Below are 53,899 nucleotides of genomic sequence, written 5' to 3'. Positions count from 1 at the left end.
TGGCGCATCGCTTCAAGCTGCCGGTCATCACGCTGGTCGATACGCCCGGCGCCTATCCCGGCAAGGGCGCCGAGGAACGCGGGCAGTCCGAGGCCATCGCCCGCTGCACCCAGAAATGCCTGGAGATCGGCGTGCCGCTGGTCAGCGTCATCATCGGCGAGGGCGGGTCGGGCGGCGCGGTGGCCTTCGCCACCGCAAACCGCATCGCCATGCTTGAACATTCGATCTATTCGGTGATCTCGCCCGAGGGCTGCGCCTCGATCCTGTGGAAGGACGCCGAACGGATGCGCGAGGCGGCCGAGGCGCTGCGCCTGACCGCCCAGGATCTGAAAAAACTGGACGTGATCGACCGCATCATCCCCGAACCCGTGGGCGGCGCGCAGCGCGACCCCGGCGCGGCCATCGCGGCGGTGGGCCAGGAAATCGCCGCGATGCTGGCCGAACTCAAGGGCAAGAAGCCCGCCGAGCTGATCAAGGACAGGCGGCAGAAATTCTTGGACATGGGATCGAAAAGCCTGGCCTGACGCCCGTCACCACAGGGTCGCGGCGGCCCGCCCCGGCCATTCGGCGTCATAGGCCGCCCCGCCGACAGCCCCCTCGGTCATGTTGGCCAGGATCTGTCCGGGCGTGGGCAAGCCCCGGCTGTCGTCGATGCCCGACCACAGCCCGGCGCGGATCACCGCGCGGGCGCATTGGAAATACACCTCGGCGATCCGCACGACGATGACGGTGCGGGGCAGCTTGCCCTGATGGGACAGGCTGTCGCGCAGGGCGTCGTCGTCCGTGACGCGGGCATGGCCGTTCACGCGGATCGCATTGCCCGATCCGCGCACCAGGAACATCAGGCTGACGCGCCCGTCGCGCAGGATGTTGCGCAGCGAATCGATGCGGTCGTTGCCGCGCCAGTCGGGCAGCGCCAGATGCCGGTCGTCCAGGGCACGGACAACAGGGCCGTCATCGCCGCGCGGGCTGCCGTCCGTGCCCTCGGGTCCGACGGTTGTCAGCACGCAGAACCGCGACCGGGCGATGAAGGCGGCATAGTCCGGGGTCAGCCGGTCGGCCACCTTGCGCAGCGATGTCGCGCCGGGTGTGCCATAGATCGCTTCAAGATCGCCCGGTTCCAGCCAGTTCATGCGTAAACCCCGCCTCGGCCATCAGCCGGTCTGAATGAGTCTCGACCTCGGCCTCCAGCCGGGGAATGAAGCCTTCGGCCGGAACCTCGGCCGGGATGACCGGCAGGAACTCGACCACGGCGCGGCCGGGGCGGATGCCCCAGCCCTTGCGGGGCCAGAACAGGCCGGTATTCACCGCGACCGGCACCACCGGCAGGCCGGTGCCCGCGCGGATCGTGCTGACGCCGTGCTTGTAGGGGCGGCGTTCGCCCGGCCGGGTGCGGGTGCCCTCGGGATAGATGATCAGCTGGCCCAGCCCCTCGCCCGCGATCCGCCGGTTGATCTCGGCCGAGATGGCGCGCATGGCGTCGCGGCCGCGCGCGCGGTCGATGGGGATGCAGCCGACCTTCCAAGCATACCAGCCCATGATCGGCACATGCTTCACCTCGCGCTTCATGATGAAGGCGCGGCGAGGGGCGGCATGGGCGATCACCAGGATGTCCAGAAAGCACTGGTGCTTGGCGGCGATGATGCAGTCGTCGACCGGAGGGGTGCCGCGAATCTCGCAGGTCAGGCCCAGATGCAGGCGCGCGGCCCACAGCATGTATCCGATCCAGCGGGTCGCCACGCGGTTCGCGCCCGCCCGGCCGTCGCGCAGCAGCGCGGGCAGGCCCAGCAGCCCGATCACGACGGTCGCAAGCGCGACATGCAGATAATAGAGCGCGTTCTGCACATATTGCCACGGCGTCAGCGGGCCGGGCACGGGCGATTGCGCCCGTCCGCCTTCTGCCGGCTGGCTCATCGAACCGCTCCCAGCATCTTCAGCGCCGCCCAGCGGGTCGCCAGAAAGCCGACGGCGGCGGCCACGACCGGGATCAGCAGCGGCAGCAGCCAGCCCCAGCCCTGGAAGCCAAGCCCAGTCAGGAACCCGCCCGCCGCGTCCATGCCGGGCAGCAGGGCGATGCCCGCCATGCCGAACAGCGTGCCGACCGTGGCGCCCACCGCCGCGCGCTTGGTGAAACGCCGCACGAAAGCCGTGGCGATGGTGATGTCGCGCGCGCCGATCAGCCGCAGCACCCGGATCACCTGCCCGTTCGCCGCAAGCGCCGCCTTGGCCGCCAGCGTGATCATCGAGGCCGACGCCGCCGCGATCAGCAGCAACGACACGACGCCCAGCATCCGCAGCCGGTTCGCGGCCGTCACCAGCGGGCGGCGCCATTCGGTATGATCGTCCAGAACGGCGCCGGGCGCCTCGGCCTCCAGCCGCAGGCGCAGGCCCTCGGCGTCGAAGTCGTCGCCCGCGATGGGCAGGTCGATCAGCGCGGGCACCGGCAGCGCATCGACCGGCATGTCGGGACCGAACCAGGGGGTCAGAAGCCCGGCGACCTCATCGGGGGGCAGCAGGCGCGGCTGGCCCGCGCCGGGCGTCGTGGACAGAACCTGCATCGCGGCCTGGGTGCGGGCGTCCTGTTCGGCGGACGAGGCGCTGACCCGCACCGTCACCGACCCCGCAAGCTCACCGGCCCAGCGGTCGGCCAGCCGCCCCGTCGCCAGCGACAGGGCCAGGGCGAAGACCGCCAGGAACGCCATGGCGCCTGCGGAAAACAGCGTCAGTTGCGCGGTGAACCCGGTCGGCGGCACGATCCGGTCGCCCGACCCGCCGTCGCGCATCAGCCCCTGCCACAGCGCCCTCAGATTCAGCGCCCGAAATTCCGTCCGTCTCACAGATCCGCCCCTGCCAGCTGCAATGTTGCGTTCGCGATCCGCAGCACGCGGGCCGCGACCTGCGCCTTGGTCGCGCGGATCAGGTTCAGGTCATGGGTGGCGACCAGCACGGTCTTGCCCGACTTGTTCAACTCGATCAGCAGCTGCATCAGCCGGACCGACATGTCCCAATCCAGGTTGCCGGTGGGTTCGTCCGCCAGCACCAGGTCGGGCGACAGGATCACCGCGCGGGCCAGGGCCGCGCGCTGGCGTTCACCGCCCGACAGGGATGGCGGCATCGCGCGGGCGTGCTGGGACAGGCCCACCCAGCCCAGCAGGTCGCGCAGCGCCGCCATGTCCACCGCCTGGCCCGAGACCGACAGCGGCAGCGCCACGTTCTCGGCCACCGGCAGATGATCCAGGAACTGCGTGTCCTGGTGGACCACGCCCACCCGGCGGCGCAGATCGGAAATGCCGTCGCGGGTCAACTGCCGCACATCGTCGCCGAACGCCGTCATCTGCCCCGAGGTCGGCAGCAGGTCGGCATAGCACAGCCGCAGCAGCGTCGTCTTGCCCGACCCCGACGGGCCGGTCAGGAAATGGAACATGCCCGGCTGCAAGGTCAGCGTCATGTTCGACAGCAGCTCGGCCCCCCCGTGATAGCCGAAGCCGACATCCCGCATCTCGATCAAGCGCAACCCCCTTGTTCCTTCGGTGCCCGGCTTGGAACCCGGCCCCGCGCTTGATAGAACAGCCACAAGGCGAATGCGAGGGGTCGGAATGGCGGAAATACGGTTGATCTGTCCCGGTTGCGCGGCCGAATACCGCGTGCCCGACACGGCCATCCCACCCGAGGGGCGAGAGGTCGAGTGCAGCGCCTGCGGCAAGATCTGGCACGGCACGGCACGGCAGGATCCGGGCGATCTGCCGTCCCTGCCCGCCGCCCAGCCGCCCGCAGACCTGCCTCCGCTGAGCCGCCGCCTGCCCGACAGCGTGCTGGAAATCCTGAGGGGCGAGGTCGAACACGAACGCCGCGCCCGCGCGGCCGAGGATGGCGAGGCCGCCCCAGGCGTCCCCCGCGCGGCCGCCGATCCCGAATGGCCCGCGACGACCATCACCCGGCATTTCGACGCCAAACCCGCCGACGCCGCGCTGCCGGATCTGCCGGATCCTTTGCCGCCCGCCATTGAACAGCCAGGCGAAGCCCGCCCAACCCCCGCCCCGGTCCACGCCCCGGTGCCGATGGTCAGCGAACCCGCCCCTGCCCGCAGGCCGGGCGGCTATGGCATGGGCTTCGGGCTGGCGGTGATGCTGGCCGGGGGCGTGGTGGCCCTGTATCTGCTGGCGCCCCGGCTGGCCGATCAAGGGGGACTTGGCGACGGGCTGATGCAGCTTCGGGCCAGCCTGGACGGGGCGCGGCTGTGGTTGCAGGATCGCGCGGCCACGCTGGTCCGCTGATCAGAACCGATCCAGCAGCCGTCCCAAGTAATCGCGTTCGTCCTGCGGACGTTCCGGCTGGCCAGTGCGGCGGCGGATTTCGTCCAGCAGATCGCGCGCACGGCGGGCCGGATCGACGCCCTCGGCCAGCGGATCGCCCCCCGCGATGACATTGCCGTTACCGTCGCGCTGACGGCCCAGGGGATCCAGCGTCGGACGCTGGCCAAAGCTTTGTCCTTCCCCGGCGCGATCACCGCCGCCAGGCCGCTGACCATCCTCGCCCCGGCCTTGCTGACCTTGTTGGCCCTGCTGGCCTTGCTGCTGGGCCATCATGTCGCCAAGCGCCCGCATCCCTTCGCGCATCGACTGGATCGCATCGGCCTGACGCTGCAAGGCGCCGCCGGTATCGCCCTCGCGCAAGGCGCGTTCGGCATCCTCCATGGCGCGGCCCGCTTCATCCAACTGCCGCCGCGCCTGGTCACCGCCAGGCGATCCCTGGCCCGGCAACAGTCCCTGCTGCTGGCCCAGATCCTCGCGCAGCTGCCGCTGCCGGTCGGCCAGTCCCTGCGCGTCGGGCGAGGGCTGCCCCATCTGGCCCTGGCCGAACTGTTCCTGCATGTCGCGGAAGGCTTCGTCCGACAGGCGCTGCTGCTCGCGCAGCGTATCGGCCAGCCGGTTCATCGGCTGGTTGCCGCTGCTGCCCTGCTGACCCTCGCCCCCCTGACCCTGACGGACCTGGAGGTTTTCCATCATGCGGTTGAACTGTTCCAGCAATTCCTGGGCCTCGGCCATCCGGCCCTCGTTCATCAGGCGCTGGATTTCGTCCATCATCTGCTGGATCTGGTCGCCGGTGATCTGTTGGCTTGGCTGGTCCCTGGTAAAGCGTTCGGACGGATCCTGCTGGTTCTGCTGCGCCAGCATGTCGGTATAGGCGTCCGTCGCCTCTTTCAGTTCGTCCATCAGCCGCTGGATTTCGTCGGGACTGGCACCGTTGCGGATCGCCTCGGACAGCTTCTGCTGGGCCTGGCGCATCCGTTCCAAGGCATCCGACAGCCCGCCATCCTCCAACTGGATCGCGGCCTGCCACAGCGCCTCGGCCAGGTCGTCGCGCAGCTTGTCGCTCAGGGCCGGGCCTTCCAGCAGGTTCACGGCGCCGCGCAGTTGCAGATACAGGGGACGTTCGACGAACCCTTCGGGCTGCCAGGTGACGGCTAGCAGGATCTCGGCGCTGCGGCCGGCATTGCCGCGCGACCACAGCAGGTCGCGCCGCATCTCGATCAGCGCGGCGGCCAAGGGATTGAAGAAGCGCCGCCCCGGCAGGACGGTGTGCATGGGCTGCGCCTCGCCCAGCTGATCGATCCCGTCGACGGCGCGCAGGCTGACGCTGACCGGCAGATTCGCCCAGGGGTGGCGCGACAGGTCCTCGGTCAACTGACCCTTGACCTGATGGCGGTCGCCGCGCGGCAGCGGCAGGACCAGTTCGACCGCCGGGCGCGGCTCGGGATCGATGGACAGACCGAAGCGGCGGTCCACCGCGGGCAAGTCCAGCGCGATCACCGCCTGACCCGAAGCAACGCCGTGATCGTCGCTGGCCTCGAAATCCTGCACCAACCGACCGTCCGCGCGGCGCACCGGCGCCGCCCCGGCGCGGATCACCGGCGCGTTGTCGGGCAGCACGGTCACGTCGAAACGCCGCCCCGCGACCTCGATCACGCCCGATGCCTCGGCCCGGAAACCGGGCGCCTGCGGATCCTCGCCCACCGCCGGGCCGATGTCCTGGGTCACCGTCACCCCGCCGCCATACAGACGAAAGGTCACGGCGCTGCCCTTGGGCAGTTCCAGCACCTGCCCCTCGGCCAGGGCGTTCAGATAGATCGTCGGGCGGCGGGTATAGGCGGGCGGCTCGGCCCAGCCCTCCCAGCTTGGCCCGGCTGGGACCGCATTGGTCGCCACCGGCCGCGATACGGTCGCGGCCAGGGCCTGGATCCCCTGCCCCATCTGGGCCGCGCCGCCGAAGACCATCGCCATAGCCAGGGCCACCAGCCCGGCCAGCCGCAGCGCAAAGGGATCGCGCCGCGCCAGCCCGGCATCGGGACGCACCGCCCGCGCCTGCGCCGCACGAGCCTGCATCTGCGCCAGATGCGCCTGCCACAGCGCGCCCTCGCCGCCGACGGCCGCACGGTCCGACAGCGCCGCCAAGGGCCGCCCCGGCAGGGTCCGGTCCAGGCGGTCCACCGCATCGGCCATGCGCACCCGGCGGAACCGCATCCCGCCCCGGATCGCGGTCCACAGCAGCATCAGCACCACGGCCCCGGCCAGCCAGGGCAGCACCGGCCCCGGCACCGCGGCAACGACGCCCAGGGCGAAAGCCGCGAACACAGCGGCCAGTGCCGTGCCCAGCGGCCAGAAAGCGCGGGCCGCCTGCTCCCACACCATCCCCCAGCGGGTCAGACGAAGGGCGCGTGCGACCGGTCCCATCTTCTGTGCGAAAATATCCTCGGGGGTCCGGGGGCAGACAGCCCCCGGCTGCGACGGTTCCGACTCGTGCCGCGTCAAAGCCATGCGGGAATGCTATCCCGCGCCAGCATTTCCTCAAACGTCGGTCGCGTCCGGATGACGGCGAAGTGATCGCCCCGCACCAGAACCTCGGGCACCAGCGGCCGGGAATTGTATTCCGAGGCCATCACCGCGCCATAGGCGCCCGCCGACCGGAAGGCGACCAGATCGCCCGCCGCCATCCGGGGCAGGTCCGCGCCCTTCTGGAAGGTGTCGCCCGATTCGCAGACCGGCCCCACCACGTCGAAGGGCCGCACCGCCGCGCCGACCGCGGGTTCGATCACCGGCACGATGTCGTGATGCGCGCCATACATGGCCGGCCGCGCCAGGTCGTTCATCGCCGCGTCCACGATCAGGAAATCGCGGCCCTCGCCCTGTTTCACATAGATCACCTGCGACAGCAGGATGCCCGCGTTGCCGACGATGTTGCGGCCCGGCTCGATCTCGATCTCGCAGCCCAGGTCGCCCACCGTCTCGCGGATCACCTGGCCGTATTCCAGCGGCAAGGGCGGCGCGTTGTTGTCGCGGCGATAGGGAATGCCCAAGCCCCCGCCCAGATCCAGCCGGGTGATCGCATGGCCGTCGGCGCGCAAGGCGCGGGTCAGGTCGGCCACCTTGGCATAGGCCGCGCGATAGGGGTCCAGATCGGTCAACTGGCTGCCGATATGCACATCGACGCCGACGACCCGCAAACCGGGCAGGCTTGCCGCCTCGGCATAGACCTCGCGCGCGCGGGCGATGGGGATGCCGAACTTGTTTTCAGATTTCCCGGTGGCGATCTTCTCGTGCGTTTTCGCGTCCACGTCCGGGTTCACGCGGACGGCGACCGGCACCACCGCGCCCATGCTGGCGGCCAGGGTCGACAAAGCGCGCATTTCCGGCTCGCTCTCGATATTGAACTGGCGGATTCCGCCTTCGATGGCTTGGCGCATCTCGGCCAGGGTCTTGCCGACGCCGGAAAAGACGATCCGGTCGCCAGGCACCCCCGCCGCGCGGGCGCGTGCGTATTCGCCGCCCGAGACGACATCCATCCCCGCGCCCAGATCGCCCAGCAGCTTGAGGACCGCCAGATTGCTGTTGGCCTTGACGGCGAAGCAGACCAGGTGATCGGTCCAGGCCAGCGCCTGCCGGAACAGGCCGAAATGCCGCGTCAGCGTCGCCGCCGAATAGACATAGACCGGGGTGCCCACTTCTGCGGCGATGCGCGACAGGGGCACATCCTCGGCGTGCAGTTCCCCCGCGTGATAGTTGAAATGGTCCACCTACAGCTCCGTGATCACGCCCATGGTGGCGTGGCCGGAAATCGAGACGTTGGATTTGGGGGCCGTCTTCGGCGCTGCGGAAGGGCGTTCGGGGGCGCCGTCGACGCCGCAGGCAGCCACCGCGATCACCGCCAGGATTGCGAACCATTTCATGCCAGTATCTCCTTCCAGCGAGCGATCTGCGCGCGCACCCGACCGGGCGCCGTGCCGCCATAGCTTTGCCGCGACGCGACCGAGTTGTGAACGCCCAAAACGCCAAAGACTTTATCGGTGATCCCCGCATGGACCCCCTGCATGTCGGCCAGGGTCAGGTCCGGCAGGTCGCAGCCCCGCTGTTCCGCCAGGGCGACCAGCGACCCGGTGACATGATGCGCGTCGCGGAAGGGCAGGCCCAATTCGCGGACCAGCCAGTCGGCCAGATCGGTCGCGGTGGAAAAGCCCGAGGCCGCGGCGGCCTCCATCTTCTCGCGGTTGGCGGACAGGTCGGACAGCATCCCGGTCATCGCGGCCAGGGCCAGCATCAGGCTGTCCGCGGCGTCGAAGACCTGCTCCTTGTCCTCCTGCATGTCCTTGGAATAGGCCAAGGGCAGGCCCTTCATCACCGTGAACAGCGCCACCGTCGCGCCCAGGATGCGGCCGATCTTGGCGCGGATCAGCTCGGCCGCGTCGGGGTTGCGCTTCTGCGGCATGATCGACGATCCGGTGGACCACTTGTCCGACATCGACACGAAGCGGAACTGGGCGGAGGACCAGATCACCAGTTCCTCGGCCAGCCGCGACAGGTGGACGGCGCAGATCGAGGATGCCGACAGGAACTCCAACGCGAAATCCCGATCCGATACGGCATCCAGGCTGTTGGCCATGGGGGCGTCGAAATCCAGTGCCGCCGCCGTCGCATGGCGGTCGATGGGATAGCCGGTTCCGGCCAGGGCCGCAGCCCCAAGGGGCGATTCGTTCATCCGCCGCCGCGCGTCCTGGAAACGCGACAGATCCCGGCCGAACATCTCGACATAGGCCATCATGTGATGGCCCCAGGTGACCGGCTGGGCGGTTTGCAGATGGGTAAAGCCCGGCATGACCCAATCCGCCCCGGCCTCGGCCTGCGACAAAGCAGCGCGGATCAGCGCCCGCAGCGCCTGGATCGCGGCGTCGCACTGGTCGCGCACCCACAGACGGAAATCGGTCGCCACCTGGTCGTTCCTGGACCGGCCCGTGTGCAACCGGCCCGCCGGTTCGCCGATGATCTCTTTCAGGCGCGCCTCGACATTCATGTGAATGTCTTCCAGTTCGGTGCGGAAGGGGAACTTGCCCGCCTCGATCTCTGACAAGACGGTGAGCAGCCCTTCCCTGATCGCCTCGGCATCGCTAGTGCTGATGATGCCCTGCGCCGCCAGCATCGCGGCATGGGCCCGGCTGCCCCGGATGTCCTGGGCGTAGAGCCGCCGGTCGAACCCGATCGAGGCGTTGATCGCCTCCATGATCGCGTCCGGCCCGGCGGCGAAGCGCCCGCCCCACATGCTGTTGGCGCTGTCCTGTTGCGGCCGGTCGGTCATTGGCGCGTCCCTCGGAGGTCTTCATGCTGCGTTCCGCCCTGCTTTATACGGCACTGCTTTTCGGTGCAAACGCCGCCTTCGCGGGTCCGGTGGACTGGGACGCGGCCAGGCAGGCGCTGCCGAAGCTGGTCCAGACCCAGGACGCGCCGCCGGTCAGCGCGGTCGAATTCACCGACCCGGACGGCGGCACGCATACCCTGGCCGACTACAAGGGCAAGGTCGTTCTGGTGAACTTCTGGGCGACCTGGTGCGCGCCCTGCCGCAAGGAAATGCCCGCGCTCGACGCGCTCCAGTCCGAACTGGGCGGCGAGGACTTCCAGGTCGTGACCATCGCCACGGGCCGCAACGCGGTGCCGAAGATCCACGAGTTCTTTGCCGAGACCGGCGTGACCAACCTGCCCGTCCTGCTGGACCCGCGCCAGCAGTTGGCGCGCGACATGGGCGTGGTCGGCCTGCCCGTCACCGTGCTGATCGACCGCGACGGAAACGAGATCGCCCGCCTGATGGGGGACGACCATTGGGATTCCGACGGCGCCAAGACCCTTATCCGACAGTTGACGCAGCGCTGAGTTCCGCGTGGCGCGGGCAGCCGGTCATGTGGTCGTTGACCATGCCCGTGGCCTGCATGAAGGCATAGGTGATGACCGGCCCGCAGAAGGTGAAGCCGCGTTTCTTCAGCGCCTTGGACATGGCGGTCGATTCGGGGGTGGCGGCGGGAACCTCGGCCATGCTGGCGAAGCGGTTCTGGATCGGCTGGCCGCCGACGAAGGACCACAGCCAGGGCGCGAATCCCTGATCGCCCTCGATCTCCAGGAACAGGCGCGCGCCCTTCACGGTCGCCTCGATCTTGCCGCGATGGCGGACGATGCCGGGGTTTTGCAGCGCGCGGTCGATTCGCGCCGCGTCCCAGCGGGCCACGCGTTCGGGGTCGAAGCCGTCGAATTCCTCTCGGAACCCGTCACGCTTGCGCAGGATGGTGATCCAGGACAGCCCCGCCTGGAAGCCGTCCAGCACCAGCTTTTCCCAAAGGGCGCGCGGGTCGCGTTCGGGCACGCCCCATTCGGTGTCGTGATAGGCGACATACAGCGGGTCGGTCCCGCACCAGGTGCAGCGGTCGGTCATGGATCGTTAACCTTTTATCCAGAAACTCCTGCCTGTTTACGGCAAATTAGGCGATCATCGCCATAAGGGAACACGGAATGATTGCGTAACGAGGGTTGATGTGATGGACGCGAACCCGCCTGCGAAAGGCTCGCCGCTGGATTATGCCGTGGACCGGCAAAGCCGGTTGACCCTGCCGGCCGTCAGGCTGGCGGTCGAAAGGGGCAACGGGGTGCTGGCCTTCCAGCCGGTCGTGCAGGCGCAGCGGACCAGCCGCCCGGCCTTTTACGAAGGGCTGATCCGCATCATCGACGAATCGGGCCGCATGGTGCCGCTGCGCGACTTCATGCCGGTGGCGGAAACCACCGAACTGGGCCGCCGGATCGACTGCCTGTCGCTGTCGCTGGGCCTGAAGGCCCTGTCCGAGGAAACGTCGCTGCGGCTGTCCATCAACATGTCGGCGCGGTCGATCGGCTATCCCGCCTGGATGACCATCCTGCGCCGCGGCGTCGCCGACGACCCGCAGGCCGCCGAACGGCTGATCCTGGAAATCACCGAAAGCTCGGCCATGGGCCTTCCCGACGAGGTGAAGTCCTTCATGCGCGAGGTTCAGAAATACGGGATCAGCCTGGCGCTCGACGATTTCGGGGCGGGCTATACCTCGTTCCGCTATCTGCGGGATTTCTGCTTCGACATGATCAAGATCGACGGCCAGTTCATCCGCGAAATCTCGGACCATCCCGACAACCAGGTGCTGACCCAGGCGCTGATGTCCATCGCCCGGCATTTCGACATGTTCACCGTGGCGGAAATGGTGGAAACGGCGGACGATGCCAGCTTCCTGATCGAAAACGGCATCGACTGCCTGCAAGGCTATTACTTCGGGGCGCCGACCATCGCGCCGCCGTGGAAGTCCCCGCCCTCGGCGGCCTTGCGGTAAAGCTCTGCACGACTTTTGGCCGATCTGCTTGACGCGACGGCACGAACCCGCATCCTGTCCTCGATTCGCCATCTGTCTGGCTTCGAGGGAAGGAACCCGTCATGACCAAAGCCGTAATCGTCTCTGCCGCCCGCACCGCCGTCGGCAGCTTCATGGGATCGTTCGCAAATATCCCGGCGCATGACTTGGGCGCCGCCGTCCTGAAGGAGGTCGTGGCCCGCGCGGGCCTGGACCCGGCCGAGGTCGATGAGACGATCCTGGGCCAGGTGCTGACTGCGGGCCAAGGCCAGAACCCCGCGCGCCAGGCGCATATCAAGGCGGGCCTGCCGCAGGAATCCTCGGCCTGGGGGATCAACCAGGTCTGCGGGTCCGGCCTGCGGGCCGTGGCCCTGGCCGCGCAGCAGGTGATCCTGGGGGATGCGCGGGTGGTGCTGGCCGGGGGCCAGGAAAGCATGTCGATGTCGATGCACGCCGCCTATCTGCGCGCCGGGCAGAAGATGGGCGACATGCAACTGGTCGACACCATGATCCGCGACGGGCTGTGGGATGCCTTCAACAATTACCACATGGGCACCACGGCGGAAAACGTCGCGCAGAAATGGTCGATCAGCCGCGACCAGCAGGACGAATTCGCGCTTGGTTCGCAGAACAAGGCCGAGGCCGCGCAGAAGGCTGGCCGCTTCGATGATGAAATCGTCGCCTACACCGTCAAGACCCGCAAGGGCGACACGGTGGTGGACAAGGACGAATACATCCGGGCGGGCGCGACCATCGACGCCATGCAGAAGCTGCGTCCCGCCTTTTCCAAGGAAGGCTCGGTCACGGCGGGCAACGCCTCGGGGCTGAACGACGGCGCGGCGGCGGTGATGGTCATGACCGAGGACGAGGCGAACCGGCGCGGCCTGACGCCCCTGGCGCGGATCGCGTCCTATGCGACGGCGGGGCTGGATCCGGCGATCATGGGCACAGGCCCGATTCCCGCCAGCCGCAAGGCGTTGGAAAAGGCGGGCTGGTCGGTCCAGGATCTGGATCTGGTCGAGGCGAACGAGGCTTTCGCCGCCCAAGCCTGCGCGGTCAACAAGGACATGGGCTGGAACCCCGACATCGTGAACGTGAACGGCGGCGCCATCGCCATCGGCCATCCGATCGGCGCATCGGGCGCGCGCGTCCTGAACACCCTGCTGTTCGAGATGAAGCGCCGCGACGCCAAGAAGGGCCTGGCCACGCTGTGCATCGGCGGCGGCATGGGCGTGGCGCTCTGCGTCGAGCGGTAAGAAAAAATGGCGCGCAATGATATTGCGCGCCACCAACTTGCCTTGTAGCAATATTTCAATGATGTTTATTTGAGGGAGGGGACCATGTCCAAAGTAGCACTTGTCACCGGCGGCTCGCGCGGAATCGGCGCGGCGATTTCCAAGGCTCTTCAAGAGGCTGGCTATACTGTCGCCGCGACCTATGCGGGCAATGACGAGGCCGCCAAGGCGTTTACGGACGAAACCGGGATCAAGACCTATAAATGGTCGGTCGCGGACTATGACGCCTGCGCCGCGGGCATCAAGCAGATCGAAGAGGATCTTGGCCCCATCGCCGTGCTGGTCAACAACGCCGGCATCACGCGGGACGCGATGTTCCACAAGATGACGCCGCAGCAGTGGAAAGAGGTCATCGACACCAACCTGACCGGCGTTTTCAACATGACCCATCCGGTCTGGTCGGGAATGCGCGACCGCAAGTTCGGGCGGATCATCAATATCAGCTCGATCAACGGGCAGAAGGGCCAGGCGGGCCAGGCGAACTATTCCGCCGCCAAGGCCGGAGACCTGGGCTTTACCAAGGCGCTGGCTCAGGAAGGCGCGCGGGCGGGCATCACCGTGAATGCGATCTGCCCCGGCTATATCGCGACCGAAATGGTCAAGGCCATCGACGAAAAGGTGCTGAACGAACGCATCATCCCGCAGATCCCCGTAGGACGCCTGGGCGAACCCGAGGAGATTGCCCGGACAGTGGTGTTCCTGGCCTCGGACGATGCGGGCTTCATCACCGGGTCGACCATCACCGCCAATGGCGGGCAGTATTTCGCCTGACAGGCTGCGACAAACGGACACGGCCCGCGCGGATCGCGCGGGCCGTTCCAATTCCGTCATCGTTCAACGGATCAGTGGGACAGTCGGGAAATCTCTTCCTTGAGACGAAGTTTCTCGCGCTTCATCGCCTTGATTTGCAGATCGCTGACACCAGGGCTTCTTTGTTCCTTTTCAACGGTTTCGGACAGAACTTGGTGTTTCTTGCGCAGTTCCTCGACGTGGGAAGCAACCGACATCTCGTCCTCCTGTATAGGTTGAGTCGAACAGGGGGATTGCAGCACAGGCTTTCGATTCTGTCACGAGACTTTTGCAAACAGGGTCGTGAGCGGCAGCCCCTCGCGGAGAACCGCCGATGCCGCCGGCGTCAGGTCTTCCCGGTCGCCCGGATGGGCCGGCGCGCGGTGCATCACGAAGGGCGCCAGCAGCCGCAGCGGACCTCGCCCGCCCTTCTGCGCCCGCAGGATCACGCGGCCCGCCTCTCGCCCCGCCCGGCCCGCGATGGGCAGGATCGCCATCGATCCCGCCCGGCCCGACAGCGCCTCCAGCATCGCGTCCAGCCGGTCGGCCCGCTGGATCAGCGTCAGGACGCCGCCCGGCCGCAATCGGCGCAAGCCCGCGTCGATCCAGACCGCCAGCGGCGTCTGCTCTTGCCGCGCCAGCGCCCTGCCGCCGTCGGGCGCCGGGGTGCCGCCCAGGAAATAGGGCGGGTTGGCGATCACATGGTCGAAGGCCATCGCCCGCAAAGCGGCAGGCGGCAGCGCCACGTCGCCCGTCAGCACCTGCATCGCGATGCCATTGGCCGCGGCATTCCGTCGCGCTAGGTCGGCATAGTCGGGCTGTCGTTCCAGGCCCGCCAGCCGCAGATCCGCCACGCGCCAGCCCAGGCAAAGGCTGGCGACCCCCGCCCCGCAGCCCAGTTCCAGCACCGCCTGGCCCGCCGCCGCCGGACAGGCCGCCGCCAGCATCACCGCATCGGCGCCCGACCGGAAGCCGCGCCGGGGCTGCAAGACGCGCAGCCGGCCGTCCAGGAAGCCGTCGTCGGAAAGATCACTCATCCAGGCCGGCGTCGCGCAGGATCGCGCGGGCCATGAATTCGTCGCGATCCGCGACCATCAGCCGCTGCGGCAGGATCCCCAGCGATCCTTCCAGGATGCTCATGTGCTGGTCCATGGGAAAGGCGGGGATGCCCTCGTCCTCCAGCAGGCCCAGGGCGCGGGACTTGCGGACGGGATCGTTGCTGCGGAACAGTTCTTTCATGGGGCGGACGTTAGGGGGCGGTTGCGGAATTGTCGATGGCATGGCAAGGGACGGGCGCGGCAAAGGGGTAAGGCCATGGGTGTGCAGGAAAACGTCCAGAAACCGCTGGACCGGCTGGCAGAGGCGCTGAGCCCCGAGATGGAGGCGGTCAACGCCTTGATCCGGCAGCGGATGTCCAGCGAACACGCCCCCCGCATCCCCGAGGTGACGGCCCATCTGATCGAGGCCGGGGGCAAGCGGCTGCGGCCGATGCTGACACTGGCGGCGGCAAAGATGCTGGGCTATGCCGGGCCCTATCACGTCCACCTGGCCGCGACGGTCGAATTCATCCACACCGCGACTCTGCTGCATGACGACGTGGTGGACGAAAGCCGCCAGCGGCGCGGACGCCCGACGGCGAACCTGCTGTGGGACAACAAGTCCAGCGTGCTGGTGGGCGATTACCTGTTCGCGCGCAGCTTTCAGTTGATGGTGGAACCCGGCAACCTGCGCACGCTGGAGATCCTGTCCAACGCCGCCGCCACCATCGCCGAGGGCGAGGTTCTGCAACTGACCGCCGCCCAGGATCTGCGCACCGACGAAGGCGTCTATCTGACGGTGGTGCGCGGCAAGACCGCCGCGCTGTTCTCTGCCGCGACCGAGGTGGGCGGCGTCATCGCGGGGGCGCCTGCCGATCAGGTGCGGGCGCTGTTCGATTACGGCGACGCGCTTGGCATCGCCTTCCAGATCGTCGACGACCTGCTGGATTACGGCGGCGCGACCGAGACCATCGGCAAGAATGTCGGCGACGATTTCCGCGAACGCAAGCTGACCCTGCCGGTCATCAAGGCGGTCGCCCGCGCCACTCCCGAGGAACGCGCCTTCTGGTCGCGCACCATCGAACAGGGCGACCAGCGGGACGGCGACCTGGACCGGGCGCTGTCGCTGCTGTCGCGGCACGGCGCGATGGAGGCCGCGCGCGCCGACGCCTTGCGATGGTCCGCCACCGCCCGCACGGCGCTGGCCAATCTGCCGCCGCATCCGATCCGCGACATGCTGTCCGATCTGGCGGATTTCGTCGTCAGCCGCGTCGCCTGACCGCGCCCTTGCACGTCCCACGGGCATCTCCGATCCAGATTCTGCCCCCTGGACAGGCGATGGCGGCATAATCCGCCCATGAAACGGGCAATTTCTGTCTGGCCCCGTCCCGTGCCTGCCCGGCGTCTGTGCAAGCCCCCGCGCCCCGCCCCATGAAAGGGCGTCGGCGGCGCGTCCGGTGCCGCATGGAAGGGGATATGATGATGACAAGGGCTGCTCCCTTTATTGCCGGTGCCGCGATGCTGATTGCGGCGCCCACATTCGCGCAGGATGCCGTGGTCGCGGTCGAGGCCGCCGTGCCGGTCCCGGACAAGGGCGATACGACCTGGATGCTGATCTCGGCCATCCTGGTGATGATGATGACGCTGCCGGGGCTGGCGCTGTTCTATGGCGGGCTGGTGCGGGCCAAGAACATGCTGTCGGTGCTGATGCAGGTGCTGACGGTGTTCAGCATGATGGCGATCCTGTGGGTGGCCTTCGGCTATTCGCTGGCCTTCACCGGGGCGGGCACGGCCGAGGAGGTGGGCTTCCTGACCCCCTTTATCGGCGGGCTGTCGAAGATGTTCTTGTCGGGCGTCGGCACCGAGTCGGTGGTCGAGGGCTTCACGGCGGGCGTGGTGATCCCGGAACTGTCCTTCGTGATCTTCCAGATGGCCTTCGCCTGCATCGCCTCGGCCCTGATCGTGGGCGCCACGGCGGAACGGCTGAAATTCAGCGCGGTTCTGCTGTTCATCGTGATCTGGTTCTTCCTGTCCTACCTGCCGATGGCCCATATGGTCTGGTGGTGGGGCGGCCCGTCGGCCTATGACGCGCCCTCGGGCCTGCTGTTCAGCCACGGCGCGCTGGATTTCGCGGGCGGCACGGTCATCCACATCAACGCGGGCGTGGCCGGCCTGGTCGCCGCCATGGTCGCCGGTCCCCGCATCGGCTACAAGAAAGAGCTTCTGGCCCCCCACAACCTGACCTTCACCCTGGTGGGCGGCTGCCTGCTGTGGATCGGCTGGTTCGGCTTCAACGCCGGGTCCAACCTGGAGGCCAATGGCCTGACCGCCCTGGCGATGATCAACACCGCCGTCGCCACCGCCGCGGGCGTGCTGGCCTGGTCCTTCGGCGAATGGGCCTTCCGCGGCCATCCAAGCCTGCTGGGCGGAATCTCGGGCGCCATCACCGGGCTGGTGGGCATCACCCCGGCGGCGGGCTTCGTCGGCCCGATGGGCGCCATCGCCATCGGCCTGGTCGCGGGCCTGCTGTGCATGTGGTTCGTCATCAGCGTGAAGCCGCGCATGGGCATCGACGACAGCCTGGACGTGTTCGGCATCCACGGCATCGGCGGCATCGTCGGCGCGATCCTGACGGGCGTCTTCGCCGCGCCCTCGCTGGGCGGCACGGGCGTGTTCGATTACGGCGCGAATGCCGTGGCCGAATTCTCGATGGGCGGGCAGGTCTATGCGCAGACCCTGGGCGTGGTGATCGCGATCGTCTGGTCGGGCGTGGTGTCCTTCGTGGCCATCCACATCGTCAAGGCGCTGATCGGGCTGCGCGTCACCGTCAACGACGAACGCCAGGGCCTGGACATCACCACCCACGGCGAAAACGCCTATAACTGACGCCATCGGTGCCGATCCAAAGGCCCGGCGATCCCGCCGGGCCTTTTTTCATGCGCAAATCACGGATTGGTCAGCGCAATTCCCTCGGCGCGATTTTTGGTATAGGCTGGCGCGCAATTTGGCCGGAAAGCGGCCGCGGGCAGACACGCAGGCACCCTGACTCATGAAACGACCGACCGGCACCCCGAAGCGCACGGGCCGCAGCCCTGTTGCCGACAAACGCACGGCCCCGGCCGAGCCGAAATCCCCCGTGCGCCGCCACAAGGCCCCCGTCCGGCGCGGCAATGTCGTGGTGCGCACCATCGCGGGGACGGTCGGCCTGATCTGGCGGATCGTCTGGGGTTCGATGTGGCGGCTGGCCATGGTGATGGCCCTGATCATCGGCGGCGCCACCGCCTATTTCTATGCCGGCCTGCCGGAACCCCAGGCCCTGTTCGACGCCCGCGCGCGCGGGTCCGTCACCATGCTTGACGCTGACGGCAAGGTCTTCGCCTGGCGGGGCGAGACCTATGGCGCCGTCACCAGCGACAAGATCGCCCCGGTCCTGAAAGAGGCCGTGATCTCGACCGAGGACCGGCGCTTCTACCGCCATTTCGGCGTCAGCCCGCGCGGCATCGCCAGCGCCATCAAGATCAACCTGGCCGAAGGGCGCGGTCCGCTGGAAGGCAACGGCGGGTCGACCATCACCCAGCAGGTCGCCAAGCTGCTGTGCCTGGGCGAGACCTTCGATCCGATCCGCTGGAAGAACGAGGCCGAATTCGAACAGGATTGCCGGGGCGGCGGCATCTGGCGCAAGATCAAGGAAGTGCCCTTCGCCTTCGCGCTTGAGGCCAAGTATTCCAAGGACGAAATCCTCAGCATCTACATGAACCGCTCTTACATGGGCGGCGGTTCGCGCGGGTTCGAGGCTGCAAGCCAGCGCTATTTCAACAAGCACGCGTCCGAGGTGAACGCGGCCGAATCGGCGATGCTGGCGGGCCTGCTGCAAGCGCCCAGCTATTTCGCGCCGACCGCGAACCTGCAACGCAGCCGGGAACGGGCCAACGTGGTCCTGGGCCTGATGGGCGAGGAAGGCTATCTGACCCCTGATGAGGTCGCGCAAGCCCGCGCCAATCCCGCCTCGCTGTCCCAGGCCGCCGAGGCGCGGGCGGGCGGATATTTCGCCGATTGGGTGATGGAATCCGGTCCCGGCTTCCTGACCAGCGAAACGACCGAGGACGTGACGATCCGCACCACCTTTGACCCGCGCATCCAGACGGCGGCGGAACGGGCGCTGAAGCGGATCTTCGACGAAAAGGTCAGCGACAATTCCAAGGCCGAGGCCGCCGTGGTGGTGATGTCCGCCGACGGCGCGGTGCGCGCGATCATCGGCGGGCGCGACAGCATCGTGAACGGCGCCTTCAACCGCGCCGTCCAGGCCAAGCGCCAGACCGGATCGTCCTTCAAGCCCTTCGTCTATGCCGCCGCGCTGGAGGCGGGCTATGGCCCCGGCGACCGGATCGAGGACGGGCCGCTGACCATCCGCATCCCCGGCGGCAAGCCCTGGTCGCCGCAGAACTATACCCGCCGCTATTACGGCAACGTCACGCTGACCACGGCGCTGAAACAGTCGCTGAACACCGCCACGATCCGCTTGCAGGAAGCCGTCGGCCGCGACGCGGTGCGCCGCATTGCCCACGACTTCGGCATCGTCAGCAACCTGACCACCAGCCCCTCGTTGGGCCTGGGCGCGTCCGAGGCGACGCTGATGGAGCTGACCGGCGCCTATGCCGGGATCCGCAACGGCGGCACCTCGGTCGCGCCCTATGGGTTGATCGAACTGCGCATCGCAGGCGACGACCAGCCGCTGATGGGCCAGTCGGGGGGCATGGGCGCGCGGGTCATCAGCCAGCGCGCGGCGGGGCAGTTGATCTACATGATGCAGCAGGTGATCGACAGCGGCACCGGCACCCGCGCCAAGATGGGTACGCGCCCGGTGGCCGGCAAGACCGGCACCACCAGCAGCTATCGCGACGCCTGGTTCGTGGGCTTTTCGGAACAGTATGTCGTGGGCGTCTGGATGGGTTATGACGACAACACCCCGCTGAAAGGCGTGACCGGCGGCGGCCTGCCCGCCGAGATCTGGCAGGCGGTGATGACCGACATTCACGAGGGGCTGCCGGAACTGCCGCTCTCTACCGTATCGCCGGACGGCAGCGGCATCCTGCTGTCCAACGACGGCGCGCCCCGCGTCGTAACCTCGGGTTCAGCAGACGACCCTCTGGCGGCGGCCTTGGCGGGGGCCGTCAATTCGGCCAATCTGGCGGGGGGTGCGCCGACGCAGGTGACGGCCCCGCAGACCCCCGGCGACAGCAGCACCGCCAGTTCGGACGATGCGCTGAGCCGGGCGCTGAATGGAATATTGGGCGGGAACTGAGGGATGGGGAAGCTGCCCGCGGCGACGCGGGCAGGCCTTGAAGGTCGTGGCCTTCGGCGCAGAATGCTTCAGGATCCCGCGCCGGGTTTTTTTCTTATTGCGCCCGCGCAGTTTGCAACAAGTCGGTGATCCGCCTGACCGCCGCGCGACGGTTTTCGCGTACGTCGCCTTCCTGACGGACTTGCAGGAACTGTTCGCCATAGCCCTGCACGACCAGGTTCTCCGGCGGCACCTGGAAATATTCCGTCAGCGCCAGGGCCACCGATTCCGCGCGCCGGTCCGACAGCGCCAGATTCGCGGCGTCGGGGCCGACGGTATCGGTATGGCCCTCGATCAGGAACATCTCTTGGGGGTTCTTCGCGATCGCGTCCTGGATCACGTTGCCCAGCGCGGACAACTGCCGGGCCTGATCGGGAGAGATCGCCGCAGACCCCGTGTCGAAGGTGATCGCGTCGATCGTTACCGGCGGCACCAGGGCGCGGACCTGCGGGATGGATCGGATCTGCCCCAGCGTGAATCGGCGGTCGATATCCACCTCACGCTGCAGGGCTGCGCGCAGCGCGGCCTCGTCCTGGGACACGCCGGTCGCGGTCACGGGCGCAGGCGCGGGCAGGGTCGAGAGATCGACCGGCTGGACCTCGGCGGTGTCGTCGATCAGGCGGGTCTGTGTGCCGTCGGCCGAGACCAGCGTGCGGCGCAGCACCCGCAGGTCGGCGTCGCGGATGGTGACGACGCGGCTGCCATCGGCGCGCGTGACGACCGTGCGCGACGAACCGTCGTCGAAATTCTCGGTCGCCACGGTCGATCCGGGCTGGCGCAGCAGGGCCACCTCGTCCTTGATCACCTCCTGGCTGCCGTCGGCGCGGGTCACGACCACCCGGTCGGGCGCCGACAGCGCCACCTGGCGGTTGTTGTTGAGATAGGTTCCGACCGCGACGGCACCCAAGCCCAGCAGCAGCGCCTTGGCCAGGTCGTTGTCGTCGTCATCGTCGCTGCGTTGGGCCGTCTGCGCCTGTTCCGGCGCCAGGGCGTCACGCAGGCTGGTCGCGAAGTCCTCGGACGAGGAACGGCTGTTCTCCTCGGTGATCTGCTGCTCGACCACCTCGCCTTGCTGATCGTCGTTCAGGGCAGCAGCAGTGGCCGCGCCCGTCTCCTCGGCGGCCTGCTGGGCGCCTTCGGTGGCCGGAGCATCGGCCTCGGGCACGGTTTCCGAGGCTTGGGCCGAAGGGTCTGCGGCAGGGGGCTGGCTTTCGGCGGCTGCCTCGGGGGTCGCCTGTTCGCGGGCCGGGACGTCGCGCGGGTCATCCTGATTCGGCGCCGCAGGGGCATCAGCCTGCGCCTGGTCCGGTTCCGCTTGGGCAGCGTCGGTTTCGGGGGACTGTTCGGCCTCCAAGGCATCGCGCAGGGGGTCGGCGCTGTCCTCGGCTGGTGCCGGTTCGGGACGGTCGGCCTGCTGTTCGCGGGCGGCTGGCGCGGGTCGCTCCTGATCCTGCTGGCGCGCGTCCTGGGCTGCGGCCGGGGGTTCCTCATCCTGCTGGCGAGGGGCTTCGGCGGGGCGTTCGGCCTGGGCATCGGCCGTGGACTGCTCCTGCTCGGCCTGGCGTTCGGCGCGCTCGTCGGCGCGCTGCGATCTGCCTTCGGAATCCGCCGGGGCCTCGGCCTGGGCCGGAACCTCTGCCGGTTCTGCCTGTGCCTCGGCCTCCTGCGACGCGGGTGCGGGTGCGGCAGTGGCGTCGGCTGCCGGGGCTTCGGGTGCCGGAGCCTCCGGTTCGGTCGCCGCCTCGGCCTCTGGTTCCGCAGCGGGCGATTCCGGTTCGGGGGTGGCTTCGACGGCCGGTTCGGCCGGGGTCTCGGCTGCCGCTTCGGGCGCAGCCGATTCCACGGGCGCGCTCTCCACTTCAGGGGCTGCCGTTTCGGCCTGCTGTTCCTGGGCAGGCGGCACGGGCGGCTGTTCGCCTTCGGTGGGCGCGCCCTGGGCCTGGGCCATGGGCGGCACCAGCAGCGACAGGCAGGCCGCGATGGCGGTCGTGTTGTTGATCATGCGGCGCATTGGGATTCCCTTGCCTCGAACGGTTTGATCTGTCGCGCATGTAACCAGTGTTCGAAGTTGCCGGTTCCAAACAGGTGCGTGACCCGGTCGTGATCGGCGGAAATCCCAATGCAAAAGGGCGCGACCCAAGCCGCGCCCTTGCCGAAATGCCGTCCCCGGCAGGCTTAAACGCCGTCGCCGACGAAAGCCTTTTCCACGACGAATTCACGGGGTTCGGAATTCGCGCCCTCGCGCAGGCCGAATCCTTCCAGCACCGCCTTCACATCGACGTTGAAGGCCAGGCTGCCGCACACCATCGCCCGGTCGGTCTCCGGGCTGATCGGCGGCAGGCCCAGATCGGCGAAGACCTTGCCCGAGGTCATGTTGTCCGTGATCCGGCCCATGCGCGGCGATTCTTCCCGCGTGGTGGTCGGGTAATAGATCAGCCGGTTGGCGAAATCCTCGCCATAGATCTCGCCCAGCAGGGGATCGTTCTTCAGGTTTTCCACCAGTTCGCGGCCATAGGTCAGCTCGTCCGCCGTGCGGCAGGTGTGCATCATGATGACCTGTTCATAGCGTTCATAGGTTTCCGGGTCGCGCATCAGCGACGCGAAGGGCGCGATGCCGGTGCCGGTCGCCAGGAACCACAGCCGCTTGCCGGGCAGCAGCGCGTCCAGAACCAGCGTGCCCACGGGTTTCGGGCGCAGGATGATTTCATCGCCCGGCTGGATATGCTGCAACTTCGAGGTCAGCGGGCCGTCCGGCACCTTGATCGAATAGAATTCCAGTTCCTCGTCCCAGTTGGGCGAGGCGATGGAATAGGCCCGCAGCAAGGGCTTGCCATTGTCGCCCAGCAGCCCGATCATCACGAATTCGCCCGACCGGAAGCGCAGGGACGCGGGGCGCGTCACGCGGAAGGAAAACAGGCTGTCCGTCCAGTGCTTGACGGCCGTCACCGTCTGCGCGTCGGGAAGCGTCTTTTGGGCGGGCTTGGGGGCGGCATCGGCCACGGGGATGTCCAGCGTCATGTCAATTCCTGAGCGGTTCTAGTCGATGCGGCGGCGGGGCGGAACCCCCTTAGCCCGCCAGCTTCGCGCGGTGGTCGAAGGCCTTCCAGTCGGCGCGCGCGATCCATTGATCCTGCGGCTGGCGGGCGGCGATGTCCGGGGCCACCTCGACTTCGCAGAAGCCGACGCGGCGCGCCATCGCGTATTGGTCGGCGATCAGCCGCCCGGATGCGCGAAGACGACCCTGATAGCCCAGTTCCCGCAGGCGGCGCGCCAGCGAGAAGCCGCGCCCGTCGGTGAAGGACGGAAAGTCGATGGCGATCAACTCTCGGTCCAGATACTGCTCCAGATCCGCCAGAGGCGTGTCGGGGGCCAGAACTTCGTCGGCTTCCTGGACCAGCGGATGAAAGCCGTCGTCGCGCGCGATGACGCGTTCGCTGTTCAGTCGGTCTGTCATGCCGGAACCTTTCCGCGGACGATCTTGCCGCCGATGAAGTGAATGCCGCATTCGGTCTTGTCCTGGCCGCGCCAGCGTCCGGCGCGGGGATCCTCGCCCGGCTTCACCGGCGAGGTGCAGGGCGCGCAGCCGATCGAGGGATAGCCGCGCGCCACCAGCGGATGACGGGGCAGGTTGTTCTCGGCCATGTATTCCTGCACGTCCTCGCTGCGCCAATGGGCCAGCGGGTTGATGCGCAGCCGCGACGGCGGCTCGGGTTCGAAGAATTCCAGCGCGGCGCGGTCGCTGTTCTGGAACCGCTTGCGCCCGGTGATCCAGGCGTCATAGCCCGACAGAACGCGTTCCAGCGGCACCGTCTTGCGGAAATCGCAACAGGCGTTGGCGTCGAACTTGTGCAGCGTGCCGTCGGGATCGTGGCGGGCGACCTCGGCCTCGGTGGCGCGGATCACCTGGATATTGGTCAGGCCCAGCTTGGCCGCGACCTCTTGCTGATAATCCAGCGTCTCGGGGAACAGCATCTGCGTGTCGATGAACAGCACCGGCAGGCCCGGCGCCACCACGCTGACCATATGCAGCAGCACCACCGATTCGGCGCCAAAGGACGACACCAGCGTCACCCGGCCCAGGTCGGGGTCGCTGACCGCGCGGCGCAGAACCTCGGTCGCGGCATGATGGCGATAACGGTCGTTCAGCCGCGCGGCGCGGCTGTCCAGGGTATCGTCAAGCATGGGCGGGCTCGGGATAGAGGGCGGCCTTGAAGGGCGCCGGGCCAAGCCTGCGATAGGCGTCGATGAAGCGTTCGGACGCGTCCGCCCGCAGCTCCAGATAGGCGCGCAGCAGCCGGTCGATGGCGGGCACGACCTGGTCATAGGGGAAGCCAGCGCCGGCGCGTTCGCCGATGGCCGGGATGTCGTATCCGTCGCCGCCCAGGGTGATCTGATAGTTTTCCACCCCTGCCCGGTCCAGGCCCAGGATGCCGATATGGCCCAGGTGGTGATGCCCGCAGGCGTTGATGCAGCCCGAGATGCGGATGTTCAGCTTGCCGATCTCGTCTTCCAGGCCGTTATCCTTGAAATGGGTCGCGATCTCTTGCGCGATGGGGATCGAGCGCGCGGTGGCCAGCGTGCAGTAATCCATGCCGGGGCAGGCGATGATGTCGCTGGTCAGCCCGGCATTGGCCGTGGCCAGCCCGGCCTTTTGCAGCGCGGCATAGACGGCGGGCAGGTCGGACTTGTGGACATGGGGCAGCACGACGTTCTGGTCATGGCTGATGCGCAGGTCGGCATGGCCGTATTGTTCCGCCAGATCGGCCAGCAGCCGCATCTGGTCCGCCGAGGCATCGCCGGGTGTCGCGCCATGCGTCTTGAAGGTGACGATGACGCTGGCATAGCCGTCCACCTTGTGCGGATGCAGGTTGGTGTCGGTCCAGCTGCGGAACGCCCCGTTGGCGGCGCGCGCGGCCTCGTATCCGTCGGTCGGGCCGTTGCGGAAGGCCGGGGCGGCGAAGCGGTTCTTGAACACCGCAAGCGCCTCGCGGTCGGCGCCGTGGAAGTCGCGGCGGCGGTTGGCGAACTCTTCCTCGACCTCGGCCTTGAACACGTCCAGGCCGCGTTCGTGGACGGTGATCTTGATGCGGGCCTTGTACTTGTTGTCGCGCCGTCCCGACAGGTTGTAGGTCGAGATGATCGCCTCGATATAGGCCAGCAGGTCTTCCTCGGGCAGGAAGTCGCGGATCACCTTGCCCAGCATGGGCGTGCGGCCCAGGCCGCCGCCCACCCAGACCTCGAACCCCGTGCGGCCATCCTGCTGGCGCAGGCGCAGCCCGATGTCATGGGCGGCGACAAGCGCCCGGTCGCGCGCGGCGCCGGTGATGGCGATCTTGAACTTGCGCGGCAGGAACTGGAATTCCGCGTGGTCGGTGGACCAGCTCCGCAGCAGTTCCGCATAGGGGCGCGGGTCCATGTATTCGTCGGCGGCGGCACCCGCGAAGGCGTCGGTGGTCACATTGCGGATGGTGTTGCCCGAGGTCTGGATAGCGTGCATCCCCACCGAGGCCAGCTTGTCCAGCATGTCGGGAATGTCCACCAGCCGGGGCCAGTTGAACTGGATGTTCTGCCGCGTGGTCCAGTGGCCATAGCCCTTGTCATAGGTCTCGGCCAGATGGGCCAGCATCCGCATCTGGTCGGGGCTGATCGTGCCGTAGGGAATGGCGATCCGCAGCATATAGGCGTGCAGTTGCAGATAGACCCCGTTCATCAGGCGCAGGGGGCGGAATTCGTCTTCCGTCAGGCTGCCGTCCAGGCGTCGTTCGACCTGGGCGCGGAACTGGGCCGCACGGTGGCGCACATAGTCGGTTTCGACGGGACGAACGTCAAACATTGCTGGCCTCGGTCAGTTTGGCTTGCTTCAGGGTCTGGATGCCGTGGAAATAGTTGGATGGTCCCCGCTGGCGGAACGCCTCGCGGAAATGGGTCGGCTCGGGGCCGTTCGGGCCGCGGCGGGCTTCCACCAGATAGGGACCGACGACGATGTTCGACTGTCCCACCGCCTTCAGCAGCGCCAGATCCGCGATGGCCTCGTCCTCGAACAGGGTCGCATGGGCGGGATCGGCGGTCCAGCCGTCCTCGCACATCCAGACGTTATGGCCTTCGCGCAGGTCGTTTGCGGTGATGACGCCGGGCTTGGCGGCCGTCGGGACGAAGGCTTTGCTCATGGTCGGACCCTTTCGGAGTGGTCTCTATAATATAGAATTTTGTTCTGGATCTTTGCGATAGGGTCTGGAAAATAAGGACATTCAGCCACGATGGTCGGTCATGCCGGAACAGCTTCCACAGATTGCAGGTGCAGCGAAAACAAATTTCCGGCTGGACGAGGTGGATCGCAAAATCCTGTCCCTGTTGCAAGAGGATGCGAGCCTGTCCCTGGACCAGATCGCCGACCGCGTGGGGGCCTCCAAGACCCCGGTCTGGAACCGGATCCGCAAGCTGCGCGAGGCCGGGGTGATCCGCCGCCAGGTGGCGATTCTGGACCCCGAGGCCCTGGGGCTGGAGGCCTGTTTCTTCGTTCTGATCCGCACCAGCGAACATGACAAGGACTGGGCCGCGCGCTTCCTGAAGGCGCTCCGCGACCGCCCCGAGGTGATCGAGGCCCACCGGCTGGCGGGCGACATCGACTATATCCTGAAGGTGCAGGTGAAAAACGCCCGCGCCTATGACCGCTTCTACCAGTCGCTGATCGGCGAGGTGAAGATCCACAACGTCACCGCCCTGCTGTCGATGGAGGAGATCAAGGCGACAAGCGCGCTTCCCATCCCGGAAGCCGGGCGCTAGGCTTCGCGCGACCGCAGGAGGCCGCATGTCCGACTATACGATCTGGCACAATCCGAAATGCTCGACCTCTCGATTCGTGCTGCAAGCCCTGCGGGATTCGGGGGCGGATGTGACGGTGCGCGACTATCAGGCGCAGCCGCCCACGGCCGATGAACTGCGCGCGGCCCTGGATCGGCTGGGCATCGCGCCGCGCGAATTGCTGCGGCGGAAGAACACGCCCTATGACGACCTGGGGCTGGCCGATCCGTCGCTGTCCGACGACGCGCTGATCGCGGCGATGGCGGACCATCCGGCGCTGATCGAACGCCCGGTGGTCTTCGGACCCCAGGGCGCGCGGCTGTGCCGTCCCAAGGAAACCGTCTTCGACCTGCTGGGCGGGTGATGGCGCCAAACCTTCTGATCGTCGCGCAAGCCGGGCGGTTGGAGTTTCAGGCGATCATCTTCGCGGCCAGCCTGCGCCATTCCGCCCCCGGCTTCACCGACCGCCTGATCGTCGCCGAACCCCGGCCCGACGGCGCCTGGGCCGGTCACGACACCCTGATGGCCGACGACAGCCGCGCCCTGCTGGAAAGCCTGGGGGCACGAATCACCCCCTTCACCGCCCGCCATTTCGGCGCGGCCTATCCTTACGGCAACAAGATCGAGGCGCTGCCGGTGCTGCCTGCGGACGAGCCGTTCGTGTTCTTCGACACCGACACGCTGATCACCGGCCCGCTGGACCGGGTGCCTTTCGGAACGCGGCCTTCCGCGTTCATGCGGCGCGAAGGGACATGGCCGCAGCCACCGCTTTACGGACCGGGCCATGCGGCGATCTGGAAATCGCTCTATGATCGCTTCGGGCTGGACTTCGCGTCGTCACTGGACCTATCCCGACCGGACGAGCATTGGGAACGTTACCTGTATTTCAACGCCGGCTGGTTCTGCGGTCCCGACCCGAAGGTGTTCGGGCGACGCTTCCTGGACTGGGCGCTGTCGGTGCGGGGCGATCCGCCCGACGAACTGGCCTGCCAGAGCCTCGACCCCTGGCTGGACCAGGTCGTCTTGCCGCTGGTCATCCACAGCCTGGGCGGCGGGCGCCCCGGTTCAGACCTTGCGGGTCTGGACGGCGGCGTGACCTGCCATTACCGCAACCTGCCGCTGCTCTATGCCCGCGAATCCGACGCGGTGCTGGCGCTGCTGGAGGCCGCCGTCGCGCCCAACCGGATCAAGAAGCGGCTGCGCGACTGGGAACCGGCCAGGAAGCTGGTCTATCAGGGCAAGGGCCGCGACAAGCTGCGGCCGCTGTTCGCGGGCGGCCTGCCGCTGCGCGAAAAGCCGATCCGCCAGGCGCTGAAGAAACACGGCTGGTGGTGGGATTAGCCCTGACCCACCGACACCTGCACCGGAATCCCGCGCGGCAGGGAACAGCCGACCATCGAACCGGCCTTGGCTTCCTCGATCAGCGCCGCAGGGTCCGATCCATCCTCGGTGGCGCATTGCACCACCATCTCCGCCCCGGTGGCAATCAGCGGATCGCCCTCCATCGCCAGATGCACCTTGACCGCGACCGAGGCGATGCCCACCCCGCGCCGATGCGCAATAGTGCGCAGGTCGTTGCAGAAGCAGCCGCCGATGGCCAGGGCCAGCAGTTGCGCGCCGTTGAAGCCCAGGCCCATGCCGCCCGCGCGGCCCTCGGGGCGGTCGGCGATCAGGCAATGGCCGCCCGCCCAGCCGATGGCGGCCTCGGTCCCCGGCACGTTCATCAGGCTGACGCTGACGACAGGCATGGCGCACCCCCTTGGCTGTGCATGGCGGCAGTCTAGCACGGCCGGGGGGCGCTGTCGCCTCAGCCCTCGCCCGCGCCTTCGGTCGATCCGCGCCAGATGTTCACGTCGCCGCCGGCCGACAGTTCGTCGATGCGCGCCAGTTCGTCGGCGCTGAAATCCAGCCGGTCCAGCGCGCCGACGCAATCGACCACCTGCGAGGCGCGGGACGCCCCGATCAGCGCACTGGTGACGCGCCCGTCGCGCAGCGCCCAGGCCACCGCCATCTGCGCCAGCGTCTGCCCGCGCGCGGCCGCCAGGTCGTTCAACCCGTTCAGGCGTCGGGTCATGTCGTCGGTCAGCCAGTCCTGGGCCAGGGACTTGCCCTGCGCCGCGCGACTGTCCTGCGGGATGCCCTTCAGGTATTTGCCGGTCAGCATCCCCTGCGCCAGGGGCGTGAAGACGATGCTGCCGATCCCCTCGGCGTCCAGCGTGTCCAGCAGCCCGTCGCGTTCAATCCAGCGGTTCAGCATGTTGTAGCTGGGCTGGTGGATCAGGCAGGGCGTGCCCAGATCGCGCAGGATCGCTGCGGCCTCGGCCGTGCGGGCGCTGTTATAGCTGGAAATCCCGACATACAGCGCCTTGCCCGACCGCACGATCTGATCCAGCGCGCCCATGGTTTCCTCCAGCGGCGTGTCGGGATCGAAGCGGTGGGAATAGAAGATGTCGACGTAATCCACGCCCAGCCGTTTCAGCGACTGGTCGCAGGACGCGATCAGGTATTTGCGGCTGCCATATTCGCCATAGGGTCCGGGCCACATGGTCCAGCCCGCCTTGCTGCTGATGATCAGCTCGTCGCGATGGCCCGCGAAATCGCCGCGCAGGATCTCGCCAAAGGCTTCCTCGGCGCTGCCGGGGGGCGGGCCATAGTTGTTGGCCAGGTCGAAATGGGTGATGCCCAGATCGAAGGCGGTGCGGCAGATCTCCCGCTTGGTCTGGTGCGGCGTGTCATGGCCGAAATTGTGCCACAGACCCAGGCTGATCGCGGGCAGCTTCAGCCCGGACCGGCCGCAGCGGCGGTATTGCATCCGGTCGTAACGGTCGCTTGCGGGCTTATACATCGCGCGTCTCCTTCGGTGTCGCGGGGGACAGGCGGATCGGTCCCCGAATATCTGTGCCGGTAACGGGTACGCCGCCCTGGGTGATGCGCAGCAACCCCTGGTCCTGCAACCGCAGCGCCTGATCGCGGATCGGATCCATCAGCGGACGCCAGTCGGCTGCCAGATCCCGCGCGACCTCGCTGGGACAGCAGGTCGTGCCGGGGCGCAGGGCTTCGACCCGCGCCAGGATCGCCCGGCGCAGGTCGTCATCCGTCATGCCAGCACGTCGTCGCAGCGGGCGCAGACGCCCGGATGGGCGTGGCTGCCCACATCGGGCAGGATCTTCCAGCAGCGCTGGCATTTCTCGCCGTCCGCCAGTTCGAAGACCACGCCCATGCCGGGGATCTCGGCCATGCGGAAGGCCTCGGCCGGGGCCGGATCGGCGGACAGCGACAGGTCCGAGGTGATGCAGACATCCGCGAAATCCACCGATTTCAGCGCCGCCAGCATGTCCCGATCCTCGACATGGACGACCGGCGCGGCCTCCAGGCTGGCGCCGATGGTCTTGTCGGCGCGCCGGACCTCCAAAGCGGCGGTGACGATGCGCCGGGCGCGGCGCACATGGTCCCACTTCACCGCCAGCGGCTCGTTCAGCCAGTCGGCGGGCGTGTCGGGGAAATCGTGCAGATGCACGCTGTCGTCATAAGACGGGAAGCGCGACAGCCACACATCCTCGGTCGTGAAGGGCAGGATCGGCGCCAGCCAGGTGACCAGCCGGTGGAACAGGATGTCCAGCACCGTCCGCGCGGCCCGGCGGCGCGGGTTGTCCGCCGCGTCGCAATACAGGCTGTCCTTGCGGATGTCGAAATAGAAGGCCGACAGATCGACGGTGCAGAACTGGAACAGCGTCTGGAACACGCCCTGGAAATCGAACTGGTCGTACCCCTTGCGCACCGCATGATCCAGTTGCGCCAGCCGGTGCAGAACCCACTGCTCCAGTTCGGGCATCTGCGCCGGGTCCAGCTTTTCGGCGTCCGTGAACCCGTCCAGCGCGCCCAGCAAAAACCGCAGCGTGTTGCGCAACCGGCGATAGCTGTCGGCGGTGCCCTTCAGGATCTCCGGCCCGATCCGCTGGTCGGCGCTGTAGTCCGCCTGCGCCACCCACAGCCGCAGAATGTCGGCGCCGTATTGCTCGATCACCTTCGCGGGCACGATGGTATTGCCCAGCGACTTGGACATCTTCATGCCCTTCTCGTCCAGCGTGAAGCCATGCGTCAGGACGTTGCGATAGGGCGCCCGGCCCTTGGTCGCGCAGCCTTGCAGCAATGACGACTGGAACCAGCCGCGATGCTGGTCGGTGCCCTCCAGATAGACATCGGCGATCCCGTCCGGCGTCCCATCCGCTCGGTCGCGCAGCACGAAGGCATGGGTCGAGCCGCTGTCGAACCACACGTCCAGCACGTCCATGACCTGATCATAGTCGTCGGGATTCGCCACGCCCTCCAGAACCTGCGCCTTGAAGCCGTCGCGATACCAGACATCGGCGCCCTCGGCCTCGAACGCGGCGATGATGCGGTCGTTGACCCGCTGGTCGCGCAGCAGGAAATCGTCGTCGCCGGGCTTCGCGCCGCGACGCACGAAACAGGTCAGCGGCACGCCCCAGGCCCGCTGGCGCGACAGCACCCAGTCGGGACGGTTCTCGACCATCGAATGGAGCCGGTTGCGCCCCGATTGCGGCCACCATTTCACCAGCTTGTCGATGCTGGTCAGCGCCCGCGTGCGGATCGTGTCGCCATAGTCGTTCATGCCGTCGGCCAGCGGCTTGTCGATGGCCGCGAACCATTGCGGGGTGTTGCGATAGATCAGCGGCGCCTTGGATCGCCAGCTGTGGGGATAGGAATGCTTGATCTTCCCCTTGGCCAGCAGCGCGCCCGCATAGGCCAGTTGCTTGATGACGCTGACATTGGCGGGGCCGTCCTTGCCGTCCGCGTCGATGATCGCCTGCCCGCCGAACAGCGGCAGATCGGCGCGATAGCTGCCGTCCGGCTCGACGTTATAGGTCATCGGCAGCTTGTATTTCAGCCCCAGCTGATAGTCGTCGTCGCCATGGCTGGGCGCGGTATGGACAAAGCCCGTGCCCGCGTCGTCGGTGACATGGTCGCCGGGCAGCAGCGGCACGTCATAATCCCATTCGCCATTGCCGCCCTCGACGCCGCGGAAGGGGTGGGCCAGCACCACGCCCTCCAGATCCGCCGCCGCCACGTCGCCCAGGCGGCTGAACTCCTCGACCTTCGCGGCCTTCATGACGCTTTCGGCCAAGGCATCGGCCAGCACCAGCACCTCTCCCGCCGCGGCGGTTGCGCCCTCGGCCACCGCGCCGACCTCATAAAGCCCATAGCCGATCGCCGGGTTGAAGGCGACCGCCCGGTTCTGCGGAATGGTCCAGGGCGTCGTCGTCCAGATCACCACGCTGACGGGCTTCTTCTTTGCCCAAATACCCTGCCCGCTTTCCACCCGGAACCGCACCCAGATCGTGTGGCTGGTGTGGTCCTTGTATTCCACCTCGGCCTCGGCCAGGGCGGTCTTTTCGACCGGAGACCACATCACCGGCTTCGACCCCTGATACAGCGCGCCGTTCATCACCAGCTTCATGAACTCGGCCGCGATCACCGCCTCGGCATGGAAATCCATCGTCAGATAGGGATCGTCCCACTTGCCGGTCACGCCCAGGCGTTTGAACTCCTGCCGCTGGATATCCACCCATTCGTCGGCGAAGCGGCGGCATTCCTGGCGGAACTCCACCATGTCCACGGCGTCCTTGTCGCGGCCCTCGGCGCGGTATTTCTCCTCGATCTTCCATTCGATCGGCAGGCCGTGGCAGTCCCAGCCCGGCACATAGCGCGCGTCGCGGCCCATCATCTGGTGGCTGCGCACCACGATGTCCTTGATCGTCTTGTTCAGCGCGTGGCCGATATGCAGATGCCCGTTCGCATAGGGCGGGCCGTCATGCAGGATGAAGGGCGCGCGGCCTTCTGCCCGTTCGCGCAGGCGGTCATAAATGCCGATCCGGTCCCAGCGGGCCAGCCATTCCGGTTCGCGCTGCGGCAGGGCGGCGCGCATGGGAAACTCGGTCTGCGGCAGGAACACGGTGTCGCGGTAGTCGGGGGCGTCGGTCGTGGCGGTATCGGCGGCCATCGGGGCTTCCTTCGGGGAGGGGCTTCGGACAGGCATGACCCGGCGGCGCGAAACCTCACGCCGCCGGGTTGCTAATTCGGGGTCCGAACGCCAGAAATTCCATGCCGACCTCTATAGAAAGGCGCCCGCGTGCCCGCAACCCTGACAGATGACGCGATGGCCCGCCGCCGCGCCGCCGTATCGCGCTTCGTCCGCGACCGATACGGGCCGCGCGGCACATGGCGGCTGCACCGCGCGGCACTTGGGCTGGATCTGCTGCGCGCCCCGCTGAACGTGATGCTGTCGCCGGTCTTTCTTCTGACGCGGCTGCTGGCCTGGCTGTTGTCGCGACTGGGCGCGCGCCGCGCAGGCGCCTGGCTGGCGGCGCGGCGGATCTTCCTGCCCTCGGACCTGGGCCGGGTGATCGAGTCCGACCTGATCCGCCTGATCACCGACCTGGACGCCCAGGGAATCGGACCCGGCGCGCCGCCCGCCGCCGTGCGCCGCGAAGCCGCGGCCCTGGCCGAGACCCGCAACGCCGTGTCCGAGATCGCCACCTCGCTGATCGTGCTGGCCTTTGGCTGGGGCCTGTTCAACCGCGCCACGCCGGGGGTGATTTCCCTGGCCGGTCCGCTGGCGGAACTGCGCGCCCATGCCACGGCGGTAAACGATTTCCTGCTGGGCGACACGCTGGGCCGCGCCTGGTACTGGGCCTTTCCGGTCGAACTGTCGCCCTGGGCGGTGGTCCTGACCGGCATCGCCCTGGCGGTGATCGGGTCTCTGGTCACGACTTTCGCGGGGCTGGTCGCCGACCCGGTGCAGGCCTGGACCGGCATCCACCGCCGCCGCATCCTGCGCCTTCTGGCGCGGCTGGATGCGGCCCGTCCCGGTGGCGGCATCGGGGCCGAGCATATCCTGGCCCGCGCCGGCGACCTGTCGGACGCGGCGCTGCTGGTCTGGCGGAACCTGCGTTAACCGCGCCCGCGATAGCCCGCGACACCCTGATCCGGCAGCCACAGCCCGGCGGGCGCGGCCCCCGTCTGCCAGAACACGTCGATGGGCATCCCGCCGCGCGGATACCAGTATCCGCCGATCCGCAGCCACTGGGGCGCGATGGCCTGGACCAGCCGCTTGCCGATGCCCACCGTGCAATCCTCATGGAACGCGCCGTGGTTGCGGAAGCTGCCCAGGAACAGCTTCAGCGACTTGGATTCCACCAGCCAGTCGCCGGGAACATAGTCGATCACCAGATGCGCGAAATCCGGCTGGTCGGTGATCGGGCACAGGCTGGTGAACTCGGGCTGGGTGAAGCGGACGGCATAAACCTCGCCCGCCTGGGGGTTCGGCACACGCTCCAGCACGGCCTGGTCCGGGCTGGCGGGCAGGTCGGTCCGGGCGCCAAGCTGGGTCAGGGCGTCGGTGTAATGGGACATGGGGCCTCCTTTCGAGCGGCGCGCGGGGATAGCAGCCGCCGCCCCATGCGTCAAACCGCGCCTTGCATCCGGCCCGCAGCCGCGCCACATGGTTCCCCATGATCCCGCCCCGCTTCGATGTCACCCCGGACCAGATCGACCGCGTGGTCGCCGTCTTCTACGGCGCCGTCCGACGGCACGAGGTGCTGGGCCCGGTCTTCGCCCGCCACGTCACCGACTGGCCCGCGCACGAGGCGAAGATCGCCGCCTTCTGGCGCAATGCGATCCTTTATGAACGCAGCTATGACGGCAGCCCGATGCGCGCCCATATGCGGGCGGGCGACGTGCGCGCGGATCATTTCCCGATCTGGCTGGCGCTGTTCGACGAGACCCTGCGCCGCACCCTGCCGCCGGACCCCGCCCGCGCCTGGTCGGCCCTGGCCCACCGCATCGGCCAGGGCCTGCGCATGGGGGTCGAGGACATCCGCCCCACCCGTGAAGGCCCGCCGATCCTGCGCTAGCGGCGCGGCGGGCGCGCCTTGTAGGTCGGTAGGCTCCAGCCCAGCAGCAGGCTGCCTGCCCGCAGCGCGATGACGACCAGCCCGCAAAGGATCAGCGCCATCGGGCGCGGCATCCCGACGCCGATCAGCGCGACCCCGACCAGGGCGCCGCCGAAGGTCGCGGTGACGTAAAGCTCTTTCTGCTTCAGGACCATGGGCAGTTCGTTGCCCACCACGTCGCGGATCAGCCCGCCGAAGGTGCCGGTCACCACCCCCATGGCGACCGCCACGACGGGATGCGCCCCGGTTTCCAGCGCCAGCCCGACGCCGGCAGGCACCGCCACCGCCAGCGCGAAGGCATCCAGCCAGACGATCAGATTATAGCGGCTTTCGAACAGATGCGCGGTGAAGAACACAACGACCGCCGCGCCCGCCGTCAGCAGGATCAGTTCCGGCCGCTGCACCCAGAAGACCGGATCGCGCCCCAGCACCAGATCGCGCACCGTGCCGCCGCCGATCCCGGTCAGCGTGGCGAAGAAGATGAAGCCCACCAGGTCAAGCTGCGCCCGGCTGGCGACCAGGGCCCCGGTCAGCGCGAACACCAGCACGCTGGCATAATCCAGCAGCGGGACAAGCGCCCCGACGCTCATCCCGCGACCCTGGCGGGCTTGAAGGGCGCCATGCCCGCGCGGGCCAGTTCGTCGGCGCGTTCGTTTTCGGGGTGGCCCGCATGGCCCTTGATCCAGGCCCAGGTCACGTCATGGCGCCGCCGGGCCTCGTCCAGGCGCTGCCACAATTCGGCATTCTTGACGGGCTTCCTGTCGGCCGTGCGCCAGCCGTTCTTCTTCCAGCCGTGGATCCACTGGGTCACGCCATTCTTCACATAGGCGCTGTCGGTGGTGATGGTGATCGCACTGGGCCGGGCCAGAACCTCCAGCGCGCTGATCGCGGCCATCAACTCCATCCGGTTGTTGGTGGTCAGCGCCTCGCCCCCGGACAGCTCGCGTTCCTTGACGACGGTATCCCCGTCCATGGCGCGCATCAGCACGCCCCAGCCGCCGGGGCCGGGATTGCCGCTGCACGCGCCGTCGGTCCAGGCGAAAAGCTCAGCCATCCAGCCCCACATATCCCGGCAACGCCGCCACCCGGTCCAGCCAGCGGTTGACGGCCGGGAACCGCGCCATCTCGAACCCGCCTCGATCGCCCGCCGTATGGGTATAGCCGTAAAGGCAGATGTCGGCCAAGCTGATCGCATCCCCCGCCAGCCAGTCATGGCCCGCCAGCCGGTCCTCCAGCACCTGCAACACGGCATGGCCCCGTTCCAGCAACTCGGCCAGCCGCTCGGGCGTGGCCTGTGCCGCGCGCTCGGGATAGGTCCGCAGGGCGGCGCGCACGGCGATCACCGGCTCGTGGTTGTATTGCTCCCAGAACATCCAGGCCAGCATCTGCGCGCGGACCACCGGGTCGGCGGGAACGAACGCCGTCCCCTCCCCCAGAAACCACAGGATCGCGTCGGATTCGCCCAAGGCCCGGCCATCGTCCAGAACCAGCGTCGGCACCTTGCCATAGGGCAGGACCGCCTTCGCCCGCGCCAGATCGGCCGATCCGTATTCGCAATCCACCACCTCGACCCTACGCCCCAGAAGCGCCAGCAGCAGCCTGACCTTGTAGCTGTTGCCCGACGAGGGCATCGAATAAAGCCGCACCTGCTTTCACCTTTGCACAAATATCCTCGGGGGGTCCGGGGGGCGAAGCGCCCCCGGCTTTGGGCGTCAGGCGCTTTCGCGCAGCACCTTCGGCACCTTGAACTCGACGTTCTCTTGCGCCGTCTCGACGATCTCGACCGTCACGTCATAGCGGGCGCGGAAGGCGTCGATGACCTCGTTCACCAGCACCTCGGGGGCGCTTGCGCCCGCCGTGACGCCCACCGCGCGAGCGCCGTCGATGGCGCGCCAGTCGATCTGGTCGGCGCGCATCACCAACTGCGAATAGGCGCAGCCCGCAGCCCGCCCGACCTCGACCAGCCGCTTGGAATTGGACGAATTCGGCGCCCCGATCACAAGCAGCGCGTCGATCTTGTGCGCGACCGCCTTGACGGCGGCCTGCCGGTTGGTGGTGGCATAGCAGATATCCTCGCGGGCGGGGCCGTGGATGGCGGGAAAACGCGCCTTCAGCGCCGCCACGATTTCGGCGGTGTCGTCCACCGACAGCGTGGTCTGGGTGATGAAGGCCAGCCGCGCCGGGTCGCGCGGCGCGATGGCGGCCACATCGGCGACCGTCTCGACCAGGATCACCTCGCCCTCGGGCAACTGGCCCATCGTGCCCAGCACCTCGGGGTGGCCGGCATGGCCGATCATCACCATCTGCAAGCCTTCGGCGTGATGGCGGGCGGCCTCGTTATGGACCTTGGTGACCAGCGGGCAGGTCGCGTCCACATGGATCATATTGCGCCGCCGCGCCTCGGCGGGGACGGCCTTGGGCACGCCATGGGCGGAAAAGATCACCGGGCGGTCGTCGGGCACCTCGTCCAGTTCCTCGACGAAGACCGCGCCCTGGTCGCGCAGGCTGTCCACCACGAACTTGTTGTGGACGATCTCGTGGCGGACATAGACGGGGGCGCCCCATTTCTGCAACGCCATCTCGACGATCTTGATGGCCCGGTCCACGCCCGCGCAGAATCCGCGCGGCGCGGCAAGATACAGCGTCAAGGAGGGCTTTGCGTGTTCCATGGCCCCGAGGTAGCGCGCCCAGGGCCTTTCGTCCAGCCGCCTGGGCGTCACAAACCGGAAACCGCCAGCAGCCCGCCCACGTCCAGATGCGCTTCCAGGTGATCGGCCAGTTCGTCCAGCGTCCGGTCCACCCCGGATTCGTATCCCGGCCGCGACGGCGCGCCCAGCCGCGCCAGCCAGGCGGCGCGGAAGGCATCGTCCGAGAACAGCCCGTGCAGATAGGTGCCCGCGACCCGGCCATCGGCGCTGTGCGCGCCATCGGGACCGGGGATATGGGCGAAGGGCCGCGCGCAGTCGGGGCCAAAGGTGCGGCCCATATGGATCTCGTATCCCGTCACCGGCTGGCCCAGGGCGGTGCCACCGATCCGCTCCAACCGCTTGTCGGCGGCCATCGCGGTTTCCACGTCCAGCAGGCCGAGGCCCGCGACCTCGCCCGCCGCCCCGTCGCTGCCCGAAGTGTCGCGGATCACCCGGCCCAGCATCTGATAGCCGCCGCAGATGCCCAGCACATGCCCGCCGCGCCGGTGGTGGGCGATCAGATCGATGTCCCAGCCCTGCGCGCGCAGGAAGGCCAGGTCGCCCAGCGTGGATTTGGTGCCCGGCAGGATCACCAGATCCGCGTCGCCGGGGATCGCCCGGCCCGGTCCCAGCATGGTCAGCCGCACAGCGGGTTCGGCGGCCAGAGGGTCCAGGTCGTCGAAATTCGCGATCCGCGACAGGCACAGACAGACCACATGCAGCCCCTCGCCTTTCCAGGCGCGCAGATCCACCGCGTCCTCGGCGGGCAGGCGATGCGCCCCGGCGAACCACGGCACCAGGCCAAAGCCGCGCCAGCCGGTGCGCGCCTCGATCAGGCGATAGCCGTCGTCGAACAGGCGCGGATCGCCCCGGAGCTTGTTGACCAGAAATCCCCGGATCATCGCCGCATCCCCGGCGTCCAGAACCGCCTGGGTGCCGACGATCTGCGCGATCACCCCGCCCCGGTCGATATCGCCCGCCAGCACCACCGGCACGCCCGCCGCCCGCGCGAAGCCCATATTGGCGATGTCGCGCGGGCGCAGGTTGACCTCGGCCGGGCTGCCCGCGCCTTCCACGATCACCAGGTCATGCGCCGCGCGCAGGCGGGCGAAGCTGTCCAGGACGCCCGCCAGCAGGCGCGGCCTCAAGGCCGCGTAATCGCGCGCCTCGGCCCGCGCCACGGCGCGGCCTTGCAGGATCACCTGCGCGCCGGTGTCGGTCTCGGGCTTCAGCAGGACGGGGTTCATGTCGGTCACGGGCTCCAACCCGCAGGCGCGGGCCTGCAAGGCCTGGGCGCGGCCGATTTCGCCGCCATCCGCCGTCACGGCGGCGTTGTTCGACATGTTCTGCGGCTTGAAGGGCGCCACCGACAGGCCCCGGCGCCGTGCCGCGCGGCACAGGCCCGCCACCAGCAGCGACTTTCCGACATTCGATCCGGTGCCCTGGATCATCAGCGCAGGCATGGTTCACACTCGCTTGCCATCATCTGCCCGGATGACTAGATAGGCGCGTCCGAAAGCGAAAGGCCGAAAGCCGTGGAAAACGTCGTCCTGACCATCCATCTGATCCTCGCGGTGCTGCTCACCGGGGTGGTGCTGCTGCAACGATCCGAGGGTGGCGGACTTGGCATGGGCGGCGGTGGCGGCGGTGTCATGACCGGCCGGCAGGCCGCGAACGCCCTGACCCGGCTGACCTGGATCTTCGGCATCGCGCTGTTCGTGACCTCGATCGCGCTGACCATCATCGCGGCGCGGCAGGTGTCGAACAGTTCCATCATGGACCAGTTGGGCGTGCCCGCAGGCCGTCAGGAATCGACGCTGCCGCAGGTTCCGGCCTATGTGCCGCCGCCCTCCAGCGGCGCGGCGGGCGATCCGCTGACGCCGCCCGCGCCGGAAGCGGCCGCCCCGGCGACCGATGCCGCCGCACCCGAAGCCGCGGCACCGGCCGTCGAACCCGTGGCGCCGCCTGCGGCCACGACGCCCGCGGCCGATGCGCCCGCAGCCCCTGCCCCGGCCAGCCCGGCGCCCGCCAACTAAGTCACACCAGAACTGGGGGCGGCACCTTTCCGCCCCACATGAACTTGCGGTCCATTGCGGCCACGGGGCGAATCGGCTATATCTCAAGTCCCGTGATGCTGGCTGTCCAACGGCCCGCAGCCAAACAGAATTTGCATCTCACGGGGGCCTTCATGGCGCGTTACATCTTCATCACCGGCGGCGTCGTGTCCTCGCTTGGCAAGGGCCTGGCCTCGGCGGCCCTGGGCGCGCTGTTGCAGGCACGGGGCTTCACCGTGCGGCTGCGCAAGCTGGATCCCTATCTGAACGTCGATCCCGGCACCATGTCGCCGTTCGAGCATGGCGAGGTCTTCGTGACCGATGACGGCGCGGAAACCGACCTGGACCTGGGCCATTACGAACGCTTCACCGGGGTCGCCGCGCGGCGCACGGACAGCGTGTCGTCGGGGCGGATCTATTCCAACGTGCTGGAAAAGGAACGGCGCGGCGAATACCTGGGCAAGACCATCCAGGTCATTCCCCACGTCACCAACGAGATCAAGGACTTCCTGGCCATCGGCGAGGACGAGGTCGATTTCATGCTGTGCGAGATCGGCGGCACGGTGGGCGACATCGAGGGCCTGCCCTTCTTCGAGGCGATCCGCCAGTTCATCCACGAACGTCCGCGCGGCCAGTGCATCCTGATGCACCTGACGCTGCTGCCCTATCTGGCGGCCAGCGGAGAGCTGAAGACCAAGCCTACCCAGCACAGCGTCAAGGAACTGCAATCCATCGGCCTGGCCCCCGATGTGCTGGTCTGCCGGTCCGAACACCCGATCCCGGAAAAGGAACGCGCCAAGATCGCGCTCTTCTGCAACGTCCGCCCCGACGCGGTGATCCCGGCCTATGACCTCAAGTCGATCTACGAGGCGCCTCTGGCCTATCACCGCGCGGGGCTTGACCGCGCCGTTCTGGACGCCTTCGCCATCAGCCCCGCCCCGCGTCCCGACCTGTCCAAATGGGAGGATGTGATCGACCGGCTGGAAAACGCCGAAGGTGTGGTCCGCATCGCCGTGGTCGGCAAGTATACCCAGCTTGAAGACGCCTATAAATCCATTGCCGAGGCGCTGACCCATGGCGGCATGGCCAACCGCGTCCGCGTGAAAGCCGACTGGGTGGACAGCGAAAAGCTGGAAGGCGAAGGCGCGCATCTGCTGGACGGCTATCACGGCATCATCGTGCCCGGCGGCTTCGGCGAGCGCGGCACCGAAGGAATGCTGGCCGCCGCGAAATATGCGCGCGAAAAGAAGGTGCCCTATCTGGGCATCTGCCTGGGGATGCAGATGGCCGTGATCGAGGCCGCCCGCAACCTGGCTGGAATGCCCGACGCCGGATCCGAGGAGTTCGACCACGAGGCGGGCAAGACGCGCTTCACCCCCGTCGTCTATCATCTGAAGGAATGGGTGCAGGGCAACTACACCGTGCAGCGCAAGGTGACGGACGACAAGGGCGGCACCATGCGCCTTGGCGCCTATACCGCGATGCTGACCCCCGATTCGCGGATCAGCGAAGTCTATGGCGGCGCCACCGAGATCGAGGACCGCCACCGCCACCGCTACGAAGTCGACGCGACCTATCGCGAGGCCCTGGAACAGGCGGGCCTGTGCTTTTCCGGCATGTCCCCCGACGGCAAGCTGCCCGAGGTGATCGAATACCCCGACCACCCCTGGTTCATCGGCGTGCAGTCCCACCCGGAACTGAAATCCAAGCCCTTTGCCCCGGCGCCGCTGTTCGCGGGCTTCATCCGGGCGGCGATGCAGGAGGGGCGGCTGGTGTGACCTGCCCCCGGCCTTGATGGCCCGCAGCGGGACAGCGGGCCTTGTCTCTCAGACCTCGCCCGACTGCTGTTCCCGTGGCGGCCGCCCCACGATGTCGCGCAGCGCGTCCAGTTCGATGAAGTTGTCGGCCTGCCTGCGCAGGTCGTCGGCGATCATCGGCGGCTGGCTGCGGATCGTGGACACGACCGACACGCGCACGCCCTGGCGCTGCAAGGCCTCGATCAGGGGGCGGAAATCGCCGTCGCCCGAAAAGATCACCGCATGGTCCAGGCGGGGGGCAAGCTGCATGGCGTCGATGGTCAGTTCGATGTCCATGTTGCCCTTGACCTTCCGGCGGCCCATCGTGTCGGTGTATTCCTTGGCGGGCTTCGTCACCACGCAATAGCCGTTGTAGTGCAGCCAGTCGACCAAGGGGCGGATCGGGGAATAATCCTCGCCCTCCATCAGCGCGGTATAGTAATAGGCGCGCATCAGCTTGCCGCGCCGGTCGAATTCCTGCCTCAGCAGCTTGTAGTCGATGTCGAAGCCCAGGGCCTTGGCGGAAGCATAGAGATTGGCTCCGTCGATGAAGATCGCCAGGCGATCATCCTTGTAAAACATTTTTGTTGCCTTCAATGGAATTGCTCGTTCAACACGCGGGCGAAGCGCGCCGGGACGGCCTTCGCAGACTTCATAGAACGAACAGGGGCCTATGGAAAACTTGTCTTTCGGTATCGTTTCCCTGGGCGCGAACCTGCCATCGGCAAGGGGCGACGCGGCCCGAACTCTGCGCGATGCCCTGCCGATTCTGCACGCAAACCCGGATATTTCGATAGAAGCGGTCAGCCGCATCTGGCGCACGCCCGCCTTTCCGCCGGGATCCGGGCCGGATTACGCCAATGCGGTGGCGGCGATTCGCACCGGCCTTGCGCCGCGGGCGCTGCTGGACCGCCTGCATGGGATCGAGGCTGATTTCGGGCGCGACCGCAGCACGGGCCGATGGTCGGCGCGGGTGCTGGATCTGGATCTGATCGCCCTTGACGACCGGATCCTGCCCGATGCCGCGACGCTGCGGCACTGGATGGATCTGCCCCCGGACCGGCAGCGGGTCGTGGCGCCCGACCAGTTGATCCTGCCCCATCCCCGGATGGCCGATCGCGGCTTCGTCCTGGTCCCCCTGGCCGAGATCGTGCCCGGCTGGCGCCACCCCTTGACCGGGCAGTCGGTGTCAGAGATGGTGGCGCGACTTGGACCCGGTGCCCTATCGGGCATGACACCGCTTGCGCCCGGCAGCGGGCTTGCGGATGCTTGACAACGGCGCATGGGGGGTTCAGAACCTCGGTTTCGCCCCGGATACCCGATTCGCAACTGCACAGGTGAGACATGGCCCGCGTAACGGTCGAAGACTGCGTCGACAAAGTCCCGAACCGCTTTGATCTGGTGATGCTGGCCTCGCATCGCGCGCGAGAGATCGCCGCAGGCAGCCCGCCGACGGTGGATCGCGACAACGACAAGAACCCGGTCGTGGCCCTGCGCGAGATCGCCGAGGAAACGCAGCCGGTGGACGATCTGCGCGAACGGATGATCGAATCGACCCAGACCCAGATCGAGGTCGATGAACCGGAAGAGGACGCCATGGCCCTGCTGCTGGGCGCCGAGGTGGATCGCCCCCGCCCCGCCGACGAGGAATCCGAGGAACGGATGCTGCGCATGATGCTGGAAGCGAACCAGCGTTAAGGTCACGAAAACAGGGGTCTTCGGCAAAGAATGATTGATGTCGAAGACCTTATCGCGCTTGTCCGCAACTATAACCCGCGCAGCAACGCGACCCTGATCCGCGACGCCTATGAATACGGGATGCGGATGCACGAAGGGCAGTTCCGCCAGTCGGGCGAACCCTATTTCACCCACCCCATCGCCGTTGCCGCCATCCTGACGGAAATGCGGCTGGACGACGCGACCATCGTCACCGCCCTGCTGCACGACACGGTCGAGGATACCCGGTCCACCAAGGAAGACCTGACCGCCACCTTCGGAGCCGAGATCGCCGATCTGGTCGATGGCGTCACCAAGCTGACCAATCTGGAACTGTCCAGCGCGCAGTCCAAGCAGGCCGAGAATTTCCGCAAGCTGTTCATGGCCATGTCGCGCGACCTGCGGGTGATCCTGGTCAAGCTGGCCGACCGGCTGCACAACATGCGCACGATCCGGTCGATGCGCCCCGAAAAGCAGGTCAAGAAGGCGCGCGAGACGATGGACATCTATGCGCCTCTGGCCGGGCGCATGGGGATGCAGTGGATGCGCGAGGAGCTGGAGGATCTGGCCTTCAAGGTCATCAACCCCGAGGCGCGCAATTCCATCATCCGCCGCTTCGTCAGCCTGCAACGGGACAGCGGCGACATCATCGGCCAGATCACCGCCGACATCCGGGTCGAGCTGGAACGCGAGGGGATCGAGGCCGATGTCTTCGGCCGCGCCAAGAAGCCGTTTTCCGTCTGGCGCAAGATGCAGGAAAAGCAGCTGGCGTTCTCGCGGCTGTCCGACATCTATGGCTTCCGCATCATCACCCGGTCGGACATGGACTGCTATCGCGCGCTTGGGGTGATCCACCAACGCTGGCGCGCCGTGCCCGGACGGTTCAAGGATTACATCAGCCAGCCGAAATCGAACGGCTACCGATCCATCCACACCACCGTCTCGGGCCGCGACGGCAAGCGGGTCGAGGTGCAGATCCGCACCCGCCAGATGCACGAGGTCGCCGAATCGGGGGTGGCGGCCCATTGGGCCTATCGCGACGGCGCCCGCACCAAGAACCCCTTTGCGGTCAACCCCGCGGAATGGATCGACAGTCTGACCGACCGCTTCGAGGACGAGGACCACAACGAGTTCCTGGAAGCCGTCAAGCTGGAGATGTACCAGGACCAGGTGTTCTGCTTCACGCCCAAGGGCGACGTGCTGCAACTGCCCAAGGGCGCGACGCCCATCGACTTTGCCTATGCGATCCACACGCGGCTGGGCAATTCCTGCGTCGGCGCCAAGGTAGACGGGATCCGCGTGCCGCTGTGGACGCGGCTGAAGAACGGCCAGGCGGTCGACATCATCGCCGCCTCGGGTCAGCGCCCGCAATCGACCTGGCTGGACATCGTGGTGACGGGCCGCGCCAAGGCCGCGATCCGCCGGTCCCTGCGCGAGGAAGATCGCGACCGCTTCATCCGCCTGGGCCGCGAACTTGTCCGCGTCAGCTTCGAACATGTCGGCCGCAAGGTCACCGACAAGGCGCTGCGCACCGCCGCCAAGCAGATGGGCATCGCCGACGGCGACGAATTGCTGGCCCGGATCGGCAGCGCGGAAAACTCGGCCAAGGAGGTGTTGCAGGTCCTGTATCCCGACCTGGCCGCCCATCAGGACGAGATCGACGGCACCCGCCCCTTCGCCGGGGTCGAGGCGGACGCGGACTTCAAGCGCGCGTCCTGCTGCCGCCCGCTGCCCGGCGAACGGATCGTCGGCATCACCTATCGCGGCAAGGGCGTGGTGATCCACGCCATCGACTGCCCGGTGTTGGCGGAATACGAGGACAGCCCCGACCGCTGGGTCGACGTGCAATGGCGCGCGGGCCGCCACCCGGCGGTCTATTCCACGATGCTGAGCCTGACGATCCGCCACGATGCCGGGGTGCTGGGACGGATTTGCAGCCTGATCGGGGCGCAGGGGGCCAATATCTCGAATCTTGAATTCATGGACCGCAAGCCCGACTTCTACCGGATAGAGGTCGAAGTCGAGCTGCGCGACCAGGAGCATCTGCACAACCTTCTCACCGCGCTGGAAGCGGAAAGCGATGTCGCGCAGGTTGCACGCATCCGCGATATCGCGAAGAAACCCTGAAACGGGCATTGTCCGGGGCATAAGGGAACGACAGCCGTGTTCAAGCGCAGCAAGCCGCGCACATATGGGCAACTGGCCAGCGAATTCGTCTATCCGCCGGGCGGGTTCCGGCGGTCCACCACCTATCTGTGGTATCGCCTGCGCCGCCTGCCCGACCAGCCGCACCGCATCGCGCGCGGCGTGGCGGCGGGGGTGTTCCTGTCGTTTTCCCCGCTGCACGGGTTTCACTTCATCGTCGCGGCGCTGCTGTGCCTGGCGATCCGGGGCAATGTGCTGGCGGCCTTCGTGGGCACCTTCGCGGGCAATCCGCTGACCACGCCTTTCATCGCGCTTGGCGCGGTGGGGCTGGGGCGGACCATCCTGGGCCTGCCGGGCGACATGTCGCCCCAGGTGATCTTCCGCGAATTCGCCCATGCCACGGCGGAAACCTGGCACAACGTCATGTCGGCCTTCGGCCCCGGCCCGACCAGCTGGAGCGGGCTGGCCGAGTTCTGGCACGGCATCTTCCTGCCCTATGCGGTCGGCGGCGCGGTCATGGGCGCGATCGCCGCCGCGCTGTCCTATTACATCACCATCCCGCTGGTGCGGCGCTATCACCGGCGCAAGGGGCGCAAGATGGAGGCACGGATCGCCCGTGTGCGCCAGGCCTCGAACGGCGGGGGTCCGGGGAACGCGGCGGGCTGAGGCACGTTTCATCGCCCTGCCACATCAATGCCGCATCGCTGTCACGATCCCGGCCTAGCAGGTGCCTTCGAAACCGACGAAGGAAACCGCCGATGCGCCCGATCCTGGCCTTGCTGGCCTGCTCTGCCGCCCCCCTCCTGACCACCGCCGCCCTGGCCGAGGACAGCTTTCCCGCCACCCTGGCCGGTCACGCGACCCTGCCCGCCTTCACCATGGCGACGCCCCCCGCCGATGCGCCGCGCGACCTGTGGGTGTCGGGCAAGTTCACCGGCAAGACCCGCAACGAGACGCCGATGTCGGTCGAAGGCGACGTGGGCAAGACCTATGGCGGCCACAAGACCGGCATCTCGCTGCCCTTCATCGGCCAGCCGGTGCAGGGCATGTCGGGCCTGGCGATGAACCGCGACGCGGATGGAAGCTGGTTCACGCTGACCGACAACGGCTTCGGGTCCAAGCTGAACAGCCCCGATGCGATGCTGTTCTTCCACCGCATGCAGCCCGATTTCGAGACCGGCGCGGTCGAGCGCCTGGAAACGGTCTTCCTGCGCGATCCCGACCACAAGGTGCCCTTCCGCATCGCCAACGAGGGGACCGAGGGCCGCTATCTGACCGGCGCGGATTTCGACCCGGAAAGCATCCAGTTCCTGAACGACGAAATCTGGATCGGCGACGAATTCGGCCCCTTCGTCCTGCGCGTGGCCCGCGACGGGCGGGTTCTGTCGGTCCACCAGACGATGCTGGACGGCGCGGCGCTGACCGGCCCGGACACGCCCGGCAGCACGGTTCCCGCGCAGCCCGGCACCGATTACCGCGTCCAGCGGTCGGGCGGATACGAGGGCATGGCCCTGCAACCCGGCACCGGCCTGCTGTGGGGGATGCTGGAAAAGCCGCTGCTGGCCGAGGGCGGCCAGCCCGAGGGTGACTTCCTGCGCGTCATCACCTTCGACACCGCGAAGGGCGACTGGACCGGCGACAGCTATCGCTTCCGCCTGGCCGAGGGCGCGACGGCGATCGGCGATTTCAACTTCATCGACGACACCCGCGCCCTGGTCATCGAACGCGACAACGGCGAAGGCGACGCCGCCCGCGCCTGCGCCGATGGGGCGGCCGACCAATCCGCCTGCTATCCCCTGCCCGCGCGCGTCAAGAACGTGGTGCTGGTCGATACCGCCAGCGTCGATGCCGAGGGCTTCATCCGCCGTATCGGCCATATCGACCTGCTGGACATCGCCGATCCCGACAACAAGGCCCCCGAAGGGCTGTCGGCGGACGGCAGGTTCAGCTTCCCCTTCTTTACCATCGAGGACGTGGCCCGCGTCGACGACACGCATATCCTGGTGGCGAACGACAACAACCTGCCCTTCTCGGGCGGGCGCGAGATCGGCAAGGCGGCGGATAACGAGTTCATCCTGCTGTCGGTGCCGGAATTGCTGTCCGCGCGCTGAGGCGGCACGGGCGGGGGACTTCGCGTCCCCCGCACCCCCTGCGGGATATTTGGGCGAAGATGAAGATCAGCCGGGGGCCTGCGCCAAGGCCCGAAGATAGGTCGCCGACCACCAGCCGACATCCTGTTCGACCACGCCGCGCAGCAGCGCCGCGTGGCGGTCGCGGCGTTCGTCCAGCGGCATGGCGATGGCCTGCTGCATGGCCTGGGCCAGTTCCCAGGGGTCGTGGGGGTTGATGATCAGCGCCTCGGTCATCGCCTCGGCCGCGCCGGCGAAGCGCGACAGGATCAGAACGCCCGGATCGGCGGCGTTCTGGGCCGCGACATATTCCTTGGCCACCAGGTTCATGCCGTCGGCCAGCGGCGTGACAAGACCCACGCGGGACTGGCGATAGAGGCCCGCAAGCTCGTTGCGGGGGATCGGGCGGTGGATGAAGCGGATCGGCGTCCAGTTGACGGTGGCGAACTGGCCATTGATGCGGCCCGCCAGATGTTCGGTTTCCTCGCGGATCTGCTGATAGGCCTCCACGGATTCCCGTGTCGGCGGCGCGATTTGCAGCAGCATCACCTGTTCGGTCAGCGAGGGGTCGTTTTCCAGCAGATACTGGAAGGCCCGGAACCGCTGCGGGATGCCTTTGGAATAGTCCAGCCGGTCCACGCCGATCATCATCTGCGATCCGGTCAGGCTGCGCATCCGGTCTTCCTCTCGCGCGCCCTCGGCCTCGGCGACGAAGGAATCGGCGTCGATGCCGATGGGAAAGACGCCCGCGCGGATATGGCGGTCAGCGATGCGGAAATCATGGTCCGACACCTGTTCGGCATCGGTCAGGCTGCGGGCGCTTGCGGCGAAGTTGTCCAGGTCGCGCTGCGCCTGGAAGCCCAGCAGGTCGTAATGAGACAGCCATTCGAACAGCTCTGGCGGGTTCGGCAGGGTCGCGCAATCGGCGGGGCCAGGAAAGGGGATGTGCAGGAAATGCCCGATCGGACCCCGGACCCCCAGCTTGCGCAGTTCTCCGGCCAGCGGGAACAGCTGATAGTCGTGGATCCAGATCCGGTCGCCCTCGCGGAGATGCGGGGCCAGCAGCCGGGCGATGCGTTCGTTGACCCGGCGATAGCCGTCCAGGTATTCCGGCAGGATCCGCATCAGATCCGCGCGGCCATGGCAGACCGGCCACAGCACGGAATTGGAATAGCCCAGGTAATATTCGTCGTGGTCCTGCGGCGTCAGGTCGAAGGAGGCGCGCTGGAACGCCGCCCCTTCATGGAAGGCCAGGGCCTCGGCCGGATCCTCGACCGTCTCGCCCGAAAAGCCGACCCACAGCCCGCCCGAGGTGCGCAGCGCGTCCTGCAACGCGACGACCAGACCGCCCGAGGGGTTGTCGCCCAGCGGAATGCGATTCGAGACGGCGACAAGACGCGACATCAGCGCAGGCCCCCCAAGGCTTCGTCCAGCCAGCGGCCCAGGGCGGCGGGGTCGTCCAGCCGGTATCGCGCGACGGTATCCCCGGCGCCGATCTTGATGCCGTCCCCGCCAAGCGCCTGGGCGCGGGCCATTGCCGGTTCGTCCGTCAGGTCGTCGCCCGCATAGACCGGGACGCGGCCCGCGAAGGGCGGCATGGCCATCAGCCGGTCCAGGGCGCCGTCCTTGCCCGAGCCGGCCGGGCGCAGTTCCACCGCCATCTTGGCGGGTTGCAGGATCATGTCGGGATGGGCGTCGGCCAGGTGCTGCATCACCTCCTCGACCACCGCGCGCAGCGAGGGATCGGCGCGGTAATGCAGCGCGACGCCGTGCGGCTTGCGTTCGATCAGGATCGCGGGATGCGCGGCGACCGCCCGGGCCGCGGCGGCGTGCAGGGCGGGAATGTCCAGATCGGCGTCGTGGGTCGCCGTGATGTCCTTGCCGCCCAAGGCCAGTTCGGCGCCGTGGCTGCCCGCCATCGCGCCGGGAAAACCGGGCAGATAGCGCCGCAGATCCGCCACGTCGCGCCCCGAGATCAGCGCGACCGCCCCGCCTAGGGCATCGTGCAGCCGTTCCAGCCGGTCGGCCAGTCCCGAAGGGACCGACACGGCATCGGGGCGGGGGGCGATCTCGACCAGACAGCCGTCGAAATCGAGGAAAAGGGCGGTGTTTGCGGTCAGGGCGGGAAGGGACAGGGCTGGCGGCTGCATTGGCGCGCATTCTCCTTTGCAACAGGGATCCGAAACTCTAACCCCTTGGGACGGCATCGGTTTCACGAAAGCGCGAGATTTTCCGCCGCGTTACCATTGCCCCGCGCCGCCTGCCGGGCCATCGTCGTGCCAGACCCGGAGGATCACATGCTGCCACCCATCCTGCAAGACCTGCGCATTCCCGTCGTCGCCTCGCCGATGTTCATCGTGTCAGGCCCTGACCTGGTGATCGCGCAATGCAAGGCCGGGATCGTCGGCAGCTTCCCGGCCCTGAACGCCCGCGAGAAGGATGGCGAGCCGCCCCTGCTGGACGCCTGGCTGACCCGCATCAGGGAGGAGTTGGACCGCCACAACCAGGCCAATCCCGACCGGCCCGCCGCGCCCTTTGCCGTGAATCAGATCGTCCACCGCAGCAACGCCCGGCTGGACCGCGACATCGAGATCTGCCACCGCCACAAGGTGCCGATCTGGATCACGTCCCTGGGCGCGCGGGTCGAGGTGAATGAGGCCGCCCATGACTGCGGCGGCATCGCGCTGCATGACGTGATCAACAACGTCTTCGCGAAGAAGGCTATTGAAAAGGGCGCGGACGGTCTGATCGCGGTGGCGGCGGGCGCGGGGGGCCATGCCGGGCCGCTGTCGCCCTTTGCCCTGGTCCAGGAGATCCGCGATTGGTTCGATGGCCCGCTGCTGCTGTCGGGGGCCATTGCCACGGGCCGGGCGGTGCTGGCGGCGCAGGCCATGGGGGCCGACCTGGCCTATATCGGCAGCCCCTTCATCGCCACGGCCGAGGCGAACGCGCCCGCCGACTACAAGCGGATGATCACCGAAAGCGGGGCGATGGATATCGTCACCTCGTCGCTGTTCACGGGGGTGTCGGGGAATTACCTTGCGCCGTCGATCCGGGCGGCGGGGCTGGACCCGGACAACCTGGACACGGCGGACGCATCCAGCATGAATTTCGGCGGCAACGCAGCCAAGGCCAAGGCCTGGAGCCAGATCTGGGGATCCGGCCAGGGGATCGGCGCGGTGCGCGACATCGTGCCCGCCGCAGCGCGGATCGACCGGCTGGCCGCCGAATATGCCGCCGCGAGGGCCGCGATCTGCGGCTGACCTTTGCGATCCGCGCCCGGCGCCCCATATTGGGGCGGAACAGGACCAGCGGAGGACAAGCATGGCCTATCAGAAAACCGCCGAGGCCGTCGCCCGGCTGACGCCCGAGCAGCGTCGCGTCACCCAGGAAAACGGCACCGAACGCCCCTTTACCGGCGAATACGACCACCATTTCGAACCCGGCATCTATGTGGACGTGGTGTCCGGCGAGCCGCTGTTCGCGTCGTCGGCCAAATACGATTCCGGCTGCGGTTGGCCCGCCTTCACCAAGCCCATCGACGGCAACGTGACCGAACACCGCGACACCTCGCACGGCATGGTCCGGGTCGAGGTTCGGTCGAAACATGGCGACAGCCATCTGGGCCATGTCTTCCCCGACGGCCCGCCCGATGCCGGGGGCCTGCGCTATTGCATCAACTCGGCGTCGCTGCGCTTCGTGCCGAAGGACCGGATGGAGGCCGAGGGTTACGGCGCCTATCTGTCCCAGGTCGAGGAGGCCGGCCGATGAGCGAACGCGCGGTTCTTGCGGGCGGCTGCTTCTGGGGGATGCAGGATCTGATCCGGCGCCTGCCCGGCGTCATCGCAACCCGCGTCGGCTATACCGGCGGTGACATCCCGAACGCCACCTATCGCAACCACGGCACCCATGCCGAGGGGATCGAGATCGTCTTCGACCCCGGCATCATCACCTATCGCAAGCTGCTGGAGGTGTTCTTCCAGATCCACGATCCGACCACGCCCAACCGGCAGGGCAACGACATCGGACCCAGCTATCGCTCGGCGATCTATTACGCGGATGAGGATCAGAAGCGGGTGGCCCTGGAGACCATCGCAGACGTGAATGCGTCGGGGCTGTGGCCCGGCAGGGTCGTGACCGAGGTGGAACCCGTGGGCGATTTCTGGGAAGCCGAACCCGAACACCAGGATTATCTGGAACGCTTCCCCAACGGCTATACCTGCCATTTCCCGCGCCCGAACTGGGTGCTGCCGCGCAAGACCGCGGCGGAATAGCGGTTCAGGCCCGGCCCGCCGCCGCCGACAGCAGCGACGGGTCGATGCCCTGGGCGCGCAGGGCGGTCTGCCATTTGTCGGAATGGGCGGTGCTGAAGATCAGTTCCTCGGCCCCGTCGCCGGTCAGCCAGCCGTTTTGCAGCATCTCGTCTTCCAGCTGCCCCGGCCCCCATCCGGCATAGCCAAGCGCCAGCACCGCCGAGGCCGGGCCGTGGCCGTTGGCCAGATCCTCCAGGATATCGCGCGTCGTGGTCATCGCCAGAGTGCGGCCGATGCGCAGCCGTCCCTCGGGGTCGTCGCCATGTTCGGGGACATTGTGCAGCACGAAACCGCGCCCCGGTTCGACCGGCCCGCCGAAGCGGACCTCGATCCGCCGGGCGGCGGCATCGGTCTCGATGCCAAGCTGTTCCAGCAGGTCGCCAAAGTCGATCTCTGGCAGAGGCCGGTTCAGGACCAGGCCCATCGCGCCCTCGTCCGTATGGGCGCAGACCAGCACGACCGACCGTTCGAAGCGCGGGTCGGACATGCCCGGCATCGCGATCAGGATCTTGCCGGTCAGGTTGGACTGCTCTGCCGCGCCGGACGGAATGCCGGCAGAGCGGCTGCCGTGACTGTGGGGACTGCTCATCTGCTCTCCTTATCCCTCCAAAATCGGCATAAGCGTCCTGTGTTGCAAGCCCTGCGCGCAATTGTGACTTCATCCGGGTGCCGCCTGTCGCTATCGCTGGACCATGATCCGTGCCGCCCTGACCCTTTCCTGCCTGTGCCTGACGGCGTCGCCTCTTGCCGCAGAGGCGCCCACCCCCGGCTTGGCCGGCGTTCGCATCCTGCCCGGCTGGACCCAGTCGGATGGAAGCCGCATCGCCGCCATAGAGTTCCGGCTGGAACCCGGCTGGAAGACCTATTGGCGCAGTCCCGGCGACAGCGGCCTGCCGCCGGTCTTCGACTGGTCGGAATCGGCCAACCTGGACCGCGTGACGCTGCACTGGCCCGCGCCGCAGGCGATCCCCTCGGACGACGGGACGGCGCTTGGCTATCACGACCGGCTGGTCCTGCCCTTTACCGCGACCCCGGCAGCCTCCGGCAGCGGCGTCGACCTGGCGGTAACGGTCGATTTCGGGCTGTGCAAGAACATCTGCGTCCCGGCCCATGTCACCCTGACGGCGGACGCGCCGGGGACCGCCCCGGATCCCCAGATCCTTGCCGCGATGGACCAGGTGCCCCGCACCGCCCCCGGCAGCCCCGATTGCGCGATCCGGCCGATCGCCGACGGGATGCGCGTCACCGCCACCCTGCCCCGCCCCGTCGCCCTGGCGGCGATGGAGCTGGCCGAGGCCGAGGTCTGGACCTCGGGCGCCGAACTGCGGACAGAAGGCGGCGTCACGACGCTGACGGCCGATTTCGTCCCGCCTCAGGCCGCGCCCTTCGATCTGCCCCGCGACCGGCTGGTCTTTACCCTGATCGACGACCAGGGCGCGGTCGAGATGCGGGGCTGCGAAGGCTAGGCCGACCCCTCCAGCCGCGCGGCCAGCGACAGCAGGTCGGCCCAGGCTTCCCGCTTGGCGGGGGGGTTGCGCAGCAGATAGGCGGGATGGGTCATCGGCAGCGCCGGGCGACCGAAGGCCTGCACCCAGGTCCCGCGCAGCCGCAGGATGCCGCGCCGTCCGATGGCCGCGTCGCAGGCGATATTGCCCATCAGCACGATCAGGTCGGGGGCCACCAGGTCGATATGGCGGCGCACGAAGGGCAGGCTGACGGCGATCTCGTCCGGGCGGGGGTCGCGGTTGCCGGGGGGTCGCCAGGTCAGCACATTGGTGATGTAGAACGCCTTTTCCGCATCCACCGCCCGGCGCGACAGGCCGATGGCGTCGAACATGCGGTCCAGCAACTGCCCCGCGCGGCCGACGAAGGGGCGGCCCTGGCGGTCCTCTTCGTCGCCCGGCGCCTCGCCCAGGATCAGGACGCGCGCCTTGGGATTGCCGTCGGCGAAACAGAAGTTCCGCGCGCCCTTCTTCAGCTCGATCCCGTCGAAACCCTCCTGCGCGGCGGCCAGGGCGTCCAGCGTATCGGACGCCGCCGCCAGGGCCTCGGCCTGGCCCACGCGGGCGGGCAGGTCGTCATCCCCGTCGGCGGTCAGCGACAGCGCGGGCGCCGCCGGGGGGGCCGGCGGGATCTGCGGCGG

General features: G+C 67.9%; 58 protein-coding genes (1 of these 58 cut by a window edge). 25 read left to right on the top strand and 33 right to left on the bottom strand.

Features of this window, described 5'->3' with window-relative positions; all coding sequences use genetic code 11:
• Positions 1-524, top strand: partial view of an acetyl-CoA carboxylase carboxyltransferase subunit alpha gene (locus PARHAE_RS01570; protein WP_126152851.1) — the 3' portion only. It extends 436 nt beyond the left edge of the window; only the last 524 of its 960 coding nucleotides appear in the window; the start codon falls outside the window, past its left edge; it ends in the stop codon at positions 522-524.
• Between the two features lie 6 nt (positions 525-530).
• Here the strand turns inward: PARHAE_RS01570 and PARHAE_RS01565 are convergent, their stop codons facing one another.
• The 4 genes from PARHAE_RS01565 to PARHAE_RS01550 are packed head-to-tail and all read right to left on the bottom strand — an operon-like array spanning position 531 to position 3,508.
• Positions 531-1,133: a pyridoxamine 5'-phosphate oxidase family protein gene (locus tag PARHAE_RS01565; protein ID WP_126152850.1), complete on the bottom strand. Its 603-nt coding sequence runs from the start codon at positions 1,131-1,133 to the stop codon at positions 531-533.
• Entirely contained in the window at positions 1,105-1,914 is an 810-nt protein-coding gene (locus PARHAE_RS01560; RefSeq protein WP_126152849.1) for a lysophospholipid acyltransferase family protein, read from the bottom strand. Before PARHAE_RS01560 ends, PARHAE_RS01565 begins: the two co-directional genes overlap by 29 nt.
• On the bottom strand, positions 1,911-2,783 hold the full coding sequence (locus tag PARHAE_RS01555; protein ID WP_206436840.1) for a cell division protein FtsX: 873 nt from the start codon (positions 2,781-2,783) through the stop codon (positions 1,911-1,913). The genes PARHAE_RS01560 and PARHAE_RS01555 overlap by 4 nt, the downstream gene beginning before the upstream one ends.
• Positions 2,784-2,833: 50 nt before the next feature.
• Positions 2,834-3,508, bottom strand: a complete 675-nt coding sequence (locus PARHAE_RS01550; RefSeq protein WP_126152868.1) for a cell division ATP-binding protein FtsE — start codon at positions 3,506-3,508, stop codon at positions 2,834-2,836.
• 88 nt (positions 3,509-3,596) lie between these two features.
• Between PARHAE_RS01550 and PARHAE_RS21305 the strand changes: the two genes are divergently transcribed.
• The gene (locus tag PARHAE_RS21305) at positions 3,597-4,274 is read left to right on the top strand and encodes a zinc-ribbon domain-containing protein (RefSeq protein WP_241232627.1); all 678 of its coding nucleotides are present in this window, start codon (positions 3,597-3,599) and stop codon (positions 4,272-4,274) included.
• On the opposite strand, the gene PARHAE_RS01540 is transcribed toward PARHAE_RS21305, so the two are convergent.
• The 4 genes from PARHAE_RS01540 to argH form a co-directional block, all read right to left on the bottom strand.
• On the bottom strand, positions 4,275-6,731 hold the full coding sequence (locus tag PARHAE_RS01540) for a DUF4175 domain-containing protein (RefSeq protein WP_241232626.1): 2,457 nt from the start codon (positions 6,729-6,731) through the stop codon (positions 4,275-4,277). It abuts the gene before it with no gap.
• Positions 6,732-6,805: 74 nt separating this feature from the next.
• Positions 6,806-8,071, bottom strand: a complete 1,266-nt coding sequence (gene lysA / locus PARHAE_RS01535) for a diaminopimelate decarboxylase (protein WP_126152846.1) — start codon at positions 8,069-8,071, stop codon at positions 6,806-6,808.
• Positions 8,072-8,224, bottom strand: a complete 153-nt coding sequence (locus tag PARHAE_RS20930) for a hypothetical protein (RefSeq protein WP_164555105.1) — start codon at positions 8,222-8,224, stop codon at positions 8,072-8,074.
• Positions 8,221-9,624, bottom strand: a complete 1,404-nt coding sequence (gene argH / locus PARHAE_RS01530) for an argininosuccinate lyase (RefSeq protein ID WP_126152845.1) — start codon at positions 9,622-9,624, stop codon at positions 8,221-8,223. Before argH ends, PARHAE_RS20930 begins: the two co-directional genes overlap by 4 nt.
• 23 nt (positions 9,625-9,647) lie before the next feature.
• Between argH and PARHAE_RS01525 the strand changes: the two genes are divergently transcribed.
• Positions 9,648-10,193 (top strand): TlpA disulfide reductase family protein, encoded by a 546-nt coding sequence (locus tag PARHAE_RS01525; RefSeq protein ID WP_126152844.1) that lies wholly within the window; start codon positions 9,648-9,650, stop codon positions 10,191-10,193.
• On the opposite strand, the gene PARHAE_RS01520 is transcribed toward PARHAE_RS01525, so the two are convergent.
• Positions 10,168-10,746, bottom strand: a complete 579-nt coding sequence (locus tag PARHAE_RS01520) for a DNA-3-methyladenine glycosylase I (protein ID WP_126152843.1) — start codon at positions 10,744-10,746, stop codon at positions 10,168-10,170. The genes PARHAE_RS01525 and PARHAE_RS01520 overlap by 26 nt on opposite strands.
• 103 nt (positions 10,747-10,849) lie before the next feature.
• Between PARHAE_RS01520 and PARHAE_RS01515 the strand changes: the two genes are divergently transcribed.
• The 3 genes from PARHAE_RS01515 to phbB all read left to right on the top strand — a co-directional run bounded on the left by PARHAE_RS01515 (position 10,850) and on the right by phbB (position 13,749).
• On the top strand, positions 10,850-11,665 hold the full coding sequence (locus PARHAE_RS01515) for an EAL domain-containing protein (RefSeq protein ID WP_126152842.1): 816 nt from the start codon (positions 10,850-10,852) through the stop codon (positions 11,663-11,665).
• Positions 11,666-11,766: 101 nt separating this feature from the next.
• On the top strand, positions 11,767-12,939 hold the full coding sequence (locus PARHAE_RS01510) for an acetyl-CoA C-acetyltransferase (protein WP_126152841.1): 1,173 nt from the start codon (positions 11,767-11,769) through the stop codon (positions 12,937-12,939).
• A gap of 84 nt (positions 12,940-13,023) precedes the next feature.
• Positions 13,024-13,749: an acetoacetyl-CoA reductase gene (phbB, locus tag PARHAE_RS01505; protein WP_126152840.1), complete on the top strand. Its 726-nt coding sequence runs from the start codon at positions 13,024-13,026 to the stop codon at positions 13,747-13,749.
• 71 nt (positions 13,750-13,820) lie between these two features.
• On the opposite strand, the gene PARHAE_RS01500 is transcribed toward phbB, so the two are convergent.
• From PARHAE_RS01500 to PARHAE_RS01490, 3 genes are read right to left on the bottom strand one after another with little or no spacing between them, the layout of a single operon-like run.
• Positions 13,821-13,985: a YdcH family protein gene (locus PARHAE_RS01500; RefSeq protein WP_126152839.1), complete on the bottom strand. Its 165-nt coding sequence runs from the start codon at positions 13,983-13,985 to the stop codon at positions 13,821-13,823.
• A 60-nt stretch (positions 13,986-14,045) separates the two neighbouring features.
• Positions 14,046-14,804: a tRNA1(Val) (adenine(37)-N6)-methyltransferase gene (locus PARHAE_RS01495; protein ID WP_126152838.1), complete on the bottom strand. Its 759-nt coding sequence runs from the start codon at positions 14,802-14,804 to the stop codon at positions 14,046-14,048.
• Positions 14,797-15,006 (bottom strand): putative signal transducing protein, encoded by a 210-nt coding sequence (locus PARHAE_RS01490; protein WP_126152837.1) that lies wholly within the window; start codon positions 15,004-15,006, stop codon positions 14,797-14,799. The genes PARHAE_RS01495 and PARHAE_RS01490 overlap by 8 nt, the downstream gene beginning before the upstream one ends.
• A 75-nt stretch (positions 15,007-15,081) precedes the next feature.
• Here PARHAE_RS01490 and PARHAE_RS01485 point away from each other — a divergent pair, with 75 nt between their 5' ends.
• The 3 genes from PARHAE_RS01485 to PARHAE_RS01475 all read left to right on the top strand — a co-directional run bounded on the left by PARHAE_RS01485 (position 15,082) and on the right by PARHAE_RS01475 (position 20,106).
• Entirely contained in the window at positions 15,082-16,083 is a 1,002-nt protein-coding gene (locus PARHAE_RS01485) for a polyprenyl synthetase family protein (RefSeq protein WP_126152836.1), read from the top strand.
• 203 nt (positions 16,084-16,286) lie between these two features.
• Positions 16,287-17,690 (top strand): ammonium transporter, encoded by a 1,404-nt coding sequence (locus tag PARHAE_RS01480; protein WP_206436838.1) that lies wholly within the window; start codon positions 16,287-16,289, stop codon positions 17,688-17,690.
• A 163-nt stretch (positions 17,691-17,853) separates the two neighbouring features.
• The gene (locus tag PARHAE_RS01475) at positions 17,854-20,106 is read left to right on the top strand and encodes a transglycosylase domain-containing protein (protein WP_126152834.1); all 2,253 of its coding nucleotides are present in this window, start codon (positions 17,854-17,856) and stop codon (positions 20,104-20,106) included.
• A gap of 94 nt (positions 20,107-20,200) precedes the next feature.
• On the opposite strand, the gene PARHAE_RS01470 is transcribed toward PARHAE_RS01475, so the two are convergent.
• The 6 genes from PARHAE_RS01470 to PARHAE_RS01445 form a co-directional block, all read right to left on the bottom strand.
• A complete protein-coding gene (locus PARHAE_RS01470; protein WP_126152833.1) occupies positions 20,201-22,156 on the bottom strand; it encodes an OmpA family protein in 1,956 nt (651 codons plus the stop codon).
• A 164-nt stretch (positions 22,157-22,320) separates the two neighbouring features.
• Positions 22,321-23,163, bottom strand: a complete 843-nt coding sequence (locus PARHAE_RS01465; RefSeq protein WP_126152832.1) for a ferredoxin--NADP reductase — start codon at positions 23,161-23,163, stop codon at positions 22,321-22,323.
• A 49-nt stretch (positions 23,164-23,212) separates the two neighbouring features.
• Complete coding sequence (locus PARHAE_RS01460; protein WP_126152831.1) at positions 23,213-23,599, bottom strand: DUF934 domain-containing protein; 387 nt, start codon at positions 23,597-23,599, stop codon at positions 23,213-23,215.
• The gene (locus PARHAE_RS01455; protein ID WP_126152830.1) at positions 23,596-24,327 is read right to left on the bottom strand and encodes a phosphoadenylyl-sulfate reductase; all 732 of its coding nucleotides are present in this window, start codon (positions 24,325-24,327) and stop codon (positions 23,596-23,598) included. Before PARHAE_RS01455 ends, PARHAE_RS01460 begins: the two co-directional genes overlap by 4 nt.
• Complete coding sequence (locus PARHAE_RS01450) at positions 24,320-25,978, bottom strand: nitrite/sulfite reductase (RefSeq protein WP_126152829.1); 1,659 nt, start codon at positions 25,976-25,978, stop codon at positions 24,320-24,322. Before PARHAE_RS01450 ends, PARHAE_RS01455 begins: the two co-directional genes overlap by 8 nt.
• Complete coding sequence (locus PARHAE_RS01445; protein WP_126152828.1) at positions 25,971-26,312, bottom strand: DUF2849 domain-containing protein; 342 nt, start codon at positions 26,310-26,312, stop codon at positions 25,971-25,973. Before PARHAE_RS01445 ends, PARHAE_RS01450 begins: the two co-directional genes overlap by 8 nt.
• Before the next feature lie 100 nt (positions 26,313-26,412).
• Between PARHAE_RS01445 and PARHAE_RS01440 the strand changes: the two genes are divergently transcribed.
• Genes PARHAE_RS01440 through PARHAE_RS01430 form a run of 3 tightly spaced genes read left to right on the top strand, consistent with a single transcriptional unit; the run spans position 26,413 to position 28,287 of the window.
• Positions 26,413-26,928: an Lrp/AsnC family transcriptional regulator gene (locus PARHAE_RS01440; RefSeq protein WP_126152827.1), complete on the top strand. Its 516-nt coding sequence runs from the start codon at positions 26,413-26,415 to the stop codon at positions 26,926-26,928.
• 25 nt (positions 26,929-26,953) lie between these two features.
• Positions 26,954-27,310 (top strand): arsenate reductase (glutaredoxin), encoded by a 357-nt coding sequence (gene arsC / locus PARHAE_RS01435; RefSeq protein WP_126152826.1) that lies wholly within the window; start codon positions 26,954-26,956, stop codon positions 27,308-27,310.
• Entirely contained in the window at positions 27,310-28,287 is a 978-nt protein-coding gene (locus tag PARHAE_RS01430; RefSeq protein ID WP_126152825.1) for a hypothetical protein, read from the top strand. Before arsC ends, PARHAE_RS01430 begins: the two co-directional genes overlap by 1 nt.
• On the opposite strand, the gene PARHAE_RS01425 is transcribed toward PARHAE_RS01430, so the two are convergent.
• From PARHAE_RS01425 to ileS, 4 genes are read right to left on the bottom strand one after another with little or no spacing between them, the layout of a single operon-like run.
• The gene (locus PARHAE_RS01425) at positions 28,284-28,694 is read right to left on the bottom strand and encodes an OsmC family protein (RefSeq protein WP_126152824.1); all 411 of its coding nucleotides are present in this window, start codon (positions 28,692-28,694) and stop codon (positions 28,284-28,286) included. The genes PARHAE_RS01430 and PARHAE_RS01425 overlap by 4 nt on opposite strands.
• A 59-nt stretch (positions 28,695-28,753) precedes the next feature.
• On the bottom strand, positions 28,754-29,791 hold the full coding sequence (gene mgrA, locus PARHAE_RS01420) for an L-glyceraldehyde 3-phosphate reductase (RefSeq protein ID WP_126152823.1): 1,038 nt from the start codon (positions 29,789-29,791) through the stop codon (positions 28,754-28,756).
• A complete protein-coding gene (locus PARHAE_RS01415; protein ID WP_126152822.1) occupies positions 29,784-30,047 on the bottom strand; it encodes a DUF3253 domain-containing protein in 264 nt (87 codons plus the stop codon). The genes mgrA and PARHAE_RS01415 overlap by 8 nt, the downstream gene beginning before the upstream one ends.
• Positions 30,044-32,965, bottom strand: a complete 2,922-nt coding sequence (gene ileS / locus PARHAE_RS01410; protein ID WP_126152821.1) for an isoleucine--tRNA ligase — start codon at positions 32,963-32,965, stop codon at positions 30,044-30,046. The genes PARHAE_RS01415 and ileS overlap by 4 nt, the downstream gene beginning before the upstream one ends.
• A 129-nt stretch (positions 32,966-33,094) precedes the next feature.
• Here ileS and PARHAE_RS01405 point away from each other — a divergent pair, with 129 nt between their 5' ends.
• Complete coding sequence (locus PARHAE_RS01405) at positions 33,095-33,919, top strand: DUF6635 family protein (RefSeq protein WP_241232624.1); 825 nt, start codon at positions 33,095-33,097, stop codon at positions 33,917-33,919.
• On the opposite strand, the gene queF is transcribed toward PARHAE_RS01405, so the two are convergent.
• Positions 33,916-34,377 (bottom strand): preQ(1) synthase, encoded by a 462-nt coding sequence (gene queF, locus PARHAE_RS01400; protein ID WP_126152820.1) that lies wholly within the window; start codon positions 34,375-34,377, stop codon positions 33,916-33,918. The two genes, PARHAE_RS01405 and queF, sit on opposite strands and share 4 nt — an antisense overlap.
• A 98-nt stretch (positions 34,378-34,475) precedes the next feature.
• Here queF and PARHAE_RS01395 point away from each other — a divergent pair, with 98 nt between their 5' ends.
• Positions 34,476-34,877 carry a group III truncated hemoglobin gene (locus PARHAE_RS01395; protein WP_126152819.1) on the top strand — a complete coding sequence of 134 codons (402 nt, stop codon included), beginning with the start codon at positions 34,476-34,478 and terminating at the stop codon, positions 34,875-34,877.
• Here the strand turns inward: PARHAE_RS01395 and PARHAE_RS01390 are convergent.
• The 5 genes from PARHAE_RS01390 to PARHAE_RS01370 form a co-directional block, all read right to left on the bottom strand.
• Complete coding sequence (locus PARHAE_RS01390) at positions 34,874-35,506, bottom strand: trimeric intracellular cation channel family protein (RefSeq protein ID WP_126152818.1); 633 nt, start codon at positions 35,504-35,506, stop codon at positions 34,874-34,876. The two genes, PARHAE_RS01395 and PARHAE_RS01390, sit on opposite strands and share 4 nt — an antisense overlap.
• Positions 35,503-35,970, bottom strand: coding sequence for a ribonuclease HI (gene rnhA, locus PARHAE_RS01385; protein ID WP_126152817.1), 468 nt, complete (start codon positions 35,968-35,970; stop codon positions 35,503-35,505). Before rnhA ends, PARHAE_RS01390 begins: the two co-directional genes overlap by 4 nt.
• Entirely contained in the window at positions 35,963-36,562 is a 600-nt protein-coding gene (locus tag PARHAE_RS01380) for a glutathione S-transferase family protein (protein WP_126152816.1), read from the bottom strand. The genes rnhA and PARHAE_RS01380 overlap by 8 nt, the downstream gene beginning before the upstream one ends.
• A 66-nt stretch (positions 36,563-36,628) precedes the next feature.
• Positions 36,629-37,585, bottom strand: a complete 957-nt coding sequence (gene ispH / locus PARHAE_RS01375) for a 4-hydroxy-3-methylbut-2-enyl diphosphate reductase (RefSeq protein WP_126152815.1) — start codon at positions 37,583-37,585, stop codon at positions 36,629-36,631.
• Between the two features lie 47 nt (positions 37,586-37,632).
• On the bottom strand, positions 37,633-39,066 hold the full coding sequence (locus PARHAE_RS01370; protein ID WP_126152814.1) for a cobyric acid synthase: 1,434 nt from the start codon (positions 39,064-39,066) through the stop codon (positions 37,633-37,635).
• Positions 39,067-39,138: 72 nt separating this feature from the next.
• Between PARHAE_RS01370 and secG the strand changes: the two genes are divergently transcribed.
• Both secG and PARHAE_RS01360 read left to right on the top strand, forming a co-directional pair.
• The gene (gene secG / locus PARHAE_RS01365; protein ID WP_126152813.1) at positions 39,139-39,639 is read left to right on the top strand and encodes a preprotein translocase subunit SecG; all 501 of its coding nucleotides are present in this window, start codon (positions 39,139-39,141) and stop codon (positions 39,637-39,639) included.
• A 152-nt stretch (positions 39,640-39,791) separates the two neighbouring features.
• A complete protein-coding gene (locus PARHAE_RS01360; RefSeq protein WP_126152812.1) occupies positions 39,792-41,435 on the top strand; it encodes a CTP synthase in 1,644 nt (547 codons plus the stop codon).
• Positions 41,436-41,483: 48 nt separating this feature from the next.
• Here the strand turns inward: PARHAE_RS01360 and PARHAE_RS01355 are convergent, their stop codons facing one another.
• The gene (locus PARHAE_RS01355) at positions 41,484-42,035 is read right to left on the bottom strand and encodes a LabA-like NYN domain-containing protein (protein ID WP_126152811.1); all 552 of its coding nucleotides are present in this window, start codon (positions 42,033-42,035) and stop codon (positions 41,484-41,486) included.
• Positions 42,036-42,126: 91 nt separating this feature from the next.
• On the opposite strand from PARHAE_RS01355, the gene folK reads away from it, so the two are divergent.
• The 5 genes from folK (at position 42,127) to PARHAE_RS01330 (ending at position 47,425) form a co-directional block, all read left to right on the top strand.
• On the top strand, positions 42,127-42,726 hold the full coding sequence (gene folK, locus PARHAE_RS01350) for a 2-amino-4-hydroxy-6-hydroxymethyldihydropteridine diphosphokinase (protein WP_126152810.1): 600 nt from the start codon (positions 42,127-42,129) through the stop codon (positions 42,724-42,726).
• A gap of 71 nt (positions 42,727-42,797) precedes the next feature.
• The gene (gene rpoZ, locus PARHAE_RS01345; protein WP_126152809.1) at positions 42,798-43,151 is read left to right on the top strand and encodes a DNA-directed RNA polymerase subunit omega; all 354 of its coding nucleotides are present in this window, start codon (positions 42,798-42,800) and stop codon (positions 43,149-43,151) included.
• A gap of 30 nt (positions 43,152-43,181) precedes the next feature.
• Positions 43,182-45,296 (top strand): RelA/SpoT family protein, encoded by a 2,115-nt coding sequence (locus tag PARHAE_RS01340; protein ID WP_126152808.1) that lies wholly within the window; start codon positions 43,182-43,184, stop codon positions 45,294-45,296.
• A 36-nt stretch (positions 45,297-45,332) separates the two neighbouring features.
• The gene (locus tag PARHAE_RS01335) at positions 45,333-45,980 is read left to right on the top strand and encodes a DUF2062 domain-containing protein (protein ID WP_126152807.1); all 648 of its coding nucleotides are present in this window, start codon (positions 45,333-45,335) and stop codon (positions 45,978-45,980) included.
• 92 nt (positions 45,981-46,072) lie between these two features.
• Complete coding sequence (locus PARHAE_RS01330; protein ID WP_126152806.1) at positions 46,073-47,425, top strand: esterase-like activity of phytase family protein; 1,353 nt, start codon at positions 46,073-46,075, stop codon at positions 47,423-47,425.
• A 66-nt stretch (positions 47,426-47,491) separates the two neighbouring features.
• Here PARHAE_RS01330 and PARHAE_RS01325 read toward each other — a convergent pair whose 3' ends face one another.
• Both PARHAE_RS01325 and otsB read right to left on the bottom strand, forming a co-directional pair.
• Complete coding sequence (locus PARHAE_RS01325) at positions 47,492-48,847, bottom strand: alpha,alpha-trehalose-phosphate synthase (UDP-forming) (RefSeq protein ID WP_126152805.1); 1,356 nt, start codon at positions 48,845-48,847, stop codon at positions 47,492-47,494.
• On the bottom strand, positions 48,847-49,593 hold the full coding sequence (gene otsB, locus PARHAE_RS01320; RefSeq protein WP_164555104.1) for a trehalose-phosphatase: 747 nt from the start codon (positions 49,591-49,593) through the stop codon (positions 48,847-48,849). Before otsB ends, PARHAE_RS01325 begins: the two co-directional genes overlap by 1 nt.
• Before the next feature lie 147 nt (positions 49,594-49,740).
• Here otsB and PARHAE_RS01315 point away from each other — a divergent pair, with 147 nt between their 5' ends.
• The 3 genes from PARHAE_RS01315 (at position 49,741) to msrA (ending at position 51,717) form a co-directional block, all read left to right on the top strand.
• Positions 49,741-50,706, top strand: coding sequence for an NAD(P)H-dependent flavin oxidoreductase (locus tag PARHAE_RS01315; protein WP_126152803.1), 966 nt, complete (start codon positions 49,741-49,743; stop codon positions 50,704-50,706).
• Between the two features lie 61 nt (positions 50,707-50,767).
• Positions 50,768-51,214: a peptide-methionine (R)-S-oxide reductase MsrB gene (gene msrB / locus PARHAE_RS01310; RefSeq protein WP_126152802.1), complete on the top strand. Its 447-nt coding sequence runs from the start codon at positions 50,768-50,770 to the stop codon at positions 51,212-51,214.
• Complete coding sequence (gene msrA, locus PARHAE_RS01305) at positions 51,211-51,717, top strand: peptide-methionine (S)-S-oxide reductase MsrA (protein ID WP_126152801.1); 507 nt, start codon at positions 51,211-51,213, stop codon at positions 51,715-51,717. Before msrB ends, msrA begins: the two co-directional genes overlap by 4 nt.
• 4 nt (positions 51,718-51,721) lie before the next feature.
• Here the strand turns inward: msrA and PARHAE_RS01300 are convergent, their stop codons facing one another.
• Positions 51,722-52,345, bottom strand: a complete 624-nt coding sequence (locus PARHAE_RS01300) for a YqgE/AlgH family protein (protein ID WP_126152800.1) — start codon at positions 52,343-52,345, stop codon at positions 51,722-51,724.
• Between the two features lie 103 nt (positions 52,346-52,448).
• On the opposite strand from PARHAE_RS01300, the gene PARHAE_RS01295 reads away from it, so the two are divergent.
• On the top strand, positions 52,449-53,222 hold the full coding sequence (locus PARHAE_RS01295; protein ID WP_126152799.1) for a protein-disulfide reductase DsbD domain-containing protein: 774 nt from the start codon (positions 52,449-52,451) through the stop codon (positions 53,220-53,222).
• Here the strand turns inward: PARHAE_RS01295 and PARHAE_RS01290 are convergent.
• Positions 53,219-53,899, bottom strand: a 681-nt coding sequence (locus PARHAE_RS01290) for a uracil-DNA glycosylase (protein ID WP_164555103.1), incomplete at its 5' end; no start/stop codon positions are given. The genes PARHAE_RS01295 and PARHAE_RS01290 overlap by 4 nt on opposite strands.

It is taken from the genome of Paracoccus haematequi (assembly GCF_900631945.1).
Taxonomy (GTDB): Bacteria; Pseudomonadota; Alphaproteobacteria; order Rhodobacterales; family Rhodobacteraceae; genus Paracoccus; species Paracoccus haematequi_A.
Note: the sequence above shows the minus strand (reverse complement) of the source record. Positions and strands in the feature narration are given on the sequence as shown.

Coding starts and splice junctions, on each gene's coding strand:
- PARHAE_RS01560 (WP_126152849.1), bottom strand. CDS start 1,914: ATGAGCCAGCCGGCAGAAGGCGGACGGGCGCAATCGCCCGTGCCCGGC.
- rpoZ (WP_126152809.1), top strand. CDS start 42,798: ATGGCCCGCGTAACGGTCGAAGACTGCGTCGACAAAGTCCCGAACCGC.
- msrA (WP_126152801.1), top strand. CDS start 51,211: ATGAGCGAACGCGCGGTTCTTGCGGGCGGCTGCTTCTGGGGGATGCAG.
- PARHAE_RS01330 (WP_126152806.1), top strand. CDS start 46,073: ATGCGCCCGATCCTGGCCTTGCTGGCCTGCTCTGCCGCCCCCCTCCTG.
- PARHAE_RS01440 (WP_126152827.1), top strand. CDS start 26,413: ATGCCGGAACAGCTTCCACAGATTGCAGGTGCAGCGAAAACAAATTTC.
- PARHAE_RS01455 (WP_126152830.1), bottom strand. CDS start 24,327: ATGCTTGACGATACCCTGGACAGCCGCGCCGCGCGGCTGAACGACCGT.
- PARHAE_RS01495 (WP_126152838.1), bottom strand. CDS start 14,804: ATGAGTGATCTTTCCGACGACGGCTTCCTGGACGGCCGGCTGCGCGTC.
- PARHAE_RS20930 (WP_164555105.1), bottom strand. CDS start 8,224: ATGAAATGGTTCGCAATCCTGGCGGTGATCGCGGTGGCTGCCTGCGGC.
- PARHAE_RS01515 (WP_126152842.1), top strand. CDS start 10,850: ATGGACGCGAACCCGCCTGCGAAAGGCTCGCCGCTGGATTATGCCGTG.
- PARHAE_RS01525 (WP_126152844.1), top strand. CDS start 9,648: ATGCTGCGTTCCGCCCTGCTTTATACGGCACTGCTTTTCGGTGCAAAC.
- PARHAE_RS01425 (WP_126152824.1), bottom strand. CDS start 28,694: ATGCCTGTCGTCAGCGTCAGCCTGATGAACGTGCCGGGGACCGAGGCC.
- PARHAE_RS21305 (WP_241232627.1), top strand. CDS start 3,597: ATGGCGGAAATACGGTTGATCTGTCCCGGTTGCGCGGCCGAATACCGC.
- PARHAE_RS01315 (WP_126152803.1), top strand. CDS start 49,741: ATGCTGCCACCCATCCTGCAAGACCTGCGCATTCCCGTCGTCGCCTCG.
- PARHAE_RS01300 (WP_126152800.1), bottom strand. CDS start 52,345: ATGAGCAGTCCCCACAGTCACGGCAGCCGCTCTGCCGGCATTCCGTCC.
- PARHAE_RS01565 (WP_126152850.1), bottom strand. CDS start 1,133: ATGAACTGGCTGGAACCGGGCGATCTTGAAGCGATCTATGGCACACCC.
- PARHAE_RS01325 (WP_126152805.1), bottom strand. CDS start 48,847: ATGTCGCGTCTTGTCGCCGTCTCGAATCGCATTCCGCTGGGCGACAAC.
- PARHAE_RS01460 (WP_126152831.1), bottom strand. CDS start 23,599: ATGACAGACCGACTGAACAGCGAACGCGTCATCGCGCGCGACGACGGC.
- folK (WP_126152810.1), top strand. CDS start 42,127: ATGGAAAACTTGTCTTTCGGTATCGTTTCCCTGGGCGCGAACCTGCCA.
- phbB (WP_126152840.1), top strand. CDS start 13,024: ATGTCCAAAGTAGCACTTGTCACCGGCGGCTCGCGCGGAATCGGCGCG.
- PARHAE_RS01475 (WP_126152834.1), top strand. CDS start 17,854: ATGAAACGACCGACCGGCACCCCGAAGCGCACGGGCCGCAGCCCTGTT.
- PARHAE_RS01480 (WP_206436838.1), top strand. CDS start 16,287: ATGACAAGGGCTGCTCCCTTTATTGCCGGTGCCGCGATGCTGATTGCG.
- PARHAE_RS01500 (WP_126152839.1), bottom strand. CDS start 13,985: ATGTCGGTTGCTTCCCACGTCGAGGAACTGCGCAAGAAACACCAAGTT.
- PARHAE_RS01465 (WP_126152832.1), bottom strand. CDS start 23,163: ATGACGCTGGACATCCCCGTGGCCGATGCCGCCCCCAAGCCCGCCCAA.
- PARHAE_RS01540 (WP_241232626.1), bottom strand. CDS start 6,731: ATGGGACCGGTCGCACGCGCCCTTCGTCTGACCCGCTGGGGGATGGTG.
- PARHAE_RS01485 (WP_126152836.1), top strand. CDS start 15,082: ATGGGTGTGCAGGAAAACGTCCAGAAACCGCTGGACCGGCTGGCAGAG.
- arsC (WP_126152826.1), top strand. CDS start 26,954: ATGTCCGACTATACGATCTGGCACAATCCGAAATGCTCGACCTCTCGA.
- PARHAE_RS01445 (WP_126152828.1), bottom strand. CDS start 26,312: ATGAGCAAAGCCTTCGTCCCGACGGCCGCCAAGCCCGGCGTCATCACC.
- queF (WP_126152820.1), bottom strand. CDS start 34,377: ATGTCCCATTACACCGACGCCCTGACCCAGCTTGGCGCCCGGACCGAC.
- PARHAE_RS01340 (WP_126152808.1), top strand. CDS start 43,182: ATGATTGATGTCGAAGACCTTATCGCGCTTGTCCGCAACTATAACCCG.
- PARHAE_RS01490 (WP_126152837.1), bottom strand. CDS start 15,006: ATGAAAGAACTGTTCCGCAGCAACGATCCCGTCCGCAAGTCCCGCGCC.
- PARHAE_RS01390 (WP_126152818.1), bottom strand. CDS start 35,506: ATGAGCGTCGGGGCGCTTGTCCCGCTGCTGGATTATGCCAGCGTGCTG.
- PARHAE_RS01555 (WP_206436840.1), bottom strand. CDS start 2,783: ATGCGCGACGGCGGGTCGGGCGACCGGATCGTGCCGCCGACCGGGTTC.
- ispH (WP_126152815.1), bottom strand. CDS start 37,585: ATGGAACACGCAAAGCCCTCCTTGACGCTGTATCTTGCCGCGCCGCGC.
- PARHAE_RS01430 (WP_126152825.1), top strand. CDS start 27,310: ATGGCGCCAAACCTTCTGATCGTCGCGCAAGCCGGGCGGTTGGAGTTT.
- PARHAE_RS01370 (WP_126152814.1), bottom strand. CDS start 39,066: ATGCCTGCGCTGATGATCCAGGGCACCGGATCGAATGTCGGAAAGTCG.
- PARHAE_RS01355 (WP_126152811.1), bottom strand. CDS start 42,035: ATGTTTTACAAGGATGATCGCCTGGCGATCTTCATCGACGGAGCCAAT.
- PARHAE_RS01510 (WP_126152841.1), top strand. CDS start 11,767: ATGACCAAAGCCGTAATCGTCTCTGCCGCCCGCACCGCCGTCGGCAGC.
- PARHAE_RS01450 (WP_126152829.1), bottom strand. CDS start 25,978: ATGTTTGACGTTCGTCCCGTCGAAACCGACTATGTGCGCCACCGTGCG.
- PARHAE_RS01360 (WP_126152812.1), top strand. CDS start 39,792: ATGGCGCGTTACATCTTCATCACCGGCGGCGTCGTGTCCTCGCTTGGC.
- PARHAE_RS01520 (WP_126152843.1), bottom strand. CDS start 10,746: ATGACCGACCGCTGCACCTGGTGCGGGACCGACCCGCTGTATGTCGCC.
- mgrA (WP_126152823.1), bottom strand. CDS start 29,791: ATGTATAAGCCCGCAAGCGACCGTTACGACCGGATGCAATACCGCCGC.
- PARHAE_RS01295 (WP_126152799.1), top strand. CDS start 52,449: ATGATCCGTGCCGCCCTGACCCTTTCCTGCCTGTGCCTGACGGCGTCG.
- rnhA (WP_126152817.1), bottom strand. CDS start 35,970: ATGGCTGAGCTTTTCGCCTGGACCGACGGCGCGTGCAGCGGCAATCCC.
- ileS (WP_126152821.1), bottom strand. CDS start 32,965: ATGGCCGCCGATACCGCCACGACCGACGCCCCCGACTACCGCGACACC.
- msrB (WP_126152802.1), top strand. CDS start 50,768: ATGGCCTATCAGAAAACCGCCGAGGCCGTCGCCCGGCTGACGCCCGAG.
- PARHAE_RS01415 (WP_126152822.1), bottom strand. CDS start 30,047: ATGACGGATGACGACCTGCGCCGGGCGATCCTGGCGCGGGTCGAAGCC.
- PARHAE_RS01470 (WP_126152833.1), bottom strand. CDS start 22,156: ATGCGCCGCATGATCAACAACACGACCGCCATCGCGGCCTGCCTGTCG.
- argH (WP_126152845.1), bottom strand. CDS start 9,624: ATGACCGACCGGCCGCAACAGGACAGCGCCAACAGCATGTGGGGCGGG.
- otsB (WP_164555104.1), bottom strand. CDS start 49,593: ATGCAGCCGCCAGCCCTGTCCCTTCCCGCCCTGACCGCAAACACCGCC.
- PARHAE_RS01395 (WP_126152819.1), top strand. CDS start 34,476: ATGATCCCGCCCCGCTTCGATGTCACCCCGGACCAGATCGACCGCGTG.